The 57,671-nt window shown below is 36.4% G+C and carries 59 protein-coding genes and 11 tRNA genes (1 of these 70 running past the window's edge); 42 read left to right on the top strand and 28 right to left on the bottom strand.

The window, feature by feature from the left end; all coding sequences use genetic code 11:
• The 13 genes from M2372_RS22900 to M2372_RS22840 form a co-directional block, all read right to left on the bottom strand.
• Window positions 1-349, bottom strand: the 5' portion of a protein-coding gene (locus M2372_RS22900) for an NADH-quinone oxidoreductase subunit I (RefSeq protein WP_040996950.1). 209 nt of this gene lie to the left of the window's left edge; the window shows 349 of its 558 coding nt (coding positions 1-349); its start codon is at window positions 347-349; its stop codon lies beyond the left edge, outside the window.
• Between the two features lie 152 nt (window positions 350-501).
• Window positions 502-1,566 carry an NADH-quinone oxidoreductase subunit NuoH gene (gene nuoH / locus M2372_RS22895; protein WP_115971760.1) on the bottom strand — a complete coding sequence of 355 codons (1,065 nt, stop codon included), beginning with the start codon at window positions 1,564-1,566 and terminating at the stop codon, window positions 502-504.
• Between the two features lie 96 nt (window positions 1,567-1,662).
• A complete protein-coding gene (locus M2372_RS22890; RefSeq protein ID WP_123321462.1) occupies window positions 1,663-2,661 on the bottom strand; it encodes a 2Fe-2S iron-sulfur cluster-binding protein in 999 nt (332 codons plus the stop codon).
• A 41-nt stretch (window positions 2,662-2,702) separates the two neighbouring features.
• Complete coding sequence (locus M2372_RS22885) at window positions 2,703-3,575, bottom strand: hypothetical protein (RefSeq protein ID WP_123321463.1); 873 nt, start codon at window positions 3,573-3,575, stop codon at window positions 2,703-2,705.
• A gap of 5 nt (window positions 3,576-3,580) precedes the next feature.
• Window positions 3,581-4,939, bottom strand: coding sequence for an NADH-quinone oxidoreductase subunit NuoF (nuoF, locus tag M2372_RS22880; protein ID WP_123321464.1), 1,359 nt, complete (start codon window positions 4,937-4,939; stop codon window positions 3,581-3,583).
• Between the two features lie 96 nt (window positions 4,940-5,035).
• Entirely contained in the window at window positions 5,036-5,545 is a 510-nt protein-coding gene (gene nuoE / locus M2372_RS22875) for an NAD(P)H-dependent oxidoreductase subunit E (RefSeq protein WP_103291622.1), read from the bottom strand.
• Window positions 5,546-5,649: 104 nt separating this feature from the next.
• Complete coding sequence (gene nuoD, locus M2372_RS22870; RefSeq protein WP_047494369.1) at window positions 5,650-6,873, bottom strand: NADH dehydrogenase (quinone) subunit D; 1,224 nt, start codon at window positions 6,871-6,873, stop codon at window positions 5,650-5,652.
• Between the two features lie 71 nt (window positions 6,874-6,944).
• The gene (locus tag M2372_RS22865) at window positions 6,945-7,439 is read right to left on the bottom strand and encodes an NADH-quinone oxidoreductase subunit C (protein WP_115971764.1); all 495 of its coding nucleotides are present in this window, start codon (window positions 7,437-7,439) and stop codon (window positions 6,945-6,947) included.
• Window positions 7,440-7,445: 6 nt separating this feature from the next.
• On the bottom strand, window positions 7,446-8,006 hold the full coding sequence (locus tag M2372_RS22860) for an NADH-quinone oxidoreductase subunit B (protein ID WP_002983540.1): 561 nt from the start codon (window positions 8,004-8,006) through the stop codon (window positions 7,446-7,448).
• An 87-nt stretch (window positions 8,007-8,093) separates the two neighbouring features.
• Window positions 8,094-8,465, bottom strand: a complete 372-nt coding sequence (locus M2372_RS22855) for an NADH-quinone oxidoreductase subunit A (RefSeq protein ID WP_045492896.1) — start codon at window positions 8,463-8,465, stop codon at window positions 8,094-8,096.
• 115 nt (window positions 8,466-8,580) lie between these two features.
• On the bottom strand, window positions 8,581-9,630 hold the full coding sequence (locus tag M2372_RS22850; RefSeq protein ID WP_123321465.1) for a T9SS type A sorting domain-containing protein: 1,050 nt from the start codon (window positions 9,628-9,630) through the stop codon (window positions 8,581-8,583).
• A 69-nt stretch (window positions 9,631-9,699) separates the two neighbouring features.
• A complete protein-coding gene (locus M2372_RS22845) occupies window positions 9,700-9,876 on the bottom strand; it encodes a hypothetical protein (protein ID WP_165852242.1) in 177 nt (58 codons plus the stop codon).
• A 55-nt stretch (window positions 9,877-9,931) separates the two neighbouring features.
• Window positions 9,932-11,065 (bottom strand): GTP cyclohydrolase, encoded by a 1,134-nt coding sequence (locus tag M2372_RS22840; protein WP_123321466.1) that lies wholly within the window; start codon window positions 11,063-11,065, stop codon window positions 9,932-9,934.
• Between the two features lie 105 nt (window positions 11,066-11,170).
• Here M2372_RS22840 and M2372_RS22835 point away from each other — a divergent pair, with 105 nt between their 5' ends.
• Window positions 11,171-11,881, top strand: coding sequence for a zinc metallopeptidase (locus M2372_RS22835; RefSeq protein ID WP_115971766.1), 711 nt, complete (start codon window positions 11,171-11,173; stop codon window positions 11,879-11,881).
• On the opposite strand, the gene M2372_RS22830 is transcribed toward M2372_RS22835, so the two are convergent.
• From M2372_RS22830 to rbfA, 9 genes are all read right to left on the bottom strand, one after another.
• Window positions 11,878-12,483: a YigZ family protein gene (locus M2372_RS22830; RefSeq protein WP_123321467.1), complete on the bottom strand. Its 606-nt coding sequence runs from the start codon at window positions 12,481-12,483 to the stop codon at window positions 11,878-11,880. The two genes, M2372_RS22835 and M2372_RS22830, sit on opposite strands and share 4 nt — an antisense overlap.
• A gap of 121 nt (window positions 12,484-12,604) precedes the next feature.
• Window positions 12,605-12,766 (bottom strand): bacteriocin-like protein, encoded by a 162-nt coding sequence (locus M2372_RS22825; RefSeq protein ID WP_185018976.1) that lies wholly within the window; start codon window positions 12,764-12,766, stop codon window positions 12,605-12,607.
• A gap of 36 nt (window positions 12,767-12,802) precedes the next feature.
• On the bottom strand, window positions 12,803-12,967 hold the full coding sequence (locus M2372_RS22820) for a bacteriocin-like protein (protein ID WP_165852239.1): 165 nt from the start codon (window positions 12,965-12,967) through the stop codon (window positions 12,803-12,805).
• A 69-nt stretch (window positions 12,968-13,036) separates the two neighbouring features.
• Entirely contained in the window at window positions 13,037-14,056 is a 1,020-nt protein-coding gene (ribD, locus tag M2372_RS22815; RefSeq protein ID WP_123321468.1) for a bifunctional diaminohydroxyphosphoribosylaminopyrimidine deaminase/5-amino-6-(5-phosphoribosylamino)uracil reductase RibD, read from the bottom strand.
• 64 nt (window positions 14,057-14,120) lie between these two features.
• Window positions 14,121-15,923, bottom strand: a complete 1,803-nt coding sequence (locus tag M2372_RS22810; protein WP_123321469.1) for a DUF349 domain-containing protein — start codon at window positions 15,921-15,923, stop codon at window positions 14,121-14,123.
• A gap of 74 nt (window positions 15,924-15,997) precedes the next feature.
• Window positions 15,998-16,735 carry a shikimate dehydrogenase gene (locus M2372_RS22805; RefSeq protein WP_123321470.1) on the bottom strand — a complete coding sequence of 246 codons (738 nt, stop codon included), beginning with the start codon at window positions 16,733-16,735 and terminating at the stop codon, window positions 15,998-16,000.
• 64 nt (window positions 16,736-16,799) lie between these two features.
• The gene (locus M2372_RS22800; protein ID WP_123321471.1) at window positions 16,800-18,590 is read right to left on the bottom strand and encodes an endonuclease; all 1,791 of its coding nucleotides are present in this window, start codon (window positions 18,588-18,590) and stop codon (window positions 16,800-16,802) included.
• Window positions 18,591-18,671: 81 nt separating this feature from the next.
• On the bottom strand, window positions 18,672-19,877 hold the full coding sequence (locus M2372_RS22795) for an ABC transporter permease (RefSeq protein WP_123321472.1): 1,206 nt from the start codon (window positions 19,875-19,877) through the stop codon (window positions 18,672-18,674).
• Window positions 19,878-19,880: 3 nt separating this feature from the next.
• Window positions 19,881-20,240 (bottom strand): 30S ribosome-binding factor RbfA, encoded by a 360-nt coding sequence (rbfA, locus tag M2372_RS22790; RefSeq protein WP_123321473.1) that lies wholly within the window; start codon window positions 20,238-20,240, stop codon window positions 19,881-19,883.
• A gap of 94 nt (window positions 20,241-20,334) precedes the next feature.
• Between rbfA and mce the strand changes: the two genes are divergently transcribed.
• The 10 genes from mce (at window position 20,335) to M2372_RS22740 (ending at window position 30,633) form a co-directional block, all read left to right on the top strand.
• Window positions 20,335-20,733: a methylmalonyl-CoA epimerase gene (gene mce, locus M2372_RS22785; protein ID WP_123321474.1), complete on the top strand. Its 399-nt coding sequence runs from the start codon at window positions 20,335-20,337 to the stop codon at window positions 20,731-20,733.
• Between the two features lie 62 nt (window positions 20,734-20,795).
• A tRNA-Ile gene (locus M2372_RS22780) sits at window positions 20,796-20,869 on the top strand.
• 279 nt (window positions 20,870-21,148) lie between these two features.
• The gene (locus M2372_RS22775; RefSeq protein WP_123321475.1) at window positions 21,149-21,931 is read left to right on the top strand and encodes a DUF5694 domain-containing protein; all 783 of its coding nucleotides are present in this window, start codon (window positions 21,149-21,151) and stop codon (window positions 21,929-21,931) included.
• A 165-nt stretch (window positions 21,932-22,096) separates the two neighbouring features.
• Window positions 22,097-23,851: an alkaline phosphatase gene (locus M2372_RS22770; protein WP_123321476.1), complete on the top strand. Its 1,755-nt coding sequence runs from the start codon at window positions 22,097-22,099 to the stop codon at window positions 23,849-23,851.
• Window positions 23,852-23,943: 92 nt separating this feature from the next.
• Window positions 23,944-24,633 carry a hypothetical protein gene (locus tag M2372_RS22765; protein ID WP_123321477.1) on the top strand — a complete coding sequence of 230 codons (690 nt, stop codon included), beginning with the start codon at window positions 23,944-23,946 and terminating at the stop codon, window positions 24,631-24,633.
• Between the two features lie 96 nt (window positions 24,634-24,729).
• Window positions 24,730-25,596 (top strand): AraC family transcriptional regulator, encoded by an 867-nt coding sequence (locus tag M2372_RS22760; protein ID WP_123321478.1) that lies wholly within the window; start codon window positions 24,730-24,732, stop codon window positions 25,594-25,596.
• Between the two features lie 683 nt (window positions 25,597-26,279).
• On the top strand, window positions 26,280-27,203 hold the full coding sequence (locus tag M2372_RS22755; RefSeq protein ID WP_123321479.1) for an alpha/beta hydrolase: 924 nt from the start codon (window positions 26,280-26,282) through the stop codon (window positions 27,201-27,203).
• 67 nt (window positions 27,204-27,270) lie between these two features.
• On the top strand, window positions 27,271-27,906 hold the full coding sequence (locus M2372_RS22750) for an NAD(P)H-binding protein (RefSeq protein WP_123321480.1): 636 nt from the start codon (window positions 27,271-27,273) through the stop codon (window positions 27,904-27,906).
• Window positions 27,907-27,993: 87 nt separating this feature from the next.
• A complete protein-coding gene (locus tag M2372_RS22745; protein ID WP_123321481.1) occupies window positions 27,994-29,574 on the top strand; it encodes a Na+/H+ antiporter in 1,581 nt (526 codons plus the stop codon).
• Between the two features lie 12 nt (window positions 29,575-29,586).
• Window positions 29,587-30,633 (top strand): MBL fold metallo-hydrolase, encoded by a 1,047-nt coding sequence (locus M2372_RS22740; protein WP_123321482.1) that lies wholly within the window; start codon window positions 29,587-29,589, stop codon window positions 30,631-30,633.
• A gap of 145 nt (window positions 30,634-30,778) precedes the next feature.
• Here the strand turns inward: M2372_RS22740 and M2372_RS22735 are convergent, their stop codons facing one another.
• Together M2372_RS22735 and M2372_RS22730 are read right to left on the bottom strand one after the other, a co-directional pair.
• Complete coding sequence (locus M2372_RS22735; protein ID WP_123321483.1) at window positions 30,779-31,636, bottom strand: DUF4822 domain-containing protein; 858 nt, start codon at window positions 31,634-31,636, stop codon at window positions 30,779-30,781.
• Window positions 31,637-31,754: 118 nt separating this feature from the next.
• Window positions 31,755-32,615 (bottom strand): hypothetical protein, encoded by an 861-nt coding sequence (locus M2372_RS22730; protein WP_228455799.1) that lies wholly within the window; start codon window positions 32,613-32,615, stop codon window positions 31,755-31,757.
• 169 nt (window positions 32,616-32,784) lie between these two features.
• On the opposite strand from M2372_RS22730, the gene M2372_RS22725 reads away from it, so the two are divergent.
• The 5 genes from M2372_RS22725 to M2372_RS22705 all read left to right on the top strand — a co-directional run bounded on the left by M2372_RS22725 (window position 32,785) and on the right by M2372_RS22705 (window position 37,318).
• Window positions 32,785-33,504 (top strand): DUF434 domain-containing protein, encoded by a 720-nt coding sequence (locus M2372_RS22725; protein WP_185018978.1) that lies wholly within the window; start codon window positions 32,785-32,787, stop codon window positions 33,502-33,504.
• Complete coding sequence (locus M2372_RS22720; RefSeq protein ID WP_228455800.1) at window positions 33,494-34,147, top strand: hypothetical protein; 654 nt, start codon at window positions 33,494-33,496, stop codon at window positions 34,145-34,147. Before M2372_RS22725 ends, M2372_RS22720 begins: the two co-directional genes overlap by 11 nt.
• Window positions 34,148-34,398: 251 nt before the next feature.
• The gene (locus tag M2372_RS22715) at window positions 34,399-35,226 is read left to right on the top strand and encodes a Sir2 family NAD-dependent protein deacetylase (protein WP_123321485.1); all 828 of its coding nucleotides are present in this window, start codon (window positions 34,399-34,401) and stop codon (window positions 35,224-35,226) included.
• 48 nt (window positions 35,227-35,274) lie between these two features.
• Complete coding sequence (locus M2372_RS22710; RefSeq protein WP_123321486.1) at window positions 35,275-36,333, top strand: hypothetical protein; 1,059 nt, start codon at window positions 35,275-35,277, stop codon at window positions 36,331-36,333.
• A gap of 199 nt (window positions 36,334-36,532) precedes the next feature.
• Window positions 36,533-37,318 (top strand): TatD family hydrolase, encoded by a 786-nt coding sequence (locus M2372_RS22705; RefSeq protein WP_123321487.1) that lies wholly within the window; start codon window positions 36,533-36,535, stop codon window positions 37,316-37,318.
• A 60-nt stretch (window positions 37,319-37,378) separates the two neighbouring features.
• Here the strand turns inward: M2372_RS22705 and deoD are convergent, their stop codons facing one another.
• On the bottom strand, window positions 37,379-38,089 hold the full coding sequence (deoD, locus tag M2372_RS22700; RefSeq protein WP_123321488.1) for a purine-nucleoside phosphorylase: 711 nt from the start codon (window positions 38,087-38,089) through the stop codon (window positions 37,379-37,381).
• Window positions 38,090-38,367: 278 nt separating this feature from the next.
• Between deoD and M2372_RS22695 the strand changes: the two genes are divergently transcribed.
• From M2372_RS22695 to M2372_RS22660, 8 genes are all read left to right on the top strand, one after another.
• Window positions 38,368-38,757, top strand: a complete 390-nt coding sequence (locus tag M2372_RS22695) for a VOC family protein (protein ID WP_115971978.1) — start codon at window positions 38,368-38,370, stop codon at window positions 38,755-38,757.
• 417 nt (window positions 38,758-39,174) lie between these two features.
• Entirely contained in the window at window positions 39,175-39,825 is a 651-nt protein-coding gene (locus M2372_RS22690; RefSeq protein WP_228438768.1) for a hypothetical protein, read from the top strand.
• Window positions 39,822-40,955, top strand: coding sequence for an AAA family ATPase (locus tag M2372_RS22685; protein WP_123321490.1), 1,134 nt, complete (start codon window positions 39,822-39,824; stop codon window positions 40,953-40,955). The genes M2372_RS22690 and M2372_RS22685 overlap by 4 nt, the downstream gene beginning before the upstream one ends.
• Window positions 40,928-41,671, top strand: coding sequence for a hypothetical protein (locus tag M2372_RS22680; protein ID WP_123321491.1), 744 nt, complete (start codon window positions 40,928-40,930; stop codon window positions 41,669-41,671). Before M2372_RS22685 ends, M2372_RS22680 begins: the two co-directional genes overlap by 28 nt.
• Window positions 41,662-44,031 carry a hypothetical protein gene (locus M2372_RS22675; protein ID WP_123321492.1) on the top strand — a complete coding sequence of 790 codons (2,370 nt, stop codon included), beginning with the start codon at window positions 41,662-41,664 and terminating at the stop codon, window positions 44,029-44,031. The genes M2372_RS22680 and M2372_RS22675 overlap by 10 nt, the downstream gene beginning before the upstream one ends.
• Window positions 44,032-44,039: 8 nt before the next feature.
• The gene (locus M2372_RS22670) at window positions 44,040-45,737 is read left to right on the top strand and encodes an APC family permease (RefSeq protein WP_123321493.1); all 1,698 of its coding nucleotides are present in this window, start codon (window positions 44,040-44,042) and stop codon (window positions 45,735-45,737) included.
• Window positions 45,724-46,749, top strand: a complete 1,026-nt coding sequence (locus M2372_RS22665; protein WP_259081194.1) for a soluble NSF attachment family protein — start codon at window positions 45,724-45,726, stop codon at window positions 46,747-46,749. Before M2372_RS22670 ends, M2372_RS22665 begins: the two co-directional genes overlap by 14 nt.
• Before the next feature lie 12 nt (window positions 46,750-46,761).
• On the top strand, window positions 46,762-47,001 hold the full coding sequence (locus M2372_RS22660; protein ID WP_123321494.1) for a hypothetical protein: 240 nt from the start codon (window positions 46,762-46,764) through the stop codon (window positions 46,999-47,001).
• Between the two features lie 26 nt (window positions 47,002-47,027).
• On the opposite strand, the gene M2372_RS22655 is transcribed toward M2372_RS22660, so the two are convergent.
• The 3 genes from M2372_RS22655 to M2372_RS22645 all read right to left on the bottom strand — a co-directional run bounded on the left by M2372_RS22655 (window position 47,028) and on the right by M2372_RS22645 (window position 48,692).
• On the bottom strand, window positions 47,028-47,150 hold the full coding sequence (locus M2372_RS22655) for a hypothetical protein (RefSeq protein ID WP_259081192.1): 123 nt from the start codon (window positions 47,148-47,150) through the stop codon (window positions 47,028-47,030).
• 78 nt (window positions 47,151-47,228) lie between these two features.
• Window positions 47,229-48,608 carry an SDR family NAD(P)-dependent oxidoreductase gene (locus tag M2372_RS22650; RefSeq protein WP_123321495.1) on the bottom strand — a complete coding sequence of 460 codons (1,380 nt, stop codon included), beginning with the start codon at window positions 48,606-48,608 and terminating at the stop codon, window positions 47,229-47,231.
• Window positions 48,609-48,619: 11 nt separating this feature from the next.
• Window positions 48,620-48,692: transfer RNA gene (locus M2372_RS22645), tRNA-Ser, on the bottom strand.
• 68 nt (window positions 48,693-48,760) lie between these two features.
• Between M2372_RS22645 and M2372_RS22640 the strand changes: the two genes are divergently transcribed.
• The 18 genes from M2372_RS22640 to M2372_RS22555 all read left to right on the top strand — a co-directional run bounded on the left by M2372_RS22640 (window position 48,761) and on the right by M2372_RS22555 (window position 57,511).
• Window positions 48,761-48,889, top strand: coding sequence for a penicillin-binding protein (locus tag M2372_RS22640; RefSeq protein WP_185018980.1), 129 nt, complete (start codon window positions 48,761-48,763; stop codon window positions 48,887-48,889).
• Window positions 48,890-49,606: 717 nt separating this feature from the next.
• Window positions 49,607-49,680 (top strand) — tRNA-Arg (locus tag M2372_RS22635).
• 5 nt (window positions 49,681-49,685) lie between these two features.
• Window positions 49,686-49,770: transfer RNA gene (locus tag M2372_RS22630), tRNA-Ser, on the top strand.
• 7 nt (window positions 49,771-49,777) lie between these two features.
• A tRNA-Asp gene (locus M2372_RS22625) sits at window positions 49,778-49,848 on the top strand.
• Window positions 49,849-49,914: 66 nt separating this feature from the next.
• Window positions 49,915-49,986 (top strand) — tRNA-Pro (locus M2372_RS22620).
• Between the two features lie 82 nt (window positions 49,987-50,068).
• Window positions 50,069-50,141 (top strand) — tRNA-Leu (locus M2372_RS22615).
• Window positions 50,142-50,146: 5 nt separating this feature from the next.
• Window positions 50,147-50,218, top strand: a tRNA-Asn gene (locus M2372_RS22610).
• Between the two features lie 251 nt (window positions 50,219-50,469).
• Window positions 50,470-50,551 (top strand) — tRNA-Cys (locus tag M2372_RS22605).
• A gap of 216 nt (window positions 50,552-50,767) precedes the next feature.
• A tRNA-Tyr gene (locus M2372_RS22600) sits at window positions 50,768-50,851 on the top strand.
• Window positions 50,852-51,114: 263 nt separating this feature from the next.
• Window positions 51,115-51,186, top strand: a tRNA-Glu gene (locus M2372_RS22595).
• 267 nt (window positions 51,187-51,453) lie between these two features.
• Complete coding sequence (locus M2372_RS22590; RefSeq protein WP_115971972.1) at window positions 51,454-51,939, top strand: ribonuclease H-like YkuK family protein; 486 nt, start codon at window positions 51,454-51,456, stop codon at window positions 51,937-51,939.
• A gap of 86 nt (window positions 51,940-52,025) precedes the next feature.
• Entirely contained in the window at window positions 52,026-52,802 is a 777-nt protein-coding gene (locus M2372_RS22585; RefSeq protein WP_115971971.1) for an ATP-grasp domain-containing protein, read from the top strand.
• Between the two features lie 12 nt (window positions 52,803-52,814).
• On the top strand, window positions 52,815-53,360 hold the full coding sequence (locus M2372_RS22580) for a 3'-5' exonuclease (protein ID WP_123321496.1): 546 nt from the start codon (window positions 52,815-52,817) through the stop codon (window positions 53,358-53,360).
• A 20-nt stretch (window positions 53,361-53,380) separates the two neighbouring features.
• Window positions 53,381-54,166, top strand: coding sequence for a hypothetical protein (locus M2372_RS22575; RefSeq protein ID WP_123321497.1), 786 nt, complete (start codon window positions 53,381-53,383; stop codon window positions 54,164-54,166).
• A 21-nt stretch (window positions 54,167-54,187) separates the two neighbouring features.
• Window positions 54,188-54,553 (top strand): cyclic-phosphate processing receiver domain-containing protein, encoded by a 366-nt coding sequence (locus tag M2372_RS22570; protein ID WP_409013152.1) that lies wholly within the window; start codon window positions 54,188-54,190, stop codon window positions 54,551-54,553.
• Window positions 54,554-54,670: 117 nt separating this feature from the next.
• On the top strand, window positions 54,671-55,684 hold the full coding sequence (locus tag M2372_RS22565) for an RNA ligase, Rnl2 family (protein WP_123321499.1): 1,014 nt from the start codon (window positions 54,671-54,673) through the stop codon (window positions 55,682-55,684).
• Between the two features lie 51 nt (window positions 55,685-55,735).
• Window positions 55,736-56,326: a DUF5565 family protein gene (locus M2372_RS22560; protein ID WP_123321500.1), complete on the top strand. Its 591-nt coding sequence runs from the start codon at window positions 55,736-55,738 to the stop codon at window positions 56,324-56,326.
• Between the two features lie 243 nt (window positions 56,327-56,569).
• On the top strand, window positions 56,570-57,511 hold the full coding sequence (locus tag M2372_RS22555) for a peptidase (protein WP_123321501.1): 942 nt from the start codon (window positions 56,570-56,572) through the stop codon (window positions 57,509-57,511).
• Window positions 57,512-57,671: the final 160 nt, after the last annotated feature.

Here is a 57,671-nt window from a genome sequence, read left to right as displayed (position 1 = left end):
ATACTGAAGCATATTTTTCTTCTCTGTAAAGGCCTTTTTCCTCTTTAGTTCTTTCAGCAGCAGTCATCGTAATGGCTTCTGCAGGACAAGCTACCGCACAAAGTCCGCAAGCTGTACATCTTTCTCTGCCTTCCTCGTCTCTTTTCAAAACGTGCTGACCCCTCCAGATGGTAGTTCTTGGCTTCTGTACTTCCGGATACGAATATACTGCGGGAGCACCCTTTATCACGGTTCTTACAGCATGCTTAAATGTAATCCCCATCCCTGTGAAGATCGCAGGCAGGTAGATTTTTTCAGCAAGGGTCATTTCTTTATTGGAAACAACTTTTGATCTGTTTGTAAGTTTCATTTAATTATAGATATTAGATGTTAGACACCAGATTTTAGACTAATCTTGTCTGCTATCTTAATTATTTAATATTGATGATTGAATATGATACGCTAAAGATAAAACTTTGATTTCATTATCAAATTTTCAAATCAGCTCATTTTCAAATTTTCTTAGTTTGCAAATGCTAAAATTACAGCTCCTGTAATTAATAGGTTTACCAATGCCATTGGGATTAATGTTTTCCATCCTAAGTGCATTAACTGGTCATATCTGAATCTTGGAAGTGTCCATCTGATCCACATGAAGATCAGAATTCCGATTACTGTTTTCGTTAAGAATGCTACGATACTTAAGATTCCTGCAACGTTTTCTCCCCAGTTCTGAGTTACCCATTCAATACCAGGATAGTTGTAACCTCCGAAGAAAAGAACAACCATGAAAGCATTAGAGATAAACATGTTCACGTATTCCCCGAACATATATAAACCTAACTTCATGGAAGAGTATTCTGTAGAGTATCCTGTTACCAGCTCAGATTCACACTCAGGTAAATCGAATGGGTGTCTGTTGGTTTCAGCTAAAGCCGCGACAAAGAATACAAGGAAAGCAATTGGCTGGTAGAAAATGTTCCAGTTCATACCGGAAACCCAAGGAATAACTCCCCATAATTTTCCAGTAGTTTGGCTTTCTGTGATTTCTTTTAAGTCTAAGCTTCCTGCCATCATAATAATAGAAAGAAGCGCTAATCCCATTGCTAATTCATAAGAAATCATCTGAGAAGAAGCACGGATAGCACCTAGTAATGAATATTTGTTGTTCGAAGCCCAACCTCCGATCATAATTCCGTAAACCCCGATGGAAGCCATTCCGATGATGAAAAGTACACCAACATCAATATTAGCTACCTGAAGGTCAAAAGAAGTACCTGCAATATTTAAACTTTTACCCCAAGGAATTACTGCTCCTGTGATTAATGAAATAAACATTACTAAAGCCGGTCCCAATACGAAAAGGAATTTTTCAGCATTGGCAGGTGTAAAGTCTTCCTTGAAGAAGAATTTTCCACCGTCAGCAAGAGGTTGCAGTAGTCCGAAAGGTCCAGCTCTGTTAGGACCAATTCTATCCTGCATGATAGAGGCAACTTTTCTTTCTGCCCAAGTGGAGTAGGCTGCAATCGTCAACGATAGCAGGAAAAGCGCTAGTACAAGTATAAGTTTAAATGTAAGTAAATCCATTTTTGTTTTAAAGATTTTTAGATGTGAGATGTCAGATACTAGATATGAGGTTAAGTCTGATGTCTTGTGTCTGAAATCTAATTGTCTTTATTAAAATTATTTTTCGTCTTTTTCACTGATTTCCTTAGCACCAGGATTATCAATCATTATCAATTCGTCTTTTGGCTTCTGGTAATGATTCAATGAAATTACAGAGTGTCTGTCGATATGTCTAGGACCTTCGATATTCCAGTCTGATAATGCTTTTCTTTCGAAACGGCATGTATCGCAGATGAATTCTTCAACTTCACCCCACTGGTCTTTTCTTGCAGTAACTCTTACGATTTCGTCACCTTTCATCCAAACTACAGTTTTTCCTGAACATTTATCACATTTACAAGAAGCGTTCATTGGTTTTGTAAACCATACTCTGCTGGCAAAACGTGAAGTTCTGTCTGTTAATGCTCCTACAGGACAAACGTCGATAACGTTTCCGATGAAGTCATTATCTAAAGCTTTATTTAAATAGGTAGAAATTTCAGCGTGATCTCCTCTGAAAAGGATACCGTGCTCTCTTTCACCTGTTAGTTGGTTGGCAGCTAATACACATCTTGCACAAAGAATACAACGGTTCATGTTCAATTTGATGTTCGGGCCAAGATCATCAGCTTCGTAAGTATTTCTTTCGAATTCTGTTCTAGTCTCAAGGTTTCCGTGTTCATATCCAAGATCCTGAAGATGACATTCACCAGCCTGATCACAAACAGGGCAGTCCAGCGGGTGATTGACCAATAAGAATTCGGTAACCGCTTTTCTTCCTTCCTGAGCTTTCTCAGAAGTAAGGTTTTTAACTTCCATACCGTCCATTACATTTGTTCTGCAGCTTGCTACCAACTTCGGCATAGGACGCGGATCTGCTTCAGATCCTTTAGAAACTTCTACAAGACAGGTTCTACATCTTCCTCCACTGGTTTCTAATTTGCTGTAGTAACACATAGCAGGAGGTACAGATTTACCACCGATTTGTCTTGCAGCTTCCAAAATAGAAGTACCAGGCAAAACTTCAGCAGTCTGTCCGTCTATCGTTATTTTGAATTTTTTAACTTCTTCGCTCATATCGTATGCTTTAAGCTTTATGCGTTAAGCAATAGGCTTTGTTATTTATATTTCTTTGTATTAAATGTATATCCAATTCCCCCCATGATTTGTCCGAAAACAAAATCCTGTTGAGCTTTGTCTGGTTTGTTATTCAATGTGGTTTTGATATCCCACATATTGATGTAACCTGCCTTTCCTTCTAATCTTACCATTACATGGTTCCAAAGTACTAAGTTAAGACTGGCTCTTACATCGGTTCCCATACCTGCAACGTGGAAACGGTCACTTCTTTCGTTTCCGAAAAGCTTTACATTACTCTTTGGGAACATAAATCCGATACCGGCACCATAAGACCAAACCAAATCAACATTTTTCTTATTGATAAGGCTTTTATACTTTTCAAGACCTAAGTTTTCATAGTTAAGTCCGTCTGTATGTTCAAAAGTAAGGAACTTCTCATCTGCAAGGTTCACTTGCCCGTTCTGTACCATGGCTGCATATTCAGGATCTGAAATATGTCCTTTAAAGTTAACGGTTTGATCCTGGTCCATCACATATTTCATGTGGTCAATTCCTAAAACAAGTGCTAAATTATCTTTAATAAAATATCCTATTCTGAAATTATACTGCGTTACAGTAAACCAACTTGGATCAAAATAGACAATTCCGAATTTGGTAGGTCTATCCTGAGCCGTTACATTATTCAGCTGGAAATCATATCCATTTCCTTTAAAACGGATATCCGAATTACTGAACGCTGCTCTGTTCCACCCATAAAAAGCGAACATCTGACCTTTTTTGCTTAAAGGTTCCGGTTTCTTGGAAACAGGAGTTTTAAACAGGTCTGCATTATTTTCTACTAGTAAAGAATCTTTTTTCTGTCCGAAAACAAAACTCGACATCATTAAGCCGACAACCAATAACTTTTTCATTTTACCTATGCATTCTTTTCAACAGCAGGGATAGGATCTGCATAATGTGCTAATCCATAGTTTTGAGTCTGAGATAACTCAGGGTTTTTCACGTGCCACTCAAATTCATCTCTGAAGTGACGGATTGCTGCTGCAACAGGCCAAGCCGCTGCATCTCCCAATGGACAGATCGTGTTTCCTTCGATTTTTCTCTGAATATCCCAAAGTAGATCGATATCTTCCATTTTTCCTTCTCCTTTTTCAATCTTCTTTAAGATTTTATGCATCCATCCTGTTCCTTCACGGCAAGGTGTACATTGTCCACAACTTTCATGGTGATAAAATCTTGCTAAAGTCATTGTGTGATCCACAATACACTGGTCTTCATCTAAAACGATGAAACCTCCTGAACCCATCATTGTTCCGGTAGCAAAACCACCATCAGCTAATGATTCATAGTTCATATATCTCGGTTCTCCGTTCACTGTTCTCAGCAATAGATTAGCAGGAACAATCGGAACAGAACTTCCTCCAGGAATACAAGCCTTTAATCTTTTTCCGTCTTTAATACCACCACAGTATTCATCAGAGTAGATGAATTCTTCTACAGTAATGGTCATGTCAATTTCGTATACTCCTGGTTTGTTGATGTTTCCACAAGCAGAAATTAATTTCGTACCCGTAGATCTACCTACACCAATTTTAGCATACTCAGCACCTGTAATATCAATGATTGGAACAATTGCTGCAATAGATTCAACGTTGTTTACTACCGTTGGTCTTTCCCAAAGACCTTTTACAGCCGGGAATGGTGGTTTTAATCTTGGATTACCTCTTTTTCCTTCAAGGGATTCAAGCAATGCCGTTTCTTCACCGCAGATATATGCTCCACCACCTCTCTGAACATAAATTTCACAATCGAAACCGGTTCCTAAAATATTTTTACCTAAAAATCCTGCTGCTTTAGCTTCTTCAATTGCTTCTTCTAAAATATCAGGAATCCATGAATATTCTCCACGGATGTAGATATAAGAAACATTTGAACCTAAACAGAAAGATGAAATCAGCATTCCTTCGATCAATAGGTGAGGAAGGAACTCCATTAAATATCTATCCTTGAATGTTCCAGGTTCAGATTCATCTGCATTGACAACAAGGTGTCTTGGAACGCCTTCCGGTTTTGCCAAAAAGCTCCATTTCATCCCTGTTGGGAATCCAGCTCCACCACGTCCTCTTAGTCCTGAAGCTTTTACTTCTTCAAGAATTTCATCAGGAGTCATTTTCAAGGCTTTCTCTGCCGCTGTGTAACCTCCCTGTTTACGGTATGTTTCAAAGTAGCGAATACCTTCTATATGTGCGTCTTTAAGTAAAAGTTTTTTACTCATTGTTTATTATGCTTTTAGCTATTGGCTTTGGGCTTCTAGCTTTTTATAATTATTTTAAAAATTAACTGATTTTAAACCCAGGATTTAAAATCATTATTAGTCTAAAGCAAGTTGTCCCTGTCTGCAAAGATCAAGGATTTCGTCTACTTTTTCTATCGTTAAATTTTCATGAAAGAACTTTCCAAGCTGTAGCATTGGTGCATATCCGCATGCTCCAAGACATTCAGCAGGCTTTAAGGTAAACATACCGTCTTCAGTAGTTTCCCCGTCTTTAATGTTCAGTTTCGTTCTGATATGATCAAGAATCTTTTCGCTTCCACAAACCATACAAGGTCCTGTTCTGCAAACCTCTAAAACATATTTACCTACCGGCTTCATGTTGAACATGGTATAGAAAGTAGCCACTTCATATACTTCGATCGGTTTGATACTTAATAGTCCGGCAACATAATCCATCACAGGAACATCTAACCATCCTCCGAATTCTTTCTGTGCCAAGTGAAGTACAGGAAGAAGAGCAGATTTCTGTCTTCCTTCAGGATATCTTGCGATAATTTTGTGTACCTGTGCTAAACTTTCCGGTTTAAAAGCTATTGTTTCGCTCATTTTTTATCTAAGATTTCAGATGCCAGATTTCAGACATCAGATTTTAAATTTATATGTAAAGCGAAGAGTCTAACATCTGAAATCTGATGTCTGACCTCTTCTTTTTATGCGTCTAATTCTCCCGCAATAATATTCATACTACACATCGTTACAATGGCATCTGAAATTACAGAACCTGTAATCATTTCAGGATATGCCTGATAGTAGATGAAACATGGTCTTCTGAAGTGAAGTCTGTAAGGGCTTCTTCCTCCGTCACTCACAAGATAGAAACCTAATTCTCCGTTTCCGCCTTCTACTGCATGATAAACTTCTCCTTTCGGTACATCAGTTTCTCCCATTACAATTTTGAAGTGGTAGATCAAAGCTTCCATTTTCTGATATACATCTGCTTTTTCAGGAAGATAGAAATCAGGAACATCCGCGTGGAATGGTCCTTCAGGAAGGTTTTCGTATGCTTGTTTGATAATTTTTAGGGATTCCCAGATTTCCTGTTGACGAACCATGAAACGGTCGTAAGTATCTCCTGAAGTTCCTACAGGAATAATGAAATCGAAATCCTCGTATGAAGAATAAGGCTGTGCAACTCTCACATCGTAATCTACACCTGCTGCACGTAAGTTTGGACCTGTGAAACCGTAGCTTAATGCTCTTTCCGCAGAAATTGCTCCTGTACCGATGGTTCTGTCCATGAAAATTCTGTTTCTTTCTAATAAAGTACCGAATTCTTTAAATCTTGCAGGGAAAGTTTTTAAGAAGTCCTGTAACAACTCATGGAATTTAGGGGTGAAATCTCTTTCAAATCCTCCGATTCTTCCCATGTTCGTTGTCATTCTTGCTCCGCAGATCTGCTCATACATATCATAAATACGTTCTCTTTCGATGAACATGTAGGTAAGACCTGTAATCGCTCCTGAGTCCATTCCGGTTACCCCGTTACAGATCAGGTGGTCACCGATTCTTGCCAGTTCCATTAGGATAACACGCATATAATCTACACGCTTTGGAACTTCAACGCCAATCAGTTTTTCTACTGTCATATGCCAACCTAAGTTATTGATCGGTGCAGAACAGTAATTCATACGGTCTGTAAGGGTAGTGATCTGAGAATAGTTTCTTCTTTCAGAAATTTTCTCAAATGCTCTGTGGATATATCCTACGGTTTGCTCAGCATGAAGGATTCTTTCTCCATCCATCGTTAAGATGTTCTGAAAAATCCCGTGAGTAGCAGGGTGGGTAGGTCCTAAATTGAGGGTATATAATTGTCCGTCAATCTGTTCCTTACTTTCGTACTGGTTTAGTATATTAGATAATGAGTTATCTTTCATAATATATGTAGATTTGAGATCTGAAACTTGAAATTTTAATTTCAAATATCAAATATCCAATTTCAAATTATTTATCTTCCGAACATATTATCGTCCTTATCGGTTCTTGTACCGTCTTCAAGTCGATATTCCTTCAACATTGGGTGGTATCCAAGATCTTCCATATTCAGAATAGGTCTAAGATCCGGGTGTCCTTTAAATTTAATCCCATAAAAGTCAAACGTTTCTCTTTCCATCCAGTTAGCACCGGCATATAGATCAGTAAGAGAATCCACTTCGATATTTTCTCTGGACATAAAGATCTTCAGACGTAATCTGAAGTTGGCCATCATATTATGTAAATGGTATACAACACCTATTTCCTTATCCGGGAATTCAGGGTAATGAATACCACAGATATCTGTAAGGAAATTAAATTCCAGTGTTGAATCTTTAAGATAGTGAATGATCTTCTTGATATCTTCTTTCTTCACTTCAATGGTCAGCATTCCATAAGGCTCTGAGCTTGAAATAACAGATTCCGGAAATTCTCTGGTGATTGCTTCTAATACAAATTCGTTTGTCATTTCCGTTTAGTTGCTTATGTTGTAAGAATCTAATAATTTCTGATATTCAGGCATATCTCTTCTTCTGATGCTTTCGCTTTCTGCAAGAGCCTGTACCTGCATTACTCCTTCAATGATCTGTTCTGGTCTTGGAGGACATCCAGGAACATAAACGTCTACCGGAATAATTTTATCAATTCCCTGAAGTACAGAGTAGGTATCAAAAATACCTCCGCTGGAAGCACAAGCGCCAACAGCCACTACCCATTTCGGCTCTGCCATCTGAGTATATACTTCTTTAAGAACTGGTCCTAATTTCTTTGATATAGTTCCGCAAACCATCAGCATATCCGCTTGTCTTGGAGAGAAAGAGTTTCTTTCCATTCCAAATCTTGATGCATCATAAGTAGGGTTTAGGGTAGCCATAAACTCAATACCACAACAAGAGGTTGCAAATGGCAATGGCCAAAGTGAAAACTTTCTTGCCATCCCGATTACACTGCTCAGTTTTGTTGCGAAAAACCCTTCTCCTTCATATCCTTCGGGAGCAGGTGCATCTGTTCTTATTACTGGTTTTTTATCTGACATTTCTTAGATTTTAGATTTTAAACTTTAGAATAAGATGTTTATTACTGTCTCTTATCTAAAATTTATAATTTTTAATTTTTAATTATCCTACTTGTCCCAATCTAGTGCTCCACGTTTCCAAACATAGAAAAACGCCACGAAGAAGATCGCAACGAACGTAAGTACAGCCAGGAACCCTTCCATACCGAATTCTCTGAAATTTACCGCATAAGGATAAAAGAATACGATTTCAATATCGAATAGTACAAACAATACCGCAGTCAGGAAGTACTTGATAGAAAATGGCGTTCTTGCATTTCCTTCACTAGGAACTCCACATTCCCAGCTTTGGTTTTTTACAGAGTCTCCTTTTTTCTGCTTAGGACCTAAGAAATGTGCTCCAAGTAAAGAAACAGCGACAAATCCTACTGCTACACCAGCCTGGATAAGGATTGGAATATAACTTTCAGGTAAATTCATTTTTGCATTATTATCTCAATTTGCAAATTTAACGAATAAACAATAAAGCATGAAATTAATAAGCTTAAAAGTGGAATGAAAATGCGTAAAACCGGTAATTTAGAATCAATAAAAATTAGCCTTTGGAGATTATTTTTTTTGTGTAAGTTTCACCTTTTTTCGTAGCGACTGTTAGTAAATAGTTTCCGGGAGTTATGCCTGAAATATCTAGATTTTCTAAACTGTTTTGATTTGAAAAATCTTTAACAAGCCTTCCTGTATTATCAAATAAACGAATTTGAGTTATTTGTTTTCTGTCAATATTAGTTTTACAGACGATGTTGTTTTTTGTAGGATTAATGACATTAAAATAAAGATTATTGACATTATTTTCATGAGTGCTTAAAGGTGTTTGCGAGCAAGTAGAATTATTTGAAGTTAAGTTATAGGCAGTAGCGGCACCATAAATACGATGATTATAAGTTCTTATGGGGGGGCCAATTTGCTTATTCACCATATCAACTTCATACAGGATTGAGTTTTGAGAAATATTACTGATTACGTACGCTTTAGAATAAGTTCCATAATTTACAGAAAAACCTGCGTACAGATTAGGATATTGTATGTCTAGGCTAATAAACGGGCAGCTTTGTAAAGGATTTACCATATTGATTTCGATTATCCCGCCAGAAGTTGTTAAAAAAAGTCGGTTTTCATAAAAGAAAAGATCTCCGCCGGGAATTATGTCTGCAGGTATTTCACCGATCTCGCTAAAAACCCCTGAACTTGTATCGTATCGATATAATTTATTAAAAGCTCCTATAGCGTATAAATAATTTTCGGAATCAGCGGTTAAAGAATTTATCGGACCATCGGAAAAATCTCCCAAAAATTCGCATCCAGATTCTGTTTTGCTTTTCCTGTAAAGTAATCCGGAGCTGGTAACATAATAAAACTCCCCGAATTTATCTAATGCCATATCGGTATATCCTTCAGTTGGATCTACTGTTGGTAGGCAAAAAGCTTCAGGAATTTCTGCCGGAGTTGAGACATCGAATTTAAATACACTATTGGATGGAGGTATTGCCAAATTAATATTAATAGCATTTCCATAAAATTCCTGAGAATATAATCTCGTTGAAATAAGTAAAATTCCTACGAAGAAGCTTTTTAATATTTTGTTCATGTGATGGTTATAGCTTTCGTAAAAATAAATAATTATTTCATAAACCAGGTGTAGCTTTTAAATTAAAAACTATTTCTTCATTTTTTTAAGAAGAGAGTAGGCCATAAATGCAATATATCCAAAAAGAACACTTGCGAAAACAATATTAATTACTGTATTTGTCCTTCCATCCTGAGACTGAAAAAAGAAATTGTAAGCAATAAATCCTGCGATTAAAACAGCGAAAATGATAAGTTGTGGTTTCATGAGGTGAAAAGGGTTAAGAGTGGAAGAGTTTTTAGAGTGAGGCTGTAATTTTATCTCACCCGTTATTTATCATCATCGAATATGTTCTTCTTCTCTTGTGGTTCACAGGATTATAGTCCTGCCACAGGAGCTGAACACTTTTGTTTTCCTCCAGTTCCGGATTGGTTTCAGCAAAATCGATTCCCATGCTTGTAAACCGGACAAAGATTTCTTTAAAGATAATAGCAGTTACACCACGTCTTTGGTATTCAGGATGAATCCCGATCAGGTAAAAATTGGCACGGTCATTTTTCTTGCTGGCCTGTAAAAAATGCCACCACCCGAAAGGAAATAGCTTTCCTTTTGACTTCTGTAAAGCCTTCGAATAAGAGGGCATCGTAATGGCAAAAGAAACCAATTGCAGGTTTTCATCCACTACACAAATTACATAGTTTTTATCAATAAATGGGAAGTATTTTTCCTTGTAGGTTTTGATCTGTTCTTCTGAGATTGGCGTGTAAGTAGAAAGATGCTTATAGGTTTCGTCCAATAATTTGAACATAGGTTCTACATAAGGGAGAATTTCTTCCTTTGATTTAAATTTGAGAACACTGAGCTTATATTTTTGAGCAATTAATCCACTGAATTTTTCTACTTTTTCAGGAAGCACCTTCGGGAAATTCATTTCATATTCTACCCATTCCTTTTCCTTGGTTAATCCAAGATTCTCAAGATGTTTTGGGTAGTATGCATGATTGTAAATTCCAATCATTGTTGCCAGTTTATCAAATCCCATTGTCAGCATCCCTGCTTTGTCAAGATTCGTAAAACCCATTGGGCCTTCAATCTTGTCAATCTTGTGTTCTTTAGCGTAATCAATTGCAATTTGAATTAAAGCTTTGGAAACTTCAGAATCATCAATGAAATCTATCCAGCCAAATCGTACCTTTTTGATGCCTAATTCCTTTTCTTCCTTATGATTGATAATTACAGCTATTCTTCCAACTACCTTATTGTCTTTTATGGCCAGATATTGTTTAGACTCTGAATAATCTAAGGCCGGATTTTCCTTTGCATCCCAAATTTTCATTTCATCTTTAATAAAGGATGGAACATAGTATGGATTATTTTTGTATAAATCCATTGGAAATCTTACGAATTGCTTGAGCTGACCAGCTGTTTTTACTTCAATAATAGAAATTGTAGACATGTTTTTTGAGGTAATTTAAGGACAAATATAAATAATAATATCGGATACTTTGGCACAGTTTTTATATCATTATGGTTAAAAATTGATCACAAAATCTAAATAAAAATGACGGGTTATTATATCATTATTGGGATTTCAATGCTGGTGAGCTGGTGGGTTTCGTCCAGGCTGAAATCAAAATTTGAATATTATTCCAAAGTACATCTCCAAAATGGCCTTTCGGGGAAAGAGGTAGCGGAAAAAATGTTGAGAGATAACGGGATTAATGATGTTCAGGTAATATCAGTTCCCGGGCAGTTGACGGACCACTATAATCCGGCAGATAAAACAGTAAACCTTTCAGAAGGGGTTTATATGCAGAGAAATGCAGCAGCTGCAGCTGTAGCGGCTCACGAATGTGGGCATGCCGTACAGCACGCAGTAGGATACTCAATGTTGAATTTACGTTCCAAATTGGTTCCGGTTGTAAATATAAGTTCCAACCTGATGCAGTTTGTTCTTATTGCAGGTATTGCGATAATGGCGGCTACCAGAACAGTGGATAATCCTAACGGAAATACAGCCATTCTGGCTATTGGTGTAGCTATGTTTGCAGTAACCACTCTGTTTGCTTTTGTAACATTGCCAGTGGAGTATGATGCAAGTAACAGAGCGATGAAGTGGCTTAAAGATACAGGTACTGTAACTGCTGAAGAATTTGTAGGCGTTCAGGATAGTTTAAGATGGGCAGCGAGAACATATGTTGTAGCAGCTTTAGGATCTTTAGCTCAGCTACTTTACTGGGGATCTTTGCTTCTCAGCGGAAGAAGGGATTAATCATTAAATTCAAATGAAACATATTGCATCTCGGATAATTTTTCTGAGATGCTTTCTTTTTGGGCCAGTTTTAATGAGGCGGTAAGGATGCAGTTTTCATTGGCATCAAAGTTTACCACCTTAGCCTCAAATTTTGAAAGCAGGGTAAAGATGGTATTCTGCTGATTGAAGTTGAACTGGATCTCAATTTCTGTTTCTAGTTCTCTTGTGATAATATTGGCTTCTTCTAATGTGATCTTTGCAGATTCTTTGTAAGCTTTCACTAAACCTGAAACGCCTAGTTTGGTTCCGCCATAATAACGGACTGAAATAACTAAGACATTAGTGATCTCATGGGCTAATAATTGATTGTAAATAGGTAATCCTGCACTTCCTGAAGGTTCACCATCATCATTGGCTCGGTAATTCTCACCATTTAATCCCATTCGGAAAGCATAACAGTGATGGGTCGCTTTGGGGTGTTCTTCCCTGATCTTTTCCAATGCAGCTTTCAGTTCTTTTTCATTAGTAACCGGGAAAGCAAATCCGATAAACTTGCTTCCTTTTTCTTTTAATAAGGTGTTTTCTATAGGTTTTTCTATGGTTTTGTATTCAAACGTCATTCTGTATTCCGGCTTTGTATTTGCAAAAATATTAAATGCTTTACAACTGGAGAAATAATAATAAAAATGTCGTCAAATAATGACGACACTTGTTTATACTTTATAGGTGTTTATTCAATTGTTATACACAATAAACATCTCCACCGCCTCCACCTGAGTTTCTCCAGTAGCATTGTTTTGTGTTGGGTGGACATCCGTAAATGACCACACAGTTCTCCATTTTTATTAATCCACCATTGATGGTTTTAAGATTCTCTCTTTTAATTTGCTTTAGATTTTTCATAGTAATAGTTTGGTTAATTTGTATGGATTAATAATATTAGCATGGGAAACTTCCTACTTCCCAAGGTGGTGGGCAGCTCATGCTTGATGGTGTCGGGCAGCAATGTTGCCACTGAGCTGGATAATATGAACAACATTTTGGAGCGATACCTCCGCTTACTTTTTTCAGGTCTTCCCTTAAAACTTTCTTTAAATTTTTCATGATAATTTTTTTGGATATTACTAAGGTAAAGAAATTATTTCATTTCAGGGTGATAAACATGCTTTTATTTTAATTAAAAAAGGAAATGGTATTATCCCTATAGTTTTCTGTTTTAGAAGGAATATGATTGAATTCCGGAGCTTTTGTGCCATTTCCTAATTTCAGGTTTTCATTTTTAATGATGATAGCTTCGTCCCAAAGATCAGCATCAATGAATTGCTGTAAGGTGAAACGGCCTCCTTCAATAATAACAGACTGGATTTGTTCCCTGTATAAGGATTCCATCAAATCAGACAGAAAGTTCTCTTTTTTGATTTTAATGAATTCTACATGATCTTCTGTTCCTTCTTTTACAGCATTTAAAACTAATGTTCTGGCTTCGTTGTTGTAAATTTTGAAGTCTTTAGGAACCTTTAAATCAAAATCGATTAAAATTCTGACAGGATTAATTCCTTCAACGTTTCTTACAGTCAGGCTTGGGTTGTCACTTAAAGCAGTTTGTGTTCCTACTAAAATAGCATGTTCGTCTGCTCTTAGCTGATGGACGAACTGATTGGCTAAAGCATTGGATACAGCAGTTGGTTTAAAATCTTTATCTAAAAATCCATCACCGGATTCTGCCCATTTCAGGGCGATATAAGGTCTTTTCTTTTCATGGTAAGTGAAAAATCTTTTGTTCAGCTCAATGCATTCTTTTTCAAGAATACCTGAAATAGCTTCTATTCCTGCATCCTGAATGATCTTTTTTCCTTTTCCATTGACTTTATCATGAGAGTCCATAGCACCAATGACTACTTTTTTAAATCCTAATTCTTTAATTTTTAAAGCACATGGGGGTGTTTTTCCATAATGGGCACAGGGCTCCAGCGAAACATAAATCGTTGATTCAGGAATGAGATTTTTATCTTTCACTGAATTGATCGCATTGATTTCTGCATGGTTTTCACCTGCTTTATGATGGTATCCTTCTCCAATGATTTCTCCATTGTAAACAATTACACTTCCTACAAGGGGATTAGGGTAGGTGTTACCAAGGGCCTTTTGAGCCAGCTCAATACATCTTTTAATATATAGTTCGTCGTTATTCATATTGTATAAAAAGAAAAAGCGAAGACAAATTGCTTTGCTCCGCCCTTATTTATTGTATTAAAATTTATTCTCCGGCAATAATGTTGTGGAGATTTTGTCTTAAAGTTTCCAGATGAGCTTTCTTTTCATCAATAGTATTGTAAGTGTCTCTTAGAAGAGGATTTTCCCTTGATGGTTTATTGAAGAATGCAAGGTTGTTTTCAAGCTTAACAATTTCAGCTTCAAGATCAGAAATCTGATTTTTGATCTTTCTTGCTTTGTCAGTAAGCTGGTTTTCTGATAATCCTTCTTCTTTCAATTCAAGTTCATTGATCTTATTGATCTTCAGTTTTTCTCTGAGAGTCTTATTGAATTCAGTGTTGATAGAAATTTTATCTCTCGGAACTTTTCCAATATTATTCCATGCTGTTTTGATCGCTTCAATTTTCTCGATACTTCCTTCTTCGTTGGAAACCAATTTTAATTCATCGAGAAGGTTTTTTTTGTTCTTGTAGTTTTCTTTCCAGTTATCGGTAGAAGTGTTGCTTTTTTCTCTGTAATTGTTAAAGAATGCATTACAAGCGTCACGGAATTCATCCCAGATTTTATTGGTCATGCTCTTTGGAACGTGTCCGATTTTTTTCCAGTCTTCCTGAAGCTTTTTGAATAATGGAACAGCGATATCCCATTCTTCATTACTCTGATTATCCTGGGCAGTCTGGATTAATTTTAATTTTTCTTCCAGATTAGCCTGTTGAGAACCTTTTAAAGATTTATAATAGTTATTTTTTGTTGTATTAAAGCCTCTAAGGGTTGTTTTGAAATCATTCCAGTTCTGATTAGACAGTTTTCTTGGAACACTTCCCGTTTTCAGGAAATCAGAACGAAGTTCTTCAACTCTTTTGATGGAGTTCTGCCAGTAATTATGATTAGGAGTTTCAGAAGGTTCTGAAAGTTTCTTGATTTCAGCGATAATCTGATTTTTCTTTTCAAGATTGGCGGTCTGTTCTTTTTCGATAGATGCTGAAAGTTCAGATTTTCTTTCGTGAATTTTATTGGAAATTTCTTTGAACTCTTCCCATGTTTTTTCGCGGAATTCTTCTGCTACAGGCTCAGCTTCTTCTTTCCAAAGCTTATGAAGATACTGAAGCTCATTAAGTGCTTTTTGAATTACTGGTTCATTCTCCAGTTCCTGGGCACGGGCAATGATGTGCTGTCTTTTTTCAAGGTTATGGCTGTATTCCTGTTCTAAAAATTCCTTATTCAGATCCAGCATCTGATAAAACTGGTTCAGGTGATGAAAGTAATTATTGTTAAGGATCTTGAATTCAGATTTGGCAACCTGTCCGGCTTTTGACCATTCTTCTTTAATCTCACGAATAGATTTAAAAAGATTGACTCCCGGTTCAGAATTGGTATATAGATTTTTTAATCTTTCAATAATGTTCTGACGGTGATCCAGATTTTTCTTTTGTTCTTCTTCCTGTCCCTTCTGAAACTCGTCATGTTTCTCTCTGAAAATATTAACTAAAGCAGAGAATTTAGCTTGTGAAGGATGTTCATAACTGAAATTTTCAGAGGTATTTCCAGTTTCTGCATACTCGTGCTTTTTATCTTCCACTTCATCATGGATGTGGTGACTTGCTTTTTCTTTCAACTGATTGAATTTTTTAGAATTCTCACCGGCATCGGGTGCATTGATGAGTTTTTCCATTTCTTTCAGGGCATCAGCCAGAGAGATCTCGACATCTTCATGTTCTTCCAGGTGTTCAGTATCATCTTCATGAGAATGGGCATCATGAGAAACAGTGTTTTCCGATGTCTCCTGAGATACTTCGTTAGGATTTTTCTTTTCTTCGTTTTCAGAAAGATTGTTTTCTGTAGTCATAGCAAATCTTTTATGTGAGTGGCGTTAATATCCTTTAAATATAGTTGTAAGGGCAATTAAAGTACTAATTTATGTTATTTTTTTTGAAAATTCCAAATTTCCCAAGCTTTTTCTGCTTGCTGTTCAAGCATATAATAACCGTTTACCGTTTTGGCTCCTTTTTCGGAAGCATTGATGATAAATTGAGTATAGCTGGGGTTGTAAATTAAATCGATAACTAAATGCTCCGGAGAAAGTGCATCAAAAGGAAAAGTCAGACAGTCTTCAATATTCGGAAATGTACCTACCGGTGTACATTGGATAATAATCTTATGTTCGTGTACGGTTTCCTGATTCAGGTTTTCAAAATTGATTTCTGTACTTCTTGAAATAGTTTTGGATGGGATGTTATGTTTGTCCAAAATATATTTTACAGCTTTTGCAGCTCCTCCGTTGCCTAGAATCAATGCTTTGTCCTGCGTTGGCTTTTTATGAAGGAAAAGAGTTTTTTCAAAACCGAAAGCATCTGTATTGTATCCGGTTTTTTTGCCATCTTGAATTAAAACACAGTTCACCGCACCTATTTTTTCAGCTTCATCACTTAATTCATCAAGATAACTGATGATTTGTTCTTTATAAGGAATGGTAACATTAAAACCTAACAATTCTGGTGAAGAAAAAAGGTTCTCTACTTCATTGATTTCATTCAGATCAAAAATGTCATAGGAAAAACCTTTAAGCATAAGCTTTTGGAACTTATTTTCGAAGAATTTTTTAGAAAAGGAATAGGAAATATTTCGTCCTATCAATCCTAATTTTTTGTTGGAATCCATATGATCAAAATTATAAAAAAAGACCGGATAAATCCGGCCTTTAGTTTGAAATATTTTGTAATAATTATTCTACGATAAATTTAGTAGAGAAATTATCTGTTTTTAAGATGTAAGTTCCTTTTACTAACCCTTTAAGATTAATTTTATTTGAGTTTTTGAAAGGATTGGAAAGTGTTTCAATTGCTTTTCCTGAAAGGTCATAGATCTGAGCTTTTGAAATTTTGTTAAGGTTTTCTCCTTTCACAAACAGTTCATTGTTTCTTACCGGGTTAGGATAGATGGTGAACTCTACTTTATCTTTTTTAGTTTCAGAAGTTGCTAATGATCCGTTGTAACATGTCCATTTAAGGTCATCGATAGCAACTCTATCATTGTTGTTAGGATTTACAATTTTAATAACAGCATTTCCTGTAACGTTTACATTGATGAAGTTAGTTGCTACTGATGCGCTGTAAGGAATTGTTCCTGCTAAATTATTATTTACAAAAACATTCAGGTTACCATCTCCTCCGTTAAATTTACGTTGAGTAGTTAACGTTAATGTCTGAACTCCGCCAGGCACATTAGAACTAGTTAGATCACCTCCTTGAAGCGTTATTGCTTTACCATTAATAGTTTGGTCAGTTCTTGCTAATGTTGCAGTCCAGCTTACATTATTATTTGTCCATGTTCTGGTTTTATAATCACTTGCATTCGCAGGAATATTGCTGAAATTTTCATCACCACAGTTTCCTACATTAACTGGTCCATCAAGAGTAGTTCCTGCTGCAATATTACTTTGCGGTGAAGCATTTCCAAATGCATCTTTAGCAATTACATAGAATGTATATGGAGTAAGTGGAGCTAACCCTGCTACTGTGGCTGTTGTTGATGTTCCTGAAACGCTGGTTTTTAATGTATTCCCAACATAAATATCATAACCTGTTACTCCAACATTATCTGTTGATGCAGTCCAGCTTAAGCCCATTGTATTTGAAGTAGGGTTGTTAGCGATCAGGTTGGTAGGTGCTGTTGGAGCTTGGTTGTCAATTACAGGAGTTCCCCAGATTTGATCTGCGTAAGCTGGATTATCAATGAATGGATTTCTATTCCCCTGAAATGTAAATGCTGCATTATTTCTGTTTATTTCTTCCGGAGATACAGGGTCCATAGCATTCCATTGTAAATACTGAGTTAATGCCCATTGTGTTAACCCTGGAAAGGAAGAGCTTCCAAGCATATCACCAGAACTGAACCCTGAAAGTTTATCTTCATATCTTGTTACAAAATAAAAGATCATTCTGGCTACATCTCCTTTGAAAGCATCGATAGGTTCAAATACAGTTCCGCCATATCCTGGTGATGCTGAATTTCCTAATTTAGATTGGTTTTGAGAAGTGTAAGATGCATTTCCTACTTTACCGAAAGGGTAATTGGATCTCATACCATTTACTTTTCCATCTGTAGGACGGATAAAGTGAATGTCTGCAACCATAGGTGATGCTTTACTGAATAAACTTTGAGGAATAATATGTTCTCTGTTGTAGCATTGTCCTTCATCATTATAGCTGCCACATTGACTGGTTCCTACATTGAAATTGTAAGGATCTTGTCCGGAAGGGTTTTCAGAATAAATATCTAGTATTGTACCATCGTTTTCAAAATTTGTGTTTGTGTCACGATCAGTCGTGTGATAAGCTGTCCATAAGCCTCCATAGCCTTTGTCTATGTGTCCGTTGGTAATGATACCTTTAAGGGCTGTTTTAAGAGGAGCACCTGTTAAACCGTTTGCTGCATTATAATAACCAGCCGGGGCTTGTGCCATTGCATTGATGAATGCAAAACTTAATAGAAAAAAGGATAAAATTCGTTTCATTTTTTTTAAAATTGGGGCGTAAAGGTACGAAAAAATGAAACCCAAAAAGGTTTTAACTGTTAAATGTGTAAACTTAATATATTAATTTTTAGTAATATACTCTTTGCTTATTTTTGAAAAGAACCATGAGATTGCAATTCCAAAGACGGATGCTGTAAGAGCAACGATAATATAATTTTTTCCAACTATTTTTACAGGAAATGGCAATACCTCATTGGCTCTGAAGAATTCCGTGTAAAGTTGGAAATAACATAATGCTGTTCCGAATATCAATCCGGTAATAACTCCGGAGATGACAATAAGAATTCCGGTATAGAAATAGGCCATTCTCAGATGGCTTAAAGGGAAGCCTAGAGAAATAAGAGATTTAGCCTGTTCTTTTTTATCAAGTTGTAAGATAATAATGGCACCGGCAAGATTAAAAGTAGTAATGAAAATAACCAGTGCAAAAATCAGGTAGATGAACATCTTTTCTGTGTTGATCATCTTCCAGAAAGCTGCATTTTCTTCTTCCTTGGTTTTTATTTCAATATTTTTGCCAAGAGAAGAAAGAAGACTTTGTTTTACAGCATCAGCATTTTCAGTATTTTTTAATTTAATAACGATCTGATAAGCTGAATTTTTTGGAAGACTTAATAATTCTTCAGTAAGCTCAATAGGAGAGACAATATAGTTGTCAAGTTGATCTTTTCCTGGGAAAACTCCTGTTACTGAAATGTCTCTTTTATTGTAAATATCTTCTTCTTTACTGATGATTCCGGTTCCGGGCTTTGGCATAAAGACTGTTGCGTAGTGATTGGAAGAATCTACAGGAATGGATAATCGATTATCAAGGCTGTTTTCCATCAAAACTTCGTTGGAATATCTGAAACTCGGATAAGTTCCGTAGAATACATCTTTATTGATAGGGTTTACCTTTATATAGGCAGAATCCACCCCCCGTAAGTAAGCAATATCTCCTTTTCCATTAAAACTGATATATACTTTTTCCTCAATAACACGGGAATAACTGCTGATCTCTTTATTGCTGCTTAAGACCTTGCTAACCTGATCCAGGTTTTTAATGGTTTTACCTGATGCACTTTTTAAAGTCAGGTCAGCATGAAGATTGGAAATTAAGTCTTTGTTTAGGTTTTCAAGTCCTGAGAAAACTGAAATGATGACGAACATTGCAACCACAGCAACCGTCATAGCCCCTACTGCCAGCCACGTAATAAATGTAACAGCAGTACTGCCTTTTTTTGCCAAAAGGTATCTGGATGCTATGTAAAATGCAATATTCTTCAAGATCTACAAAACAGGATTGTCACCTTCGCCTCTTAATTCTCTTTCCAGTTTTTCAACGTCATCAGGAGTCGTATCTAAGTAAAAGTTAAGTTGCGGAATGATACGTACCTGTTTTGCCATTTTCTGGCCGATAAAGTTTCTGTACTGAGGTTTGTTTTCTTCAATCTCTTTCATTACCGCTGTACGGTATTCCTGAGGGAAAATGCTTAAATAAATTTTTGCAATACCCAAATCTGCCGTTACTTTTACATCTGAAACGGATATCAATATACTTTGTTTGCTCTCTGAAGCCTGTTTGCGGAAAAGTTCAGCGAAATCCTCCTGGATAATCTGTGCTACTTTTCTTTGTCTGTTACTTTCCATAATTTATGCAAATTTACTACTTTTGTTTGAATTGATACTTTGAAATTCAGCTACAGTATCAAATTTACGGATTAATTATATTTATTAGTAGTATATGAAACTAGAACATATTGGTATTGCAGTAAAGTCTTTGGGGGTTTCTGATGAACTTTTTGCTAAATTGTTAGGAAAAGAATCTTACAAGCGAGAAACAGTAGAAAGGGAAGGAGTGGTGACTTCTTTTTATGAAACAGGAGAGAGCAAAATAGAGCTTTTAGAAGCCAGCAATCCCGAAAGTCCAATCTCAAAATTTATTGAAAAGAAAGGTGAAGGTATCCATCATTTGGCATTTGGGGTTGAAAATATTCTGGAGGAAGTAAAAAGATTAAAAAAAGAAGGGTTTCAATTTATCTCCGAAGAACCGAAAGAAGGTGCTGATAACAAATTAGTTGTATTCCTTCATCCAAAGTCAACAAATGGTGTACTGGTAGAACTTTGTCAAGAAAAGCAATAAAAAATTTTGTGGTGAAAGAAATTTTACTATTTTTGCAAACACAAAATTTAACCAAGTTTTGAGGTCCTATAGCTCAGTTGGTTAGAGCACCTGACTCATAATCAGGTGGTCCCTGGTTCGAGCCCAGGTGGGACCACAGAAAATCAAGCACTTACAGAAATGTAGGTGCTTTTTTTGTCTTATTGGGTAACTAATAATAACAATTTTGCAGTTACCTTTTGCAGAATTCACCCTTATTTTCTTAATATTATTTCATCAATAAAAAGAATTAAATTTTAGCTGTACTTCTTTTTGGAATCAATTCCAGGGCAACTTTGAGTGCTTTTAACGTTTCATCGGATAAAAGCACCTCTTCGTCGATATAGACTTGTATGCTTACTGCTCACTTTCTATTTTTGAACCATAAATTAAAATCATGAAAAGAATAAGTGTTATTTGTGGATTTTTGATGAGCATGTGTTTATCAGCGCAAAAGATAGAGGTACTTAATTTTGCCACCTTTCATATGGGAAAAACGCCAGATGCTGTAAAAGTAAGTTTTGATCCGCAAAGTGAGAAAAGCCAGAAAGAGGTTTTTGAGATTGCAAAATTGCTTGCTGAATTTAAACCAACAGTTATCTGTGTTGAGCTGGTTCCTGCTGAGAATGAGAAAATCCAGAATGACTACCACAGTTTTTTAAAGAATAAAAACCATAAAGTAGCCTATGAAGGCGAAGTTTCATTATTGGCATATCAGATTGGAAAACTTGCTAATGTGAAAAAAATATATGGAATTGATGAGCAGGAAACAGGGCAGTACAATTATAGAATTGGAGATCAGTTGAAAAATCAGGTAGATAATATCACCTATAAAGGTTTTATAACTACTTTTATTGAAGGATTCAAAAAACAGGAAAATCTTTCTTTGAAAGAAAAACTTATCGACTATAATAAAGAATCTACTTTACAGGATCTGATTATTGCTAATGCTGATATTTTGACTTACGTAAGCACTGCCGGTCATTTTGAAGGAGCAGATGAAGCAGCTAAATATTACAGAAGAAATCTGAGAATGTATTCTAACCTTAATCAAATTCCACTTTCGGAAAATGACAGAGTCCTTATTATTTCTGGGGCAACCCATGCTGCATTTTTCAGTGAGTTTTTAAAACGAAGTCCTAAATACCAGTCTGTAAATGTTTTTGATTACCTGAAGTAGAGAGAAAGACTTAAGTAAATGTTGATCCTTACAATTAATATTTCCAAAGTTCAAATATTTCAGAAAATATTATGTTAAACATATGTTTGAAAAAAGCATAAAGAATAATTAAAACTCAGTTAACAGCCTTCTTCGGCAGATACCGTTGCTTTGCAGAAAAAAGGAATGATGGAAAATAACAATCTGCTTAACAGAAGAAGGTTTCTTAAGAATTCTCTCTTAGCAGCCGGAGGACTCTTTATTGCTCCTCTGATTATAAGTTGCAGTGATGAAGATTTTACTGAAGGTGGAATAGCTCCTGATGATCTGAAAAACTCAGGTTTTGATACCGGAGTGGCCAGCTTTGATCCTACAGCTACCGGAATTATTATATGGACAAGATATTCTGCAGGAGCAGATGCAGAAATAACCTGGGAAATAAGCAAAAACAGCAATTTCTCTGAGATTTTAAGAAGAGGAAATGCTAATGCCTCAGCAATCAATGACTTTACTGTGGCGGTGGATGTACAGAGTATACCGTCAAATACCAAATATTACTACAGATTCTATAACCTTAAAACGAAAGAATCCAGTGTAACAGGAGAAACTATTACATTACCATCTAAAACAGACTCGGTAAATGACGTGAAAATGGCGGTGGTATCATGTTCCAACTTTCCTGCAGGACTTTTCAATGTATATGGAGCCGTTGCCAAATCCGAAGCAGATGTAGTGGTACATCTTGGAGATTATATCTATGAATATGCACCGGGACAATACGGAACCAATCCGTACACAAACCAACTTGGAAGAGCTCATAAGCCAGCTAAAGAAATCCTGAATCTGAATGATTACAGAGAAAGATACAGACAATACAGAGGTGATAAGAACCTTCAGCTGGCTCATCAGAAAAAACCTTTTATCTGTGTATGGGATGATCATGAATTTGCCAATGATACCTATAAATCAGGTGCAGAAAACCATCAGCCTGACGAAGGTGATTTTGAAGCAAGAAAAAAAGCTGCTTTCCAGGCATACAGTGAATATATTCCTCTTAAAACAGGGAAAGATCTTAGAATTTACAGAAGTTTCAACTTCGGAAATATTGTTTCCCTGTATATGATGGATACCAGAGTAATTGCAAGAGATAAGCAATTAGAATATTCAGATTATCTGGACAATGCCGGGAATTTCGATCAGCTGAAGTTTAAAACAGATTTTTTAGATCCCAACAGAAAACTGATCGGAAGCGAGCAGATGGCATGGCTAGGTTCTCAGATCAACGCTGATTCTGCAAAATGGAAGGTATTGGGACAGCAGATCCTGATGACCAAAATGATGGTTCCTGCAGAACTATTAATGTTACTCAATCAGATTTTAGCGGAAATAAAAAAACTCGGAAGTGCACAACCGGCTACCATGCAGGCTTTACAGACTACAATTGGGCAGCTGATTGTTATTAAAGAAAGATACAAACAACAGGATCCTACACTTACCCCACAGGAAATAGCAAGAGTTACCACCACTTTACCTTATAATCTGGATGCGTGGGACGGATATTTTATGGAAAGAGAACAGCTATATTCTATACTTACCAATAAAAATGTTGTGGTATTGGCAGGTGATACCCACAATGCATGGCTGGGGAAATTGACCAATGCACAAGGTAAGATTATTGGAACTGAGTTAGCCTGTAGCTCTGTTTCGTCACCAGGGCTTGAAGGTTATCTTGGAATTACATCAGATCCCACTCAAGCAATTGCTTTGGCCCAGGCATTTTCATCATTAATTGACGATCTGGAATATGCTAACCTTTACAAAAGAGGCTACCTTCATGTAAAATTTACTGCCGGAAATTCTGATGCGGAATGGAGGTTTGTAGATAATGTGGTTTCCGATATTTATACTGTGACTACAGAAAAAAAATACACAATCTCATAGTTTTAAAGAACATATCTTATTTTCAATTTTGTACATAGCTCCAGGGAATACTGGGGCTTTTTTTGTTCTTATTTTTTCCGTATATTGAACAGATGCAAGAGGATTTTAGAAAAGAGTTTTTACCATTAGTTTCAAAACCTAACTGGATAATCACCTGGCTGATTAATATTTTTGGTGGAGCATTGTTACTGGTTATGTTTATAGTGCTTGCTGTATTTCCACTTTTGGTTTCCGGGAGTATACGGATATTGGTTGTGGTAGGCGTATTATATTATCCTGTTTGGGCTATAGCTATGTATCATTTTTTCCGTCATATCAGGAAAAATATGGCTATAGCCATAAAAAAGATAAGAGTAGATGATACAGGTATTCATTTCTATAAAAGGGATGGAAGTATAGATGATGTGCTTTACAGTCAGTTGGGACCATCTTATCTTTCAGATGATTATGAGGTGTATATATCAAAAGAACACAAAACATGGATGCTCGCTGTAGGAATAGATCGTAATGAAACTAAAGTGGTTTTTGATGGAACACACCTTGGAAGTATATATTACATCAAAAATGCAAGAGCTTTACGGGCAAGGTTTATAGAAGGAATTGTTCGTTTCAGACCAGATTTGAAAATAGACCCGTTTGTATTTAAGGAATTCAGTATTCATCCCGAAAAGTTTACGTTCGACGGGAAAAGATATATGAAACATGTTTTAGAAGGTGCAATAATAATAGGCATTATATTACTGATAAGTTTTGGAATAATGTTTCTGGTTGTAAAATTATAGAGCATAAACCGTAAAATGTATCTGTTTTTCCTGAATATGTATCATAAGGACGCCACTCAAAAGATGTAATTTTACCCATTGTTGAAAGCCTGTACTATGAGCATCAAAATATTAAATATCCCCGAATTCTGCTGTTACCTGAATGTTGGCCCTCTGAAAAGTGATGATCTTCACATCGTAGATTTTGAGACAGAGAATGATATCAAGTTAAAATCCGAACCGGTAACCATTGATTTTTATCTTTTGGCCATCAAGCCCCCCATGGAAGTAAAATTTACTTCTTACCAGCTGCTGGAAGATCAGTCTGATTCATCCTATATGTACGTAGATTGTCCACAAAATACGCTGGAATGGGAGATTACAGCGCCATTTTCAGGATTATGCATTATGGTGGGCGCCAAATACCTTGAAAAATATGCCAAGGACTACAGCTTTGTACATTATAACAATCACGAAGCTCTTTTCCTCACCAAGGAAGAAGAGAATATTGTTTGGGATCTGTTCAGAAAAGCCAATCATGAATTTCAGAAAGAATACTATTCAAGAACAGTGATCATTTCTTATGTCAACCTCATTCTTACCTATGTTAAAGACTTTTATGATCGCCAGTTCGATACCAGAAGTGAAATTTACCACAGGGTTATTGATGAGTTTTATAAAAATCTGGACTATTACTTCAGAGAAAATGAAAATCTTGCAGGACTGCCATCTGTAGCTTATTTTGCTCAGAAAAGTAACCTTTCACCTAATTATTTCGGTGACCTCATCAAACATTTTACAGGCAAATCACCGCTGGATCATATTCACGACTATGTTATAAAACAGGCCAAAGATAAACTCAAAAATACCAGTCTTTCCATAAGTGAAATATCTTACAGTCTCGGTTTCGATTATCCCAACTATTTTGCCAGGTTCTTCCGGAAAAAAACAGGACTTTCCCCAAAGGTCTTCAGAAATCAATAAATAATTATACATACCATTATAAAAGGCAGCTCAATGAGTTGTCTTTTTATTTTCAGGAGCTTTTTCCGGCTATCCACTTATACTCCTCACGCCAATACACGCCAAGGCTAAGTCCTTCTGTTTTCCAGCCTATGCTGCGGGGTAACCGTTACTATCCGGGCTAATTTATGAGTAATGAATGATAGTAATGTTAAACCTAAACTGAAGCCTTGCCTCCAATACTATCCACAAGCATCTGTGTAAATCTGAGCAATCTGTGGGAAACAAAATTCTAAAATCTAATAAGGATTATGACTAACCACAAAAGTTACAAAAGACTTAAATACTTAAGAGATTTAAAGTTACAGGCTTTCTGCATAAGAAGTACACATAAGTTTTTTGAAAATTTCTGATTTGCTTATCGGCAATCATCTGCAAAATCTGTACGATCTGCGAGAAACCTTAAACACTGAACGAGTAACATCAATAGAGGTGGGCTCTAGCCGCCTAAAAATACAAAAAAGTAAAATGTATCTGTTTTCAGGTAATGAGTCTCCGTTTACAGCATATATCTCTTCCTACCTTTGATCTGTTAAAAAGAAAGAAAATAGACCGGAGAAAAGCAATCAAAAATACAAAAGAGCTTTCCACTTCGTTCTGCAAGATTTCATTCGAATAAATAATAACAAATAAAATACAAAATCATGTCACAGGAAAAAATCAGTATTAAAAACACAAACGCTCAGGAAATTACTTTATCAGCAATCATCAATTTCCCAGAAGGGTTTGATCAAAACAAAAAATATCCGGCAGTAGTTGTATCTCATCCGGGAGGCGGAGTAAAAGAACAGGCGGCAGGTCTATATGCAGGAAAATTGGCAAACCACGGATTTATTACCATTGCCTATGATGCCTCTTATCAGGGAGAAAGTACAGGAGAACCGCGCCAATTGGAAAATCCTTACATCAGAACAGAAGATGTAAGTGCAGTAATTGATTACCTTACGACCTTATCTTATGTAGATACTGATAAGATCGGTGCTATGGGAATTTGTGCGGGAGCAGGATATACAGCTAATGCGGCCATCAACGATCATAGAATTCAAGCAGTGGGAATGGTAAGTGCTGTAAACATTGGATCTATGTTCAGGAATGGTTGGGAAAACAATGTGAAAGATGCCGATGCATTACCTTATTTAGTAGCAGGTTCCAATTCCAGAACAGCAGATGCAGGGAGTACAGAAATTCAGACCATTCCGTTAGCCCCAATGAGGGAAGAAGATGCACCTAATGAAGAATTGAGAGAAGCCTGGGAATATTACCATACAGACCGTTGTCAATACCCTACAGCACCAGGTTTTGCTACAGCCCGAAGCCTTTCACAGATCATTTCTTATGATGCTTATAATAAAGCAGAAGCCTTCTTTACGCAGCCACTGTTAGCCATAGTGGGAAGTATAGCAGGAAGTGCATGGATGAGTGATGATCTTATAGCGCGTGCAGCCTCTGTAGATAAGAGAAAATATATTATTGAAGGAGCAAACCACATGTCTTTATATGACAGGGAAAACTATGTTAATGAAGCCATAGACCAGTTAGTTCCGTTCTTTCAGGAAAAATTAGCTTAACAGAACCCAGTAAATGCTGTTGTATTTTGGATATGGCAGCATTTATTTAATATTAAAACCAATTAAAATGTCAACAAAAGTATTAGTGTTAGGAGCCCGAGGTGCCATTGCACAACATGTCACAGAATTTCTTAAAGAAAATAAAAATATTGAACTTACCTTGTTTGCAAGGAATACAGAACATTTAAATCAATATCAGTCCTCTGCAAATATTGTAAAAGGAGATGTGCTCAATCCCAACGATCTCAACAATGCCATAAAAGATCAGGATGTTGTATATGCAAACCTTTCAGGACCGATGGATAAATTAGCAGGAGAAATCGTAAAAGCTATGGATAAGAATGGAGTTAAAAGGCTCATTTTTGTTACCTCATTAGGCATTTACCACGAGATTCCCGGAAAATTCGGAGCGTGGAATGAAAGAATGATCGGAAAAGACCTCATTCCTTACATACAGGCCGCTGATATTATAGAAAGATCTTCTCTTAACTATACCATAGTTCGTCCATCATGGCTTACTGATAAAGATGAGGTGGAATATGAAACTACCCAAAAAGGAGAATCTTTTCTAGGAACAGAAGTTTCAAGAAAAGCGGTTGCTGCATATATCGCGAATATCATTGAACACCCTGAAAAAGATAATAAAGCAAGTGTTGGAGTCAATAAGCCTGGAATATATGGTGATAAACCAGTATTTTATTAAATAAAAAGAAGCAAATTTCAGATAAAAACAAACCATATTTCTCAAAAAAATATATACATTAGAGGTACACAATTAATTGAAGAACAAATGGTAGAAAATTTTATTTATTATCTCGGGTTGGTTTTGGTGATCATTGGAGCCATTATGCTGGCGAATCGTTTAAGAGTAGCATATCCCATTATATTGGTTATTGCAGGACTGCTTATCAGTTTTATCCCCGGATTACCACCCATTAAAATTGATCCTGAACTTATATTTATCATTTTTTTACCGCCATTATTATACGAAGCAGCCTTTGCTGTTTCATGGAAGGAAATCTGGAAAATGAGGCGGATCATCACCAGTTTTGCCTTTATTGTAGTATTCCTTACAGCCATATCAGTAGCTTTTGTGGCTAATTCTTATATTCCCGGGTTTTCATTAGCATTAGGTTTTGTACTGGGAGGGATAGTTTCTCCACCGGATGCGGTGAGCGCAGGAGCTATTTTAAAATTTGTAAAAGTACCTAAAAATCTGTCTACCGTTTTAGAAGGTGAAAGTCTCTTCAATGATGCTTCCTCTCTTATCATTTTCAGATTTGCAATGGTAGCTGTAGCAACCGGACAGTTTATCTGGCAGGATGCCGTGGTGAGCTTTGGATGGATGGTATTTGGCGGACTGGGAATAGGTCTTGTATTGGCCTATATCTTTCTCAAAATTGAAAAAATATTTCCCACCGATGTCAATATGGATGCCATTCTCAGTTTAGTGGCTCCTTATGTAATGTATATTGCTGCTGAAGAAGTACATTCATCCGGAGTATTGGCTGTGGTGAGTGGAGGATTGTTTCTGTCCATCAGAAGACATGAAATTTTCCGGACCTCAGAATCAAGGCTGAAAGGTTCCAATGTATGGGAAAGTTTTGTTTTCCTGATTAATGGAATTGTATTTCTATTAATTGGCTTAGATCTTCCGGAAATTATGGTAGGGCTTGAGAAAGAGGGAATAAGCCTTTTCAACGCAGTTGGTTACGGATTATTGATCACAGCAGTACTGATTGTTGTACGCTTTTTATCCTCTTTTGGAGCTGTATTCGTTACCCTGATTATGCGAAACTTCATTAATGTAGCAGATAGAGATCCTGGGATGAAAGCTCCTATACTGATGAGCTGGACAGGAATGCGTGGAGTAGTTTCACTGGCAGCAGCTCTATCTATTCCTGTAGTAATGGAAAACGGTCAGCCTTTTCCACATCGCGACCTGATTCTTTTCATTACCTTTATTGTAATTCTGGCAACCCTGATTATCCAGGGGCTTACGTTACCTTCAATGATCAAAAAACTTAATCTGTCCGATACCGGAAGTGGGTATCTTTCTGAAGAAGAATCCGAACATTATTTAAGAAAAGAAATGCGAGGAGTAGCTTTCAGGTTTCTTGATGAAAACTATAAGGAACGAAGAAATGAAAACGAATATTTTAATAAACTAATGGACCGTTGGGAGCAGGAAGATAAAGAAGATTCTATCCATAAACTATCAGAAGACGCCAAAGAAATTTATTTCGAAACCCTTGAGCAGCAACGCATCTGGCTTCGGGAAGAAAACAGACGCAATCCTAATATTGACGAAGAATATATAAGACATTATTTAACGAGGCTGGATCTTGAAGAAGAAAGGCTCAGAATGTAAAAAAATAAGGAAATGAATTTAGTAAAACAGCTCGGGCAGTTTCCTGATGAAAAAAGAAAGGAATACTTCAGCACCTTACCCAATTATGCCAATGGGAGATTTCATAATATACTCATCACTCCGCCTTTATTGGAAGGCGAAAGTATGACCAAAGCTCTTCTTAACAGCTTGTGTAAAGTGGAAAACACCTCCCCCAAATCGGCTCTTCCATTTGTCATAACAGACCTGAAAACCCTTGACCCGGAAGAAAATGTTCTGGTATGGTTCGGGCATAGCTCATACTTTATACAGGTGGATGGTAAAAAATTCCTGATAGATCCTGTTTTCAGCGGAAACGCTTCACCTATGCCAGGATCTATTAAAGCATTTCCGGGAGCAGATTATTACAAACCGGAACATATGCCGTATATAGACTTTCTTTTGATTTCCCACGATCATTGGGATCACTTGGACTACAAAACCGTAGAAGAATTAAAAGATAAAGTGGAAACCGTAATTTGTGGATTAGGAACAGGACAGCATTTTGAATACTGGGGCTGGGAACCGAAATATATCATTGAAAAAAACTGGTGGGAGAGTGTAGATATTGCAGATGGTTTCAGAATTACCCTGACTCCCGCAAGACATTTTTCCGGAAGGTTACTGAACCGGAATATTTCCCTCTGGACCTCTTTTGTCCTGAAAACACCTGCCAAAAACCTGTTTTTAGGCGGTGACAGCGGCTATGGAAATCATTTTACGGAAATTGGAGAAAAGTACGGCCCGTTTGATCTCGCTGTCATGGAGTGTGGGCAATACAACGAAAAATGGCCCTACATTCATACATTACCGGATCAATTGATTGGTGAAATTAAAGAGCTAAAAGCGAAAAATTTTATTCCTGTTCATCATTCAAAATTCAAACTTGCCCAGCATCCATGGTTTGAACCGGTGGAATTAGCTGCTAAAAATGCAGAAGATAATAATCAGCCTATTACTTTACCTTTGATAGGTGAAAAAGTAGATCTGGATCAGTTAGGAAATGTAACCTGGAAAAAATGGTGGGAAGAATATTGGTAAGAATAGCATGTATAAATAGCTTAGAACTCAGTGGACAGTTTCTGTTCATTCTATTCAGAATAAAAATAAGTAATTCACTTAACCAATAAAATTAAAACCTGCCCATTACTGAGCAGGTTTTTCTTATTATCAAAAAAAATAATCATTACTGAGGTTCTTTGTGAGAATCCTTAGTATGAATGATGTCGTAAAATACGGTTGGGTTAGTTGCATCAGGAGTAATTCTGTAAGTAAACGTAGTTTCGTTCAGTACAAGAATATCTACAGTACGGGTAAAAAGTACATTTCCGTTAGCATCTAAAGCAACAAGAGTTCTTGTTTTTCCATCAGGAGAAATAGTCCATGTTCCTTGGGATCGTAGAACATCATTTAATCCAAAGATTTTAAAAGTTCCGTTAGCTTTGAAGTAAGAATATCCAACATAACCTGCTACACTGGCATTATCCAAAGCTACAGCAGCTCCGGCATTATCTTTTGCACCTGTAGTTTTCCATGGAGTAGAAGCTAAGGTAAGCTGTCCGTTTTTGGGTTCCGCATGAGGAGTTCTCATATGGATAATGTCATAATAAACTGATGGATCAGCAGCGTTAGGACGGATTCTGTAAGTGAATTCATTTTTGTTTAAAACAAGAATATCAACATCTCGGGTAAAAATTGCAGTTCCATCCGGATTTAAAGCAGCAATAGTTCTCGTTTTTCCCTGAGCATCTACAGACCATGTTCCTCGTGATCTCAATACATCATTTAAATTGTAAATGGCAAAATTTCCGTCTGCTTTGAAGTAGGCAAATCCTACATAACCTGCTACGCTGGCATCGGTTAAAGCTACGTTAGCTCCATTTTTATCCTTTGCTCCGGTAGTTTCCCATGGAGTAGAAGCCAGAACCTGTGAAGGGGTCTGTTGTTCAATAATAATTTCATTATCATCGCTTGAACACGAAATGAAAGAGGCTGATAAAAGTATCGCCGCAGATAGATAACAAAGTTTTTTCAGTGTATTCATAAGAGTATTTTTAAGTATTTGCAAACTTATTCCTAATAAACATCAAAAGTGTTGTATGAAATATCTCTTTTTTTGTAAAAAATATAACCGATGGTAGATTGAGCTGAAGATAACAGTATTACCAACCTGTTATCAAAAGGTTTCTTGCTGCTTTTACACTGCATTTCTGATATTTTGAATAGGCTAGTGCCGCCCTGCTTCTGATCTGTTCACCCGATTCATTATTGAGGTACCCTGTTAAAGCATCATGCAGGATATAGGCTTCAGGAGCCATCAGATGGCTGGTCCACACCAAAGGATTAGCTTTGGTTTCCTGTAACAGTGGTGAGAAAAATCTTTTGCTGTAACAGGCTAAAATGATACAGTCCCTGGTCTGTTTATCTGTATTTTTAAAAGACTCTGATAACTGGAAGTCCATTAATCCGTCATGGCCTATGTAAGAAACAAGTTTAGCATTTCCGTAAAGCCCGATTTTAGTATTATTAATGGAAAGTATATCCTTCATCTGTCCCGAACTGCTGTAGAGAAAGTCCTTTGTACAGTTTTTGATATACTGTCCATCATAGGCATCAGCAACCAGATAATGATTTTTCTTTGAAGTATGCTGAAAAATAAGCCTTTCCATTCTTATAGAATCCTTTTTTTCGGTCTTTAAAAGCTTCCATTCCTTACTCTTTTTGAAGTAAGTTCGGACGCCATAGCCTGCCCCCCAATACAAGTTCTGGTCAGGATCCTGACCATTTCCTATTTTCTCAGGAACCGGAACAATTCCCTGATATTTATTGTCACATAAAGCAACCAGAACATGGATCGTTTTAGTATTCTTGTCAAAAGTATCAACATTCTTCAGGGGTTCCTGAGCTTTAGTAAAACCAGCGAGGTTGGTTATCTTTTCTTTTACTTTATTTTCACAGCTTTGAAAACACAAGCAGAAAAAAAAGAATAATAAAACAAAGAAAAAGGATCTGGGTATTTTCATGATTTTGTGTATTTTCCTTAAAAGTACAATAAACTGCTGGCACGAAACAATGATTTCCCGAATTTTAAAGGTAAAGTATTAAGAAATCTATTAATTTTAAATCTTATTTCTCTCAGATGATTGTGCAAAATCTGCGAGAATTTTATCTCTAAAAACTCTATTTTTGAGTATGAATAACAGAAACCGAGGGAAAAATACAGGTGATGACACCCTGTTTGGTTCAGAAAAACAGATCAACAAGCTGAGACTGGCAGTTCAGGATATGCAGTACCTGCTGACAAGAGGTTATGCAGAAAAAGCTGGATCTGATCTTGTCGGAAACAGGTATAGACTAAAGACGAGACAGATACAGGCATTGCGCGGAGCTTCAGCATCTGACGGGCAGATTCAGAACAGGAAAGAAAAGCAGTTGGAAATTTCAGATCTGAAAGATAAAACAGTTTATCTTGACGGTTTCAATGTATTGATCTTATTAGAAAGCCTGCTATCCGAAGCGTATATTTTTGAAGGCATCGATGGCTGTTTCCGGGATCTTTCCGGGGTTCATGGAACTTATAAACGGGTGAATCAAACGCAGAGGGCAGTAGAGCTTGTTGCTGTTTTTTTTCAAAAGGCTCAGATTCAGAAATTAGTTTGGATTTTCGACCAACCGGTTTCCAACAGTGGAAGAATTAAACAAATAGTCCTTGATTTTGCCGTTGAAAATCAGTTCAACTGGGAAGGTGAATTACAATATAATCCGGATAAATTTCTGGCTGAAAGTTCCGGGATTATTATTTCCTCGGATGCCTGGATTCTGGATCACTGTAAAGAATGGTTTAATCTTATTGATTATCTTATCAAAGAAGAAAACCTGTCTGCTAATCTGATACAATGTTATGATGAATAAGTTTGAAAAATACACTCCTTTACTTTCAAAAGACTGGAAGGAAAAATATCAGGCTGTTTTAGCGGAAGAACATTTACAGGATTTAAATAAAAATATTCAAAGGTTCCAGGAGAATACACTGGATTGGGATCTCCCTTATTTTAATGAAGAAATAAACATTGACCGGGAAAAAATCTTTAATCAGTTTGTTCATGTTTTGATCAGTAACGATACTGATGAGGGGAAAGCAAAGCATTTGGAAGAAATATCTTTTGAAGATTGGCTGATTGTTTTAGGACAAAGGTTGACCTCAGCCAGCATCCGTGACGAAAGGACTGTTCCTCCACTGACTTCTGTGTTGATTGAAGCTTGCCAGAAACCTTTTAATGAAGAAATTACCATCGCACAGCGCGCTTGGGAAAAGCATACCGGACGAATGGATGATGATTTTTGGGGTGAAGTGAAAGGAAATAACCAGCAGAAGCAGGAAAAAGTAATGCAGAAAATTCATTATATCCTTGAAAATAAAACCTGGTGGAATGTCTTCTTTCATTATAAGCACGAACTTGTCTTTGAAGTAAGAGAAAAAGAAGGACATGGAATCCGCTGGAGTCACGGCGGTACAAAGCTGATTGGATTTCTTGAAAAATTTATCAATGAATAAAGTCTGGAAGCTGGAAGAAGGAGGCTGGAAGTTACTCTTTGCCGTGAAATTTCTAACCATCTTTTTATAGATCTTAAGGATATGAAAAAGAAATAGTGTTGCTTTTGAAACTTTCATAGCTCCCATCTTCTAATCTATTCAAACAATATTTTTCTACTGCGCAAAAAGATTGCGTTTCTGATGAGTAATTTTGCAGACAAAGAAAACTGAGGAAGATAAATTCGTATCCAATTATTTTTAAAACTAAAAACATGGAATCATTACAATCCATATTAAATACAATAATCAAAGAAAAACAAGGTTATATTACATTTCTTACCGGAGCTGGAATTTCTGCGGAAAGTGGACTTCCTACTTACCGCTCAATAGACGGGACTTGGATCAAAGGAACGAAATATCACCGTCCGGAAGAATTCGGAACGTTGAAATATTTTAAACAAGAGCCTGAAGAAGTGTGGCAATATAATCTGTTTTGGAAAAAACTGATCCAAGAGGCCAAACCCAATACGGGACACTTTGCTCTTACTGAAATTGAAGAACTTTTAGGAGATAGATTTAGATTGATTACTCAGAATATCGATGGACTTCATCAGAGAGCAGGAGTAAAGAAAGTATATGAAATTCATGGAAATAAACAAAAAGTACGCTGTTCAAAAGAATGTAACGGACCTATTGATTTTCCAGCACAAGTGAAACAGAAAGAATATGTAGAAGATCTTACTCAGGAAGATATTGATGGATTGAAATGTACAGAATGTGGCAGTTGGCTGCGACCCCACACTTTATGGTTTGATGAATGTTACAATGAGAAATATTACTATTTTGATACCGCATATGACATTGCAGATCATACTGATATATTATTTGTGATTGGTACTTCCGGTTCTACGTCTTTACCTGTAAACATTGTAGAAACTGTAAAAATACGGGCCAAACATATTGTTATCATCAATCCTGAAAACGATACTTATTTTCATGCTGTTCTCAAAGGATATAAAACATTAAATTCAATGCAGGAGAGCAGTTCTTCAGCGCTTCCAAAACTGAGCTCGCTGTTTAAAGAGATTATTCATTCCTAATATAAGTTGAAAATGATTTAATTTTCCATCTGCAAATTATAATATTCTATGAAATATATTTTACTTTCAATAGTCACATTGGCATTGTTCTCCTGCAAAGGAAAAGAAAACGGAAAACCTGTTGGGAAGAAAGATTCATTAGCGACCATAAAACCTGTTCCTGTTTCAGAATCACAAAAAAACTTTGACATTCTGAAAGTATTACTGGATGAAGAAGTGGGTGATGAAAAACCTGAAGAAATAGATTATAAAAATTATACTGTTTCCTTCCGCAATGATGACGATCCATATACAGTGACCTTTCATAAAATAGCTTCCGATGATTTTAATAATGATGGAATTACAGACTATATCATAGAAAGAAATTCCGAAGGAATGCTGGGTGGAAATGCCAACACCAATTCCGAGATTTTATATATCATTATGGGGAAAGACCATAAGATCAGTGAAAGACATGAAATACAGGAATCAGCTCCCTTTTCATACAATATTCTGGATGGAATCTCCTATGAAGGCGGAAAACTGAAAGCAACAGCACAGCAGAACTACCGTTCCTACAATAAACCGACAGACAGCCTTGAATCTACAGATCTTTCTTTTGTTTACAAAGACGGAAATGTTTTCGAAGAATCTTATCTCACCAGCTGTACGTTGGCTAAATGGAAAGATAAAAAAATCTTTAATCCAGATTCGGAACACCACAGAAGTATCGACAGGCATAATTATACGGAAACAATAGAGGAAAAATATGCTTCTGATGGTTTTAAAGCTTCAGCAGAACTGTCCGGATGTGATAATCTGGAGATTATTTTTGATGGTACCTATAAAATAGCAGACACAAGTTCAAAATCCATTGGCGAAAAAGCCAATCAGTTCCTGAATTTTTTAGCTAAAAATACAAGTCCCATTCTTCAGAAAGACCTTTCCGTTATTCAGAACTATTATCTGAATCATAAGATGTCTGAAGATAACATCAACGTAGGAAACCTGTCCTTTAATATCTTCAGCAATAAAAATAAAGGCGAACTCAATTTCAGACTGGTCATGACAAAAGAATCTAATCCTAACCAAAACGAAAACTGGGAAATTGTAACCCGGACAAAATAATAACTAGTTTCAAATAAGAGGCTGGAAGATGGAAGAGTGAAGCTGAAAGTTGTTTGTAATCATATGATTACTGAGATCCACGGTAAAAGAAATATTAATAGCAATAAAAAAAATAATAGCCATTTTTTATGACCTTCATAACCTCCATCTTACAACTCCTATCTTCCAGCCTAATAATAACACAAAAATTTTAAAACAAATGAATACATACATTGATATTGGTATCAATTTAACCAATAAACAGTTCTACAATGAACACGAAGAAATCATTAACCGTGCTTTAGATAATGGAGTAGACTATATGATCCTCACTGGAACAAGCATCCGTGGAAGTAAAGAATCAGCGGAAATAGCAGAAGATTATCCTGATGTCTTATTTTCAACAGCGGGAATTCATCCGCATGATGCAAAATCTTTTAATCATGAAAGTATTAACGAGCTTAGAAAGCTGTTGAAGCAGGAGCATGTCATTTCAGTAGGTGAGTGCGGATTGGATTTCGATCGTGATTTCTCACCAAGACCTGTTCAGGAGAAATGCTATAAGGCTCAGCTGGAACTGGCAATAGAAGTTGATAAACCTCTTTTCCTTCATGAAAGATCTGCTTTTAAAAGGTTTAATGAAATAACGGATGATTATCTTTCGAAGTTACCGAAAGCCGTCGTACACTGCTTTACAGGAACCCTGGATGAAGCAAAAACATATCTGGACAAGGGATTTTATCTCGGATTTACCGGAGCCATCAGCGATGAGAAAAGATTTAAACATTTAGAAGAAGTGATCCGATATGTTCCTCTGGACAGAATGATGATTGAAACAGATGCACCATTCATGCTTCCGAAGAATATGCCGAGAATGCAGAACAGACGAAATGAACCCTCCTTTCTCCCTTATGTGGCACAGACCATTGCCCAACTGAAGAAGATAAGCATTTCTGAAGTTGCAGACGAAACCACAGAAACCGCCAGAAATTTTTTCAAACTATGAAAAAGAGCTCTACTGATACAGTAAAGCTCTTTTTTATATTGTTGAAAAGGCAGCCTTTTCTTATAAACTTTTGATTGCAGCCTCTAATGCCAATTCCATCATTGGTTTCAAAGCTGTTTCTCTTTCGTCAGCAGAAATTTTCTCATGAGTTGGGATAATGTCAGTTACTGTAAGAATAGTCGCTGCATTTTTACCTAAGTGCTGAGCATTTGCAAACAATCCGAAAGCTTCCATTTCTACCGCAGGACAGTTGTATCTTGTAGCAATCTCTGGAGTGTTAGGATCTTTTCTGTAGAAAATATCACTACTGTGGATATTGATTGCTTTAGCATCTAGAGATAGTTCTTTAGACGTTTCATTGATCGTATTGAAGATATTTCCCTGGTGGGGAAGGAGGTCTTCTTCAATTCCCCATGCAAATTTAGCATAGGTACTTTCGCTGGCAGCATTTTCAATATTTAAAATATCAAAAAGCTTAAGGTCTGTATTGTAAGCCCCACATGTTCCGATTCTGATGATCGTATCTACTTCATATTCTGTATATAACTCAAAAGAATAGATCCCGATACTAGGGAATCCCATTCCGCTGGCTCCTACAGTAAGCTCCTTACCTTTGTAAAGACCTGTATAATAAAAGATACCTCTGGTTTTGCTTACCAGTTTTGCATTTTCTAAATAATTTTCAGCAATATACTGTGCACGAAGCGGATCCCCCGGCTGCAATACTACTTTAGCAATTTCTCCTTTTTTAGCACTGATGTGAATACTCATAACTTTATTTTGAATGGCACAAATATAATAACTTTTATATTGACCTTACCATTGTGGAAAGTGAAATGATAAAGCTGGTTTATCAGAAAATAATGTATAATTTGTTGTAAATAAATACTTTGTTTACGGACTTTGAAGGTGAGATTTTGAAACTTTATTTCTTTAGGGTAAAAAAATAAAATCAGTAAATACAGAACAAAGATAGAATAACAGAGAGCGGACATGCCATAGTTCCGGCAGTTACTTTTGCAATTATTAATATTCTTAAAATTTTAAAAATGAAAATAGAACATGTTGCAGTCTGGGTAAAAGACCTTGAAAGATCCAGAGTATTTTATGAAAAATATTTTGGAGCCGTTTCCAATGGAAAATATAATAATCCTGTCAAAAATTTTCAATCCTACTTTCTAAGTTTTGATAACGGGAGCCGTCTCGAAATCATGACCAGGCCAGACCTCATAGAAAATAAAAATTCCTATGAATTTCAACAGTTTGGAATCATCCATCTTGCATTCTCTGCAGGAAGCAAAGAAAAAGTAAACGAGCTTACAGAGACTTTAAGAAAAGATGGGTATACGATCGCTAGTGAACCCAGGACAACAGGTGACGGATATTATGAAAGCGTCATCCTGGATCCGGAAAACAATATTATTGAAATAGTAGCCTAATCCGTCATTACAAGGAGCGCTGGCGACGAAGCTATCTCTTTTTATAAAATCTCTATTGTTATAAATGCAAGGGTACAAAGATTTTAAATAATATATTGCTTTTAAGATACAGGAAAATCCAAAATTTTCAGCAAGTAGACTGTTTTATGCAACGAATTCACGAATAAAATCATTCGTGAATTCGTGGCAATAAACTATACACTCACAAGTTTTATCACAGAAAAAATCCTGGTGCCTTAAAAACATATCAAAATGGAAAAACTCGCGCCCTTGCGTTTTCCAACATAACCCGGTTTTAAAAGTGAAATCTCTGCATTATCAGACATAAAAACGGCGTTTTTTCATCATCAGCATAATTTAATATCAATCCTTTCTTTAAAAATTTTATTCTCAACGAAATAATTATATTTTTGTTATATGATGGAAACCAAATCACCATTCTTAGACACTCTCTTTCTGCTAAGGAAGAATGAATGTATTACTCTTTTTTCGAACATCCGGAACATCTCCCCAAAAGAAGAGGCGGAGGCAGAGGTATATTTTGAAGCAGAGTTTGAAAAAGAAAGGCTTGAATTTCTGTCTGATCAACTTATCTGTAATACCTCAACAGCTGTCTGGGCCGCAAAAATACTCTATCATAGTGCACAACTGTATTTGATAAGGGAAAATACGGCTGACAATCTGGAAAATTTTATTCCAACATTTAAAGGGACAAAAGACATTTCCTCTATGCTGTCTGCCGATTTATCATTAAGGTTCCTACCTGATGTGATGATGGCCCTGAATTCAGTAGATCCGGAAGATACACTCCTTAAAATGCTTGAAGATATCCTTACAGAGTTCCATTATTCAGGAGTCGGGTATGAACTTGATCTGAAAGGGATGAACTGGGAAGAAGAACTGAAAGATAAAACCTACCGGAAATTATATCTGGAGAGAATTGTTGAAAAAAAAGATTACAGACTGGCGGAAATTCCGTTCATCAATAAATTGCTTATTTCAGAATTTGGAATGTACAAAGATGCATTCTGGAGAGAATTAAAAATAATAACTGAAGAAAATCAATGACGCAGAATATTAATAAACTTAATACGGTCCTGAACTACGTAAAAGATACTTTTGTAGGTAAAAATGACGTTGTAGACCTTCTGGGAATCTGTCTTTTGGCCAGAGAAAATGCCTTTTTATATGGTCCCCCGGGAACAGCGAAGTCAGCCATTGTAAGAACACTGGCAAAGACCGTAAAGGACGGAAAGAATTTTGAATATCTATTGACCCGTTTTACAGAACCCAATGAGATATTCGGTCCTTTTGATATCAGAAAATTAAAAGAAGGAGAACTTCTTACCAATACCGAAGGAATGATGCCTGAAGCTTCCATGGTTTTCCTGGATGAGATCTTCAATGCCAATTCCGCGATTTTGAATTCACTTTTGATGGCACTTAACGAAAAAGTATTCAAAAGAGGAAAAGAAACCAAACATTTACCCGCTTTGATGTTTGTAGGAGCAAGTAATGTTCTTCCGGAAGATGAAGCTCTGAATGCGTTATTCGATCGTTTTCTGGTAAGAATCAATGTAGATTATGTAAATCCTGAGCTTCTGCAACAGGTACTTTTAGCTGGAAGAAAGCTGGAAAATGAAGAAGAAACAGAAGTACCTGAAATTCATGCCAATGAGATCAGAGAATTGCAGAACCTGTGCAGAACGGTAGATTTAAAACCTATTTATGAAGTATATCTGAATACGATCATGAGTCTGCGAAACACAGGAATTGCTATTTCGGACCGTAGAGCTGTGAAACTTCAGAACCTCATTGCTGCAAGTGCATTAATTTGTGGAAGAAACGAAGCCGTTCGTTCAGACCTTTGGGTGTTAAAGCATATCTGGGATACAGAGGAGCAGATTGAAACACTGGAAGGGATCGTCAACCGAACTATTGAGAAAGACGATCATCCGGATTCTCATCCACAAGCTATGCATAACAAAACTCCCAATCCGGAAGAGGTGATGAAAGATGTGAAAATCCTTGTGGATAAATGGAATCAGGGTCAGCTAAGCTTTGAAGAGCAAAACGTGATCAAAGATAAACTGAGATACCTGCAGACCCGCTGCGACTGGATCAGAAACCCGGAACAAAAACAATATATTCAGCAGGAAATTGAAAGCTTATGGCAGAAAATTCTTCAGACCCTATAAAAGAATTTTGGGCAGAACTTCCCCGTGCCGATCAGGACTATCTGGGCTCTATCAGAGACTGGAAGAATGTTCAGATCGCAACGGAGGATGAAACCATATGGCTCAAAGATTTTACTGAAGAACAGGTAGTAGCCTCAGAGCTTCATCAGTTGCCTAACCTTTTGCTGTACGAACTCCGCGATGGCCTGCTATTTAAAAAAGAAGCATTGGTTCCCAGTAAAAAAATGAGAACAGCATTGCTTTGGATGTCTATTGATAAGGCATTACGGCTTACTTTTCCTGCATCCAATCAAAACTATTTCGGAATCAGTGAAAAAGTTCAGATCAGATTAAAGGAAAGTGATGAAGAACATTCCGTAATAGGTTTGTTGAGTGATATAGAGGATATAAAAGATAGTATTGCAGCATTGCCAAAATTCAGACTGGAAAAAATAGAATGGACTGTGATGGGAGAGAAAGCTCTTTTTTTAGGAATTCCATTATTAAGTCTTCCGGGAAAAACATATTGGGCTAAAGACAGGCATCTTTTGCCTTCCGGTTATGATTTTGAGTTTAAAAATCTGAGTACATTCTTACAGCAGAAATATAATAAAACGTCAGATGGATGGCTTTTATGGGATGAGAACGGAAATTATCTTGTAATAAAAAATACAGATTTCCGGTCATTATCTGTAAGCTCATTCCGTCTTACCGAAAAATCAAGAGAATGGAATTAAAGGCTTATTTCCAATCCTATGAAAATTACTTCTGGGAATGGAAAACCGATGAAGATGTTCCCGGAGATTCCGGATATAACGACAATAACCTCCTCTCCATACCGGGAGTAGGAGCTATTGCTTATAGACCTTATATCATGGAGATACTGAAAGAGCTTTGTGAGCAGGGATGGCCGCCGTTTGGTGCTTTACTGATGGTTTTATATGCAATGCAGGATGGTTATACAGATTTTGCAGGCCCTTTAAGATATACTACGGATTTTTACAGTAGTGGAAATTTTGAATTCAATGCAGAAAGAGAAATCGAATTTCTTGAAAAGATAAAAGCACTTCCGAAAGTTTATAAACAGAAGCAAAATAAGATTATCCTGTTGCAGACTTTGTTTAAAGATAGTCACAACAGAATATCTTCTTCACAGGCTAAAACGTATTTGAGGATTTATGCTAGAATGCCACAGGATCTGTCTGTAAGTGCAGAAAAACAACATGCAGGCCCTTCTGTCTTAAATAAAGATCTGGTGGCAATAGATCTCAACAAAAAATTTCCAACTGTACAATCCATCATTGATGCTATGAAAGGGCTCATTGAAGAACCGGAACTGGATGATGAGGTTGTAGAGGAAGAAGCTACTGCAGATACAGATAAAGACTTTATCAGAGAACTGATAGAAGAACCCAAAACATTCCAGGTAGGAAGCCTTATCAAAAGAATCTGGAGTGGACTGAAAATTCCGATGCGTCATCTTTCCCCTGGAGAACAACCTATCGGAGGAATTTCTGATATGACCAATAAAGGAGATTTTCATAGAATGCTTCTGTCAGAGTTTGCCAATGAAGACGATGTATTTATGAGCCGTGTAGCCAATAATGAAGCTTTATATATTCAAAGAGAAATTCCACCTGAAGAAAATATTTTTGAAAGAATTATTCTCATTGATACTTCCCTGAGAAACTGGGGAACTCCAAAAGTGCTGGCATTTGCATCAGCCATTGCCATCATTAAACATCCGAAAGCCCATTCAGAATGTACAGTGATGGCTTTGGGACAGGCAGCCATTCCTATTTCCTTGAATAAAGTGGAAATGGTGATTGAAAACCTTAATCAGGTAAGTCCGGTGCTGGAAGTTTCAGAAGCATTGGAAAAGTTTTTTAATGAAGAATATTCTCAAAAAGATATTGAAGTATTTTTCATCACTCATCAGGAGAATCTTGAAGATGAAAATATTCTGAGAGTAGTTCATCAGAACAGAGACAGGCTTAAGTTTTTGGTGACCACCACGTCAGATGGAGAAATTAATTTTTACAAACACCATAAAGGGACAAGGAAACATATCCAGAAAATAAAACTTCCCCTCCATGAACTGTGGGCCAATCCGCCACAGCAGAAAATGGCAGTAAATAATTCGAGCGGAAAGAAAACCGATCTTCCGTTGAATTATCCAATCCTTTTCCCAACACCTGTTAGTAAGATTGCACAGTTTTTATATGAAGGAGAGTTTTTTATCCTAAGTTCAAAAAAGCAATTACTGAAAACCTATCTTTCGGATAATTATTATGACAGGAACTCTTATGATTACTATAAGACTTACCATGGTTGCGAAGTGATGTTTGAAGACATTTCTATAAAGCCAACCGGACAGTTTGCACTGGCAAAAAATAAGCAGCACCACTTTATTATCTGTCAGTATCAGCCTGCTAAAAAATTAATATCCAAGCTTAATCTGAATACAGGAGAGTATTCCGATCAGAATATCACGGGACTGAATATCTCCGATGCTTATGAACTGATTTATTTTGATCAAAGCTTTTATCTTCATCAGGCAGCTAATCCTCAGCTATATAAGATAAATATAGAAGGAAATACTTCTGTAGAACCTTTGGATAACAAATACAGGGATATAGACAAAAATACAGCAAAAGTAGAAACTGAAGTAGCCAAACTGAACCGAAGCGGATTGAAAATTATCGGTAACTTTAATAAGATCGGGATTAACATGCATGATAACTTTGTTTTTTCAGGATGTGAAATAAGCAGTGTATATGAGAATACCCTGAACCTTTACAAAAACAGATACGAGATCAGGGTTTTTGCAGAACAGAATAAAAATAAATATACCTTCCCTGACGGAAGTGAGGTCATCACAGATTCCCGTGGGATGCTGACATTCAGAAGCAGTAATAAAGGAATAGAGGAGTTTTACATTCCGACTACAACCTATGGATTTCTTGCGCTGGCAACTCAGACAGAATTTGGCGGATCAGAATATTATCTTCCGGAACAGAACTTGTTGAAAGTGAAAACGATGGAAGAAATGTATTATCAGTATTTAAAGCCGTTTATAGACCAGGTTATAGCATAGATCAGATTATGGAGCTTAGAATAAAACCTTTTCCGAAAAATATATATCCTAAAAGAGGACTTTTAATAAAAGGTTCCTCACTATTGATATGGCTTCAGGAAATGGAAGATCTGGGAATAAACTTAGATCAGGTAAAATGTTATGCTATTCCAGCCAATAATCCCAATGTATTGTATGGATGTTTTCTTGTGTTTTATGACCAAACCCCACAGGAGATTGGAAAGAATTTTTATTTTCAACGGGTGGATAACAAACTTTTTATCCCCGAAAATACTACGTTTTATCCAAAGGTTAATCCAGAGGAATGGGAATGGGTAGACTCAGACTTCCTCATCATGCATCCTGAATTTGGATTGGTAAAACTATCAGAACAGATCAATTGGATCGAATTGATTCAGGAACCGGAAAAGATAGAAGAAACAATCAGAAAACCTTTGAACGGAGTTAAAATTCCACAGACTATAGAAAGCTATACGGTGGAGATGGATGATGAAAAAATGCTCGAAGCATTACAGAAGCCTCAAACCGAAGAAGAATGGATGAACAGCCTGCCATTTGACCTGAAGAAAGTAATGGCCGGAAACAAAAAAGAAATTGAAAAATATTTAAAATACATTGAACAATATCCTGAAAGAGCTATAGAACTCGGAATTCCTTTAGATATCATGGGGACTTCCAGAGGCGACGGTTTTAGTAAATTCACCTGGCTTGAAGGGCTGTTCGGTAGTTCCAATGGCAGGCAGGAAAGTGCAGGTACTAAAAATTTCCGCAGAATATTTTGGATGGTTATAGTAATTGCTATTGTGCTAAAAATAGCTTTGCCGTCAGATAAAGATAATGCAGGAGAGGATGGAAATGTGGTTTCTTCCGGAAACATTGTAACAGATGCTGTAAAAGCTCCTTCAGACATGATTGCGTTTCATTCCGGTGTATCTGAAATAGATCAGAAGATAGACTCGATGTATTTTGATCAAAGGAAAGGTCTTTCCAATGAACTATTGAATGCAGGCCTGCAGGAAAGTAAAACGAAAAACGAAAAAGAAGAATATAAAAAGAAAGGAGGTAGAGAGGTAAACGCCATTGGTCATGATATTCAAAAGCTTAGCAGTAAGGAACAGCAAAGCCGCGATTCCCTTAAAACCATTTATACCAAAAAAATAACAAAACAGATTAAAGAAAGAAGTGAAGTACTGAAACGTAAAATTTCAGACTCTTTAAAGCAGTATACCAGAGGGAAACCTGTGAATGGAGATGTTGTCAAATACCTTTTAAAGAAAAAGCAGGTTCTGATGCAGGACTCTTTGGGTAAATTGTACGGAACCATTGATCTAGCCGATATGTCACCTCCGTCACCCATCAAAGATTCAAAAGTAAAAGGGATGGAATCAGGTGGCAATTCGCTGAAAGAGAATACTCCGGTTTCAGATATTCTGTACATGGTAATTCTTATGATTGCTGCTGTTGGATTGTATTCCTTCCTGTTTAAAAATAAATCATTGAATCTGGGTGGAGATAATGTTCCGGCATGGGTGAAATTCTTTCTGATTGTAATCCTGATTGCCATGTTAGTATACCTGTTTTATCCGTTGGTCAAGATGTTTGGTTACAACTGGTTTGTATGGATACTTGCTATTGGGGTAATGGTACTGCTTTACCGACTGTTCAGAGATGATAAAACCATTTTAAACTCTGATGATGATGAATAAACAAAAATTTATAGACAAGTTCATGGCTGCTTTTGTACTGCTGGCCATGTTTAAAGTCATCGGAATTGTAGCCCAGCTGTTCCATGAAAGCTTCTGGAGTGTAGTCGGAACTCTGGTGATCTTTTTAATTGTAGCATTCATTATTCTGATGGTCATTACTGCTTTGAAAGATAAAGAACAGAATGAGCGCAACTCAGGAAAAGGAGGAGCCGGAGGAGGAAACTTCTATTTAGAAAATTCACTGTTTGACAGAATCCGAAGCAAATATGAAGAGCTGGCTCAGAAATACATCGACGAAAAAGATTATAAAAAAGCAGCAAAAGTGTATATGAACCTGTTACAGGACTATTACAGAGGAGCAAAAATGTTGGAAGAAGGTGGATTCTATAACGAAGCAGCAGCAGTATATCTTAAAAAATTAAATAGCAAATCTGATGCAGCCAATTGCTACGAAAAAGCAAAACAGTACAAGAAAGCCATTGATCTGTACAAAGAAATGGAGCAGAAAGAAAAAGTAGGAGATCTTTATAAAGAGATTAATGATCTGAAAAATGCTCATATCTATTATCAGATGGTGGCGGAGGATTATACAACCAATAACCAGATGGTAAAAGCTTCACTCATATACCGGAAGAAAATGGAAAAGCCGGAAGAAGCTCAATTCATATTGCTCAAAGGCTGGGAAGAAGATAAAGATGCCTTTAACTGCCTGAATAACTACTTTGCCAATATTTTTGACGTTAACAAACTGGAAGTGGAAATAGAAGAGATATACAGGAAAACTCTGGCTTACAAAAAGGCCACTTATCTGGAAGCCATGAAATATGAATTTAAGAAAGACCCTAAACTACAGGCTGTCACAAGAAAAATAGCATATGAGATCATTGCTGAAAAAGTAGAAAACCGCTCAGAAATAATAAATGAGCTTAAACACTTTAATCCTGGTGATGAGGTAATACTTAAAGACATTTCAAGATTCAAGACCGGAAGAAACAAAATGTTTAGAAACTAAAGAATAAAAAAAATGGACAATGCCGTAAAATACCTTGATTTTAAATATGACAATAAAAATCCCTTTGAAATTGTACAGGAAACAATATCACAGGGAAAGCTTCCATTATTTGCAGTAAAAGATATTCTGGAAAAATTTCCTGCATTCTCATTAATGGAGGCTAAAGAAGTAGTTGGCATAGCTACCTCAGAACATAAAAGTCTTTACGATTATCAGGGAGGACTGCTCAGTCAACTTGAAAAAATAGAATAATAACTTTACAGTAAATCTAAAAAGGCTTAATTGTAAAAGCTCTGAACTTTAGTTATAATTACCTCAATAACTTCCATCCTCTCTCTTCCATCTCCCCGCTTCCTCGCCATCCTGTTTTTCAGTAGTTTTTCAAGAACATCTGACCTCATTTATTTTTAACAGAAAACTTATTAAAAATGTTGGATATTGGTAGTAGTCACTTCAATAACTTCCATCCCCCATCTTCCTCACCATCCCGTTTCCCGATAGTTCTTCAAAAGCTTTCCATAAAGTTCCAGATCCCCCTGATTGATCTTTACAATAGGATGAAAGATTCTCATAGCACCATCCACAGGATCTAAAGGTGGTATTTTCGTTTTTTCGAAGAGTCTTTCCCTTTTGGATTCTATAGCTCCGGTGGAAATCCAGCCCACATCCACGGCATTCATGAAAATACCATTTTTTACAAAATCAGAAGCAGAGGTTTTTGTGAGCATATTCAACGCTGCTTTGGTCATATTGGTATGTGGATGAAATTCATTTTTACTCTTATAGCTGAACTGGCCTTCGGTGGAGGTAACATTGATGATATGTTTGTGCTCGGCATCACTTTTTTTCATCAGAGGTTTCAATGCAGAGATCAGCAGATAAGGTGAAATATGATTGATGAGATTCACTTCCAGAAGCTCCTCAGTCCCGATTTCATCCATGAGGGAGTTCCAGCTGTTTTTGTCTCTGGAATCTTTAGGTTGCCCAAACCGGGTGACAGGTATTTCAGGCAGATCCTCGTGAGATAAAGTTAAAAAATCATGTTCCCTCTCATGAACGGGAGTTTTATTCTCAACCAGATTTTGAGGAATATGAGATAAAAGAAGCTTTTCCTTTACTATCAAAGGCTGATAATATTCCGAAGTATATTTGATAGTTTGAGCCGCATTGTTGATGAGAACCTCAATACTTCCAAAATTTCCGTAACAGTAATCAGAGAACTCCTGCACTGATCTCAGACTTCGTAAATCCAAACCATAAAGAAACAGACGGTCCTTCCAGACATCATAATCATTCTCTCTCTGAAACTGTTCGGAAGCCAGTGCCGGAAATCTTGAAGTTGCAATCACTTTTGCTCCGCTTCTTAAGAACTTTAAAGCTGCAGCATATCCTATTTTTACCCTTCCTCCGGTAATAATTACAGTCTGGCCAGTGAAATCATAAGTTAAATTCCTGTTTTTATAATTCTCATCAGCACAGGAAGGACAAAGCTTGTGATAGAAAAAATGAACCTGATAATAAGACTGATGACAGCAATAGCATAATTGAGGCTTTTGCAGTAATGAAAAAGACTGAATCGGCTCTTCAGTGTGAACATACAAAGTTTCATTGTCCAGAGCTTTCTTTACAATAACTGATTGTTTAAGAATTTCCAGATCAGAGCTCTTAGCATGTAATTCCTGATGATCTCTGTATTCCTCAGGATTTTTACTGATGTTCTTCTGAGCCTTTTTACGAATCGATGAGATCAGGGTTTTGAAACGCTGATTATCCGGATTATGCAATGGGTTTTCCTGAAGTACTTCCAGAACCTTCAGACAGGTTTCCCATTCTTCGTTGCTGAATGGATATGAGGCCATAATAGAATTTTGTGGGGGAGGAGGGTTCGAACCTCCAATTTCAACGTTAGCAGTGTAGTGTTTTTCCAGTTAAACTATCCCCCGTATTGGTGAACAAAAGTATAGTTTTCCGTTTTGAAAAACAATTTTTCATATCTTTGCGCCAGAAAATTATGACAATACAAAGAGCACATATCAATGCAGAACTATTCAAAAGTCCTTCTAATAAAGGATTATTAGGATATGATTGGATGATATGGAATGAGGCGAAATGTGCTGACTTTGGAAATTATTTACTGTAAACCCGTAAAAAATTAATCAAAATACAACAGAAACGTCTCGAAAAATCGAGACGTTTTTTGTTTTTTAGGTCAGAAATTATTTAGAATGAAAAAAAATAACCATAAACATGAAAAATTTTTAATTAACAATGCAACTTTAATACAATAAAATAGAGTGATAAGTAACCCAATGAGAGACAGTCATTTAGGTAATTGATATATCTGCAAAATATTGCGGACAGAAATCGCTCATTCTTAAAATTGGATGTAAGTATTTGATTTTCAATTATTTAATTTGAAAATTTATTTGCGGATTCCAAAAATTCATATTTACTTTGCAACCGAAAATTGAAAGCAACAGGTTTTCAGGATTCAACAAAAAATAATTTAAAAGCAAAACAAAAATAAAATGAAACAATTGCATAACATACTCAATCAGTATTCAGAACTATTCGGACAGGAACCGGCAGGGAGAGTGTGCAGTTATGATAGTGAAATTGTGGATAAAAGGTGCTTATATACGTGGATCAGCTAATGATCTTTCACGTCAGAATATAAACGAGCGCCTCCCAAAAAGAGGCGCTTTTTTTATGGTTTCTTTGGTAAAGCGCCGGTCTGTGGAACCGGAGAACAGGGTTCGATCCCCGGAGATACCCAATTAATCTCATGGCTTAAGACAGAATATCGGAATTGACCCGAAGGTTGTTTAGGGTTCAAGTCCTTCTGAGATAGCAAAATGGCTTCATAGCTCAACTGGATAGAGCATGGGTTTTCTAAACCCAGGGTTACAGGTTCGAATCCTGTTGAGGTCACAAAAGGAGAGTAGGCAAATATTGGTTTGTTGCGGCTTACTGCTAATAAGTTCTATGACAGTAGTGAAGGTTCGATTCCTTTGCTCTCCGCAAAAAAGGTCTATTGAGGTAATGGTAACCTGCCCGACTGTCTCTTGGGCACTGCGAGTTCGATTCTCGCATAGACCGCAAAGATTCGTAGAAAATCTCCGCTCCGGCTGTCTCCCGGAAAAGAATGGAAATGAATCTGCAAAACTGGAAAGATAACGGTGGTTGTTTACCCGCCTTGGACGCGGGAGGTCGCAAGTTCGAATCTTGCTTTCCAGACAAAATGATTAGTAATAAATAATCAGTAATAAATAGAAAGTAGTTTTTGCTATTAATCATCACTAATTACTATAAAACCGCCGCGGGAATGGTGGAACGGTAGACACACTTGATTTAGGATCAAGGCGCTGAGGGTTCGAATCCCTCTTCCCGTACAAATGATTTTGTAGCTCAATGGTAGAGCGCTGGTCTGTTAAACCAGAAGTTGAAAGTTCGAATCTTTCCAAAATCGCAGTGACTGAATGTTAATTGTTTCAGGAGAAAAATAAAAGTTTGTCGAGAGCAGAAGATCTTTACACCAAAACATAAAAATATAGACAAACTTTTTCTTTCTCAATCATAACAGTTAGAAGCTAAAAAAATATAATTAATACAATTTTAGGTAAAAATAAAGTCTGTCAAGCGCAGAAGTTCAAACACAAAAATAGAACAGGCTTTGTTTTTTTGAATAATGGGCATTAAAAATTACTCATATTAAAATCTGATGGTTCGCCGAAGTGGAAGAGTCGGGGCGGTCTGCAAAACCGTTGCGTGAGCTGAGTGGGTTTGAATCCCATAACCATCTCAAAGTAAAATTGTAAGTGAATAGAACAAAGTATTCATCACTTATAAGAATAAAGAATATCCTTTATTAGAAAAGAAAAATGTCTGTCAAGAGCAGAAGATCTTTAAGCCAAAACACAAAATACAGACAGGCTTTTTCTTTTTATCAATAATGAGCAATAAGTAAAGAATGATAGAAAAGTAATTTTCATCATTACTCATTACTTATAAAAAATCTGGAAGTACGCCGAAGTTGGAGAGTCGGGGCAGACTGTAAATCTGTTGCTTCATTGCTGAGTAGGTTCGAATCCTACTACTTCCACCCAACCGCTGATAATGTAATGGCAGCATGCAGGAACTATACTCTTGTTGTTTAGGTTCGATTCCTAGTCAGTTGGTCAAAGAGAAGAAAATATTAAATGCTCAATATAATTTTCGAAAGAAAGGCTTGTCAAGCGTAGAAGTTCTTTTTGTTAAGCAAATTTAAGACAAGCTTGTTCTTTTTTAATAATGAACAATAAGTAATTAACGATATAAAGTAGTTATTATCATGACTCATCACCAATTACTCATTGCTTATAAAATGCTCTATTCGTCTAACGGTAAGGACGCCTGCCTTTCGAGCAGAAAATAAGGGTTCGATTCCCTTATAGAGTACTGGATGTGAATAACTGGTCAATATTAAATTGATTTTAATACCATGAAAGTTCAGATAAAAAAATGGCCAGTTACCATTCACACAAATAAAGAAAAGAGAAAAGGTTTGTCAAGCGCAGAAGATCAAACAAAAAATATAGACAGCCTTTTACTTTTTTAATAATGAACAATAAGTAATGAATGCTAGAAAGAGGTTCTTGTCATTACTTATCAATCAATTATCATTTATGAATTATAAAAAGTATAGAACTTAAATATGTAAAAAAAATGGAAACGCAACAACAAACATGGCAGAATATGACCGGAAAAATTTTCCAACACTCTATCGCACAGCTGGTAGAAGAAGCCATTATTCGCGAACAGGCAAACGGACATCGTCTGAAAGTATGTGTGGGATCAGACTCTCACGTATATGGAGAAGCTATTAATTATGCTACGGCAGTAGTATTTATTCGTGAAGGAAAAGGAGCGTTTACCTTTATCAGAAAAGAAAGAGAAATACAGACCATCAGTATCAAAGAGAGAATGCTGAATGAAGTCAACAAATCTGTTGAAATTGCTTATGCAATCTGTTCTGTATTGGACATTTATGGAGTGGAAATGGAGGTACACGCAGACATTAATACCGATCCTGATTTTAAATCCAATGTCGCATTAAAAGACGCCATGGGATATATTCTGGGAATGGGCTATGTGTTTAAAGCAAAACCTTTTGCCTTTGCAAGCTCCAATTGTGCCGATATGATGGTATAATATGAGGCTGGAAGCTGGAAGTTTTAACGTTATAATATGAACTTCCATCTTCCATCCTAAAAATTAAATAATAAAAACTAATAACCATGTATTTTTTAATTCAGTCTAATGTGTATTTAGATCCGGATCATTACAAAATTTTTAACGCGTTGGAAGAATTGAATATTGATTATGATGTTATCAATATTCCGCCAACGGCAGATAAAATAGACTTTGAAACAGATAGAAAAGATGTTTTTGTATATGGCTCGGTGACGATTGCAAGATTGGCGAAACAGAATTCAGATTGGGTTCCAGGTTCTTTTTACGGAGGTAACCATTTATATGAGGTCTATTCTCAGCATTATGGTGAGAACCTTTTGAATCATAAAGTTTCTATTCATCCAATTTCGGAAGAATTATCGTGGAAAAAAGGTGAAGAAAAATTCATCAAACCATACAGTGAAGCGAAAATTTTTACAGGAAAAGTTTTTACAGAAACCGAATGGAAGGATTTTGTGTTTGAAGGACTGCAAAATCAAAACAACAGAATTACAACGGATTCTTTAATTCAGAGCTCTGAAGCAAAACGAACCATAAAAGAAGCAAGACTTTGGATCGTTGGTGGGCAAATCGTCGATGGCGGCTATTACAGATTTAATGATAATGCTCCTTTCGAAGAAAACGTATCACAGGACGGATTAGATTTTGCGAAAAAAATGATTCAACTGTTTACTCTCGAAGAAGCTTTTGTAATGGACATTTGTTTAACGGATGAAGGCTGGAAAATCGTTGAAATAAACTGTATCAACAGTTCCGGATTCTACCCCAATACCAACGTGAAAAGTGTGATCAAAGCATTGAATCTCTACTTTTCAAATTAAAAAAACAAAGACATGCTTTTGTATGATAAAATTACAGTAATAGACATAGAAGCTACATGCTGGGAAGACGAAAAGCCCCCTGAAAATCAGGAAAGGGAAATCATTGAAATCGGAATCTGCAAGCTGAATCTGTCAGATGGAAGCATCGAAGATAAAAGAAGTTATTTCGTAAAACCTTACAAATCCGAAGTAAGTGAGTATTGTACAAAACTTACCGGAATTACAGCAGAAAAACTGGAAAAAGAAGGAATCTCTTTTCAGGAAGCCTGTTCAAGAATAAAGAACAGGTACAATTCTCTGGTCAGAACCTATTCAGGATACGGAGGGTTTGATAAGGAAATTATTGAAAATCAATGTAGAGAATTGGGAACAAGATTCCCTTTCAGTGATACTTATATTGATTTGAAAATACTCATAAGTTTAATGAAAGGAGAGAAGCCCAAAGGTCTTTTAAAAGAACTCCAGATCAGGAACCTTGAATTTGAAGGAAATAACCACAGCGGAGCAGACGATGCTTATAATACCGCAAAACTATTATATCACGTGTTAAGAAAATAACACAGCAAAAAACTAAAAACATGACTCATAATAGAATAGCCGTTATCGGTTTACACGAACAGGAATACGAATATATACGACAACATTATGATGGTCTTATGATCTGGCATCAATCCATTCCAATGATAAAAGTAGTGGACGGAACATTATATGTCGAAAAAGCTCAGGGAGTAGGAATGCTTCCTGTAGATAAAGTGGTGTATCACGGGATTTTTGAAGAAGATCTTGATCTTATCGCCGGGTTGACAATTTGGAATGGCCCATGCTTTCCAAATGCATACGGAATGCTGGAATGCCGATTGAAAATTCCTTGTCTTGCCAAAGCGATGAAGTATTCAAAATTCAATTCCCAAAGAGGATTTATTTCTGCAGGAGCTTATGTGAATACCGATAGAGAGATGGTTGCAAAGTGGGGAAACTGGCATTGTGGAGAAAACAAGCATAAGTTTACAGGAAGTTGGGAAAGTACAGAAAACAGCATATTGGAGCCTTATTTTGAGGGAGATGCTGTAAGAATTTTAAACATAGGCGAAAAATCCTGGCAGATTAAGCTAGAAGGAGATACGTGGTTAAAATCCATACATCCGGACGATGCCCAATTCATGGAAATGGATGCGGAACTTTTACAGGATACCTTAATGTTGAAAGATAAAATAGGAATGGATGTTATCGCGAATGATTATATCATTCAGAAAAACGGAAACAAACATTTATTAGAAATTAATCATATTCCTAATATTACAAGGTTCGAAGAAGTAAGAATGCACTTTTTGAAGACCGTTGTAGATTGGATTGGTGAAGACTAAGTTAAAACTAAAACCATAGAAATGACCAAAAGACTATTGTTTCTGGATGATATCCGATATCCTATTGAGGCGTATCGCTATACCAAACAGGACATTTTTCTCAGAAGAGACTGGCATATTGTTCGGAATTACGATCAGTTTGTCAGCAGGATTCAGGAAAAAGGACTGCCGGAAATGATTTCTTTTGACCATGATCTTGCAGATGAGCATTATCTGAAAACAGATACTGGTGAATTTGTGGAAAAAACTGGCTATGACTGTGCAAAATGGCTGATAGAATACTGTATGGATAATTATTTAGACTTACCTAAATTCTATTGCCACTCCATGAACCCTGTAGGAAAAGAAAATATTGAAAGACTTTTAAAAAACTTTAAAAAATTGTAATGGACATTTTCAGACCTATTCAGGATATTAAAAATCATCTCAGCCTCAGCTTTAATGCACAAAGACACATTACCCAAATGGAAAATAACCAGTCAGAAATGACAAAAAGCTAAAAAAATGATTTTCAAAACATATAACTCTATAGAAAATGCTTACCAAACCCGTATGATCGATCAGATCAGATTGCAGGGCTTTGGGGATGAGGTTTTCATCGTACAGGAAAAAGTTCATGGCGCTAATTTCTCTTTCTTTACCGATGGAAAGGAGATTAAGATCGCAAAAAGAACAGCTTTTATTGAAAAAGATGAAAAATTTTACAATGCACATCAAATTTTGGAACAGTACAGAAAAAATGTAATTAATTTGTTTCAAAAAGTGAAAACAATATACCCGGACGTTGAAACAGTAGTCATTTACGGTGAATTGTTCGGTGGCAGTTACAAACATAAAGAAGTAGAACCCGTGAAAGATGCGATAAGAGTGCAGGCAGGAATTGAATATGCACCTTACAACGATTTTTATGCATTCGACATTAAGTTGAATGGGGTAACTTATTTGGATACAGATATTATCAACTCAATTTTTGAGGAGGCGGGATTTTTCTATGCTAAAACCTTGTTTGAAGGAACTTTAGAAGAAGCATTGAGGTTCCCGAATGTTTTCAATTCTAAAATCCCAACCTGGTTAGGATTTCCGGAAATGAACAATATGTGTGAAGGAACCATTATCAAGACCTTAAAAACCAGATATTTCGGTAACGGAGCCAGAGTCATTCTGAAAAATAAGAATGAAAAATGGATCGAAAAATCTAAAATGGTCAAAAAAGAAAATAAAATTGTTCAGAAACAGCTTTATTTCAGTGAAACAGCTCAAAATATCTGGGAAGAAATCCAGAGATATGTGACAGTGAACCGTTTGAATAATGTGGTGAGCAAAATTGGTGAATTTGAACCCAAAATGATAGGGAAAGTCATAGGCCTTTTTGCACAGGATATTTTAGAAGATTTTGAAAAAGATTTTCCGGCAGTTTTTACAACCATTGAAAAAGATGAGCAGAAAAGGATCAACAAAAAGTTGAATTCTTTAGTGATTGATATTGTGAAAGAAGAATTAAATTCAGCAAAAGCATAGTTTGGGATTAATGCCAATGAATAAGAGCTTTTGCCGCTAAAACAATTAAAGATGAAAAAGATAAGTACATTATTCAAAAAAGATATAAATAATTTAGGACGAGTTATTAACGAAATTAATCCTGAAAACAATTGGGTTTTTGATGGAAAAGCTATTGCTACGCAAAAGTTTGATGGTTCTGCATGTGCAGTGATCAATGGTAAATTATACAAAAGATACGATGCCAAAAAAGGTAAAACAGCTCCTGAAGGTGCAATTCCATGTCAGGAAGCAGATCTTACCACAGGCCATCATCCGCATTGGGTAGAGTGTAGCATGGAGAAAAAAGATGATCAGTACTTCTGGGAAGGTTTCAATGCGTTGGCCGAATTGGGCAAGGTAGAAGATGGTACTTACGAACTTATTGGTGAGAAAGTACAGGGAAACCCAGAAAATATTAAAGGTCATTTATTAGTAAAGCACGGAAATAATATTCTGAGTTTAGAAAGTTTGGATTTTGAATGTATCAAAAACTTTCTGAGCAATCCTGAGAATAATATGGAAGGTATTGTTTTCCATCATACAGCAGATAACCGTATGTGTAAGATCAGGAAATCTGATTTTGGTATACGTAGAAAAGCGATAAAAGAACTTATTGTTTAAATAAAGATGAAGTTTCGGTAATTTATTTTACCGGAACTTTTTTATGTATAAATACAACCACAACTTAAAAAGCCAAGCATGTCATTATGCATATAGATTGAAAGCATTCAGACATAACAGAGAAGTAGAGAGAAACAGATATTTTTACGAGTACCTCAATTGGAGACGTAAAAATTCCCTCCCTTGGAGGAGTGGCAAAAACTAAAAATTTTTGACGGGGTGGTTTTAAAATAAAGAAAAGAAATGTTACAAGCAGAAATAAAAAGTCTTTTAAAAGAAGACATCAGTATATTAGTAAAAGTTCCTAACTCAGGAAAATATTATTTATGTGATTGCGGTGAAGCGAGTTTGCTTACGGTGAAAGAAGCACAGACAACATCAGCAATTTTCATCAGTCATACCCATATCGATCACTTTGCCAATTTTGATGGTATTTTCAGACATCAGATTGGAAGTGGAGAAAAAGTGATTATCTGTGGGCCGCAAAATATTCATGAACAGATTGGAGCCAGATTAAAATCGTACACCTGGAATTTAATAGATGAAAATGCAATTGAATATCAAATCCATGAGATTGTTTCCAAAGAAGAAATTAAGATCTATACCATTCGTCCTCCTTATTGGAATCTTGAGTATATAAAGACTCAGAACTTTCTTTTTGAAGATGAATATGTACATGTAGATTTTGCCATTCTGGATCACAAAACAGATTCCATTGCATACCTGTTTAAAGAAAAAGATTCGGTAACGTTCCACGAAAATGTCTCTGATTTTAAGAAAGGAAAATGGATCAGCGAATTGAAAACAGCCTTTGAAAATAATGATCCGGATAAAGAAATTGAAATAGAAGGAACGCTGTATAAAGCATTAGGTCTGTTTCATTTGCTGACCAGAAATAAAGGCTATAAATTAGGAGTCATCATGGATCATGCAGCAGATGAAGACAATTATAAAAAGATAAAAGAAGTTTTCAATAATACAGATATGGTGTACATTGAAACATTTTACAAAGACGAAGATCAGGAATTTGCCAAGATGAATCACCACAGTTTTGCCTCTGCATCAGGAAAGATTATGAAGGAATGCAATGTGAAAGAAGCTATTCCTATCCACTTTTCAAGAAGATATACTGAAAACGACCAACAGGAAATTGAAACCGCTTTTTATAAAGCATTTAGAAACTAAAAACCCTCAAAATTCCCCTCTTTACAAAAACCTCAGTTGAAGACGTGATATTCCCCTCCTCCGAAGCTCATCTTGTAGTGGTTTTGAAATAAGATTAAATTTGTACTGTGAAAGATTTTGAAAATATCAAGGGCCTACGTCCTCAGAAAATAAATAATTT

Origin of the sequence: Chryseobacterium sp. BIGb0232 (assembly GCF_024810195.1) — a bacterium.
In the GTDB taxonomy this organism is placed as follows: Bacteria; Bacteroidota; Bacteroidia; order Flavobacteriales; family Weeksellaceae; genus Chryseobacterium; species Chryseobacterium pennae.
This window is presented reverse-complemented; position numbering and strand designations above follow the sequence as displayed.

Coding starts and splice junctions, on each gene's coding strand:
- nuoH (WP_115971760.1), bottom strand. CDS start 1,566: ATGGATTTACTTACATTTAAACTTATACTTGTACTAGCGCTTTTCCTG.
- M2372_RS22890 (WP_123321462.1), bottom strand. CDS start 2,661: ATGAGCGAAGAAGTTAAAAAATTCAAAATAACGATAGACGGACAGACT.
- M2372_RS22885 (WP_123321463.1), bottom strand. CDS start 3,575: ATGAAAAAGTTATTGGTTGTCGGCTTAATGATGTCGAGTTTTGTTTTC.
- nuoF (WP_123321464.1), bottom strand. CDS start 4,939: ATGAGTAAAAAACTTTTACTTAAAGACGCACATATAGAAGGTATTCGC.
- nuoE (WP_103291622.1), bottom strand. CDS start 5,545: ATGAGCGAAACAATAGCTTTTAAACCGGAAAGTTTAGCACAGGTACAC.
- nuoD (WP_047494369.1), bottom strand. CDS start 6,873: ATGAAAGATAACTCATTATCTAATATACTAAACCAGTACGAAAGTAAG.
- M2372_RS22865 (WP_115971764.1), bottom strand. CDS start 7,439: ATGACAAACGAATTTGTATTAGAAGCAATCACCAGAGAATTTCCGGAA.
- M2372_RS22860 (WP_002983540.1), bottom strand. CDS start 8,006: ATGTCAGATAAAAAACCAGTAATAAGAACAGATGCACCTGCTCCCGAA.
- M2372_RS22855 (WP_045492896.1), bottom strand. CDS start 8,465: ATGAATTTACCTGAAAGTTATATTCCAATCCTTATCCAGGCTGGTGTA.
- M2372_RS22850 (WP_123321465.1), bottom strand. CDS start 9,630: ATGAACAAAATATTAAAAAGCTTCTTCGTAGGAATTTTACTTATTTCA.
- M2372_RS22845 (WP_165852242.1), bottom strand. CDS start 9,876: ATGAAACCACAACTTATCATTTTCGCTGTTTTAATCGCAGGATTTATT.
- M2372_RS22840 (WP_123321466.1), bottom strand. CDS start 11,065: ATGTCTACAATTTCTATTATTGAAGTAAAAACAGCTGGTCAGCTCAAG.
- M2372_RS22835 (WP_115971766.1), top strand. CDS start 11,171: ATGACGGGTTATTATATCATTATTGGGATTTCAATGCTGGTGAGCTGG.
- M2372_RS22830 (WP_123321467.1), bottom strand. CDS start 12,483: ATGACGTTTGAATACAAAACCATAGAAAAACCTATAGAAAACACCTTA.
- M2372_RS22825 (WP_185018976.1), bottom strand. CDS start 12,766: ATGAAAAATCTAAAGCAAATTAAAAGAGAGAATCTTAAAACCATCAAT.
- M2372_RS22820 (WP_165852239.1), bottom strand. CDS start 12,967: ATGAAAAATTTAAAGAAAGTTTTAAGGGAAGACCTGAAAAAAGTAAGC.
- ribD (WP_123321468.1), bottom strand. CDS start 14,056: ATGAATAACGACGAACTATATATTAAAAGATGTATTGAGCTGGCTCAA.
- M2372_RS22810 (WP_123321469.1), bottom strand. CDS start 15,923: ATGACTACAGAAAACAATCTTTCTGAAAACGAAGAAAAGAAAAATCCT.
- M2372_RS22805 (WP_123321470.1), bottom strand. CDS start 16,735: ATGGATTCCAACAAAAAATTAGGATTGATAGGACGAAATATTTCCTAT.
- M2372_RS22800 (WP_123321471.1), bottom strand. CDS start 18,590: ATGAAACGAATTTTATCCTTTTTTCTATTAAGTTTTGCATTCATCAAT.
- rbfA (WP_123321473.1), bottom strand. CDS start 20,240: ATGGAAAGTAACAGACAAAGAAAAGTAGCACAGATTATCCAGGAGGAT.
- mce (WP_123321474.1), top strand. CDS start 20,335: ATGAAACTAGAACATATTGGTATTGCAGTAAAGTCTTTGGGGGTTTCT.
- M2372_RS22775 (WP_123321475.1), top strand. CDS start 21,149: ATGAAAAGAATAAGTGTTATTTGTGGATTTTTGATGAGCATGTGTTTA.
- M2372_RS22770 (WP_123321476.1), top strand. CDS start 22,097: ATGATGGAAAATAACAATCTGCTTAACAGAAGAAGGTTTCTTAAGAAT.
- M2372_RS22765 (WP_123321477.1), top strand. CDS start 23,944: ATGCAAGAGGATTTTAGAAAAGAGTTTTTACCATTAGTTTCAAAACCT.
- M2372_RS22760 (WP_123321478.1), top strand. CDS start 24,730: ATGAGCATCAAAATATTAAATATCCCCGAATTCTGCTGTTACCTGAAT.
- M2372_RS22755 (WP_123321479.1), top strand. CDS start 26,280: ATGTCACAGGAAAAAATCAGTATTAAAAACACAAACGCTCAGGAAATT.
- M2372_RS22750 (WP_123321480.1), top strand. CDS start 27,271: ATGTCAACAAAAGTATTAGTGTTAGGAGCCCGAGGTGCCATTGCACAA.
- M2372_RS22745 (WP_123321481.1), top strand. CDS start 27,994: ATGGTAGAAAATTTTATTTATTATCTCGGGTTGGTTTTGGTGATCATT.
- M2372_RS22740 (WP_123321482.1), top strand. CDS start 29,587: ATGAATTTAGTAAAACAGCTCGGGCAGTTTCCTGATGAAAAAAGAAAG.
- M2372_RS22735 (WP_123321483.1), bottom strand. CDS start 31,636: ATGAATACACTGAAAAAACTTTGTTATCTATCTGCGGCGATACTTTTA.
- M2372_RS22730 (WP_228455799.1), bottom strand. CDS start 32,615: ATGAAAATACCCAGATCCTTTTTCTTTGTTTTATTATTCTTTTTTTTC.
- M2372_RS22725 (WP_185018978.1), top strand. CDS start 32,785: ATGAATAACAGAAACCGAGGGAAAAATACAGGTGATGACACCCTGTTT.
- M2372_RS22720 (WP_228455800.1), top strand. CDS start 33,494: ATGATGAATAAGTTTGAAAAATACACTCCTTTACTTTCAAAAGACTGG.
- M2372_RS22715 (WP_123321485.1), top strand. CDS start 34,399: ATGGAATCATTACAATCCATATTAAATACAATAATCAAAGAAAAACAA.
- M2372_RS22710 (WP_123321486.1), top strand. CDS start 35,275: ATGAAATATATTTTACTTTCAATAGTCACATTGGCATTGTTCTCCTGC.
- M2372_RS22705 (WP_123321487.1), top strand. CDS start 36,533: ATGAATACATACATTGATATTGGTATCAATTTAACCAATAAACAGTTC.
- deoD (WP_123321488.1), bottom strand. CDS start 38,089: ATGAGTATTCACATCAGTGCTAAAAAAGGAGAAATTGCTAAAGTAGTA.
- M2372_RS22695 (WP_115971978.1), top strand. CDS start 38,368: ATGAAAATAGAACATGTTGCAGTCTGGGTAAAAGACCTTGAAAGATCC.
- M2372_RS22690 (WP_228438768.1), top strand. CDS start 39,175: ATGATGGAAACCAAATCACCATTCTTAGACACTCTCTTTCTGCTAAGG.
- M2372_RS22685 (WP_123321490.1), top strand. CDS start 39,822: ATGACGCAGAATATTAATAAACTTAATACGGTCCTGAACTACGTAAAA.
- M2372_RS22680 (WP_123321491.1), top strand. CDS start 40,928: ATGGCAGAAAATTCTTCAGACCCTATAAAAGAATTTTGGGCAGAACTT.
- M2372_RS22675 (WP_123321492.1), top strand. CDS start 41,662: ATGGAATTAAAGGCTTATTTCCAATCCTATGAAAATTACTTCTGGGAA.
- M2372_RS22670 (WP_123321493.1), top strand. CDS start 44,040: ATGGAGCTTAGAATAAAACCTTTTCCGAAAAATATATATCCTAAAAGA.
- M2372_RS22665 (WP_259081194.1), top strand. CDS start 45,724: ATGATGATGAATAAACAAAAATTTATAGACAAGTTCATGGCTGCTTTT.
- M2372_RS22660 (WP_123321494.1), top strand. CDS start 46,762: ATGGACAATGCCGTAAAATACCTTGATTTTAAATATGACAATAAAAAT.
- M2372_RS22655 (WP_259081192.1), bottom strand. CDS start 47,150: ATGAGGTCAGATGTTCTTGAAAAACTACTGAAAAACAGGATGGCGAGG.
- M2372_RS22650 (WP_123321495.1), bottom strand. CDS start 48,608: ATGGCCTCATATCCATTCAGCAACGAAGAATGGGAAACCTGTCTGAAG.
- M2372_RS22640 (WP_185018980.1), top strand. CDS start 48,761: ATGACAATACAAAGAGCACATATCAATGCAGAACTATTCAAAAGTCCT.
- M2372_RS22590 (WP_115971972.1), top strand. CDS start 51,454: ATGGAAACGCAACAACAAACATGGCAGAATATGACCGGAAAAATTTTC.
- M2372_RS22585 (WP_115971971.1), top strand. CDS start 52,026: ATGTATTTTTTAATTCAGTCTAATGTGTATTTAGATCCGGATCATTAC.
- M2372_RS22580 (WP_123321496.1), top strand. CDS start 52,815: ATGCTTTTGTATGATAAAATTACAGTAATAGACATAGAAGCTACATGC.
- M2372_RS22575 (WP_123321497.1), top strand. CDS start 53,381: ATGACTCATAATAGAATAGCCGTTATCGGTTTACACGAACAGGAATAC.
- M2372_RS22570 (WP_409013152.1), top strand. CDS start 54,188: ATGACCAAAAGACTATTGTTTCTGGATGATATCCGATATCCTATTGAG.
- M2372_RS22565 (WP_123321499.1), top strand. CDS start 54,671: ATGATTTTCAAAACATATAACTCTATAGAAAATGCTTACCAAACCCGT.
- M2372_RS22560 (WP_123321500.1), top strand. CDS start 55,736: ATGAAAAAGATAAGTACATTATTCAAAAAAGATATAAATAATTTAGGA.
- M2372_RS22555 (WP_123321501.1), top strand. CDS start 56,570: ATGTTACAAGCAGAAATAAAAAGTCTTTTAAAAGAAGACATCAGTATA.